This is a genomic window from Bradyrhizobium sp. 187, assembly GCF_023101005.1.
Taxonomy (GTDB): domain Bacteria; phylum Pseudomonadota; class Alphaproteobacteria; order Rhizobiales; family Xanthobacteraceae; genus Bradyrhizobium; species Bradyrhizobium canariense_D.
The window spans coordinates 173015-230685 of sequence record NZ_CP064694.1; the positions used below are offsets into that span (position 1 = coordinate 173015).

39 protein-coding genes, 17 pseudogenes and 1 riboswitch (2 of these 57 running past the window's edge) are annotated in these 57671 nt (G+C 60.1%); of the genes and pseudogenes, 42 read left to right on the plus strand and 14 right to left on the minus strand.

Annotated features, from left to right (window positions below; all coding sequences use genetic code 11):
• Together IVB19_RS37930 and IVB19_RS37935 are read right to left on the minus strand one after the other, a co-directional pair.
• On the minus strand, window positions 1-738 hold the 5' portion of the coding sequence (locus IVB19_RS37930) for a hypothetical protein (RefSeq protein ID WP_247822218.1). It extends 477 nt beyond the left edge of the window; only the first 738 of its 1215 coding nucleotides appear in the window; its start codon is at window positions 736-738; its stop codon lies beyond the left edge, outside the window.
• A complete protein-coding gene (locus IVB19_RS37935; RefSeq protein ID WP_247822219.1) occupies window positions 735-2207 on the minus strand; it encodes a coproporphyrinogen-III oxidase family protein in 1473 nt (490 codons plus the stop codon). The genes IVB19_RS37930 and IVB19_RS37935 overlap by 4 nt, the downstream gene beginning before the upstream one ends.
• Window positions 2208-2248: 41 nt before the next feature.
• On the opposite strand from IVB19_RS37935, the gene IVB19_RS37940 reads away from it, so the two are divergent.
• Both IVB19_RS37940 and ybgC read left to right on the plus strand, forming a co-directional pair.
• A complete protein-coding gene (locus IVB19_RS37940; RefSeq protein ID WP_247822220.1) occupies window positions 2249-2794 on the plus strand; it encodes a hypothetical protein in 546 nt (181 codons plus the stop codon).
• 1054 nt (window positions 2795-3848) lie between these two features.
• Window positions 3849-4292 (plus strand): tol-pal system-associated acyl-CoA thioesterase, encoded by a 444-nt coding sequence (gene ybgC, locus IVB19_RS37945; RefSeq protein ID WP_247822221.1) that lies wholly within the window; start codon window positions 3849-3851, stop codon window positions 4290-4292.
• 146 nt (window positions 4293-4438) lie between these two features.
• On the opposite strand, the pseudogene IVB19_RS37950 reads toward ybgC, so the two are convergent.
• A pseudogene (locus IVB19_RS37950) lies at window positions 4439-4627 on the minus strand (ISL3 family transposase); the annotation flags it as partial.
• On the opposite strand from IVB19_RS37950, the pseudogene IVB19_RS37955 reads away from it, so the two are divergent.
• Window positions 4624-5259 (plus strand): annotated as a pseudogene (locus IVB19_RS37955) (IS3 family transposase); the annotation flags it as partial. The pseudogenes IVB19_RS37950 and IVB19_RS37955 sit on opposite strands and share 4 nt — an antisense overlap.
• Window positions 5260-5348: 89 nt before the next feature.
• On the plus strand, window positions 5349-5834 hold the full coding sequence (locus IVB19_RS37960; RefSeq protein ID WP_247348837.1) for an ABC transporter substrate-binding protein: 486 nt from the start codon (window positions 5349-5351) through the stop codon (window positions 5832-5834).
• Window positions 5835-5837: 3 nt separating this feature from the next.
• On the opposite strand, the gene IVB19_RS37965 is transcribed toward IVB19_RS37960, so the two are convergent.
• Both IVB19_RS37965 and IVB19_RS37970 read right to left on the minus strand, forming a co-directional pair.
• Window positions 5838-6638, minus strand: a complete 801-nt coding sequence (locus IVB19_RS37965) for an alpha/beta fold hydrolase (protein ID WP_247822222.1) — start codon at window positions 6636-6638, stop codon at window positions 5838-5840.
• Window positions 6639-6831: 193 nt separating this feature from the next.
• A complete protein-coding gene (locus tag IVB19_RS37970) occupies window positions 6832-8691 on the minus strand; it encodes a caspase family protein (protein ID WP_247822223.1) in 1860 nt (619 codons plus the stop codon).
• A gap of 756 nt (window positions 8692-9447) precedes the next feature.
• On the opposite strand from IVB19_RS37970, the pseudogene tnpC reads away from it, so the two are divergent.
• Both tnpC and IVB19_RS37980 read left to right on the plus strand, forming a co-directional pair.
• Window positions 9448-10555, plus strand: a pseudogene (gene tnpC / locus IVB19_RS37975) (IS66 family transposase); the annotation flags it as partial.
• A 35-nt stretch (window positions 10556-10590) separates the two neighbouring features.
• The gene (locus tag IVB19_RS37980; RefSeq protein WP_247822224.1) at window positions 10591-11100 is read left to right on the plus strand and encodes a group II intron maturase-specific domain-containing protein; all 510 of its coding nucleotides are present in this window, start codon (window positions 10591-10593) and stop codon (window positions 11098-11100) included.
• Between the two features lie 92 nt (window positions 11101-11192).
• Here the strand turns inward: IVB19_RS37980 and IVB19_RS37985 are convergent, their stop codons facing one another.
• A complete protein-coding gene (locus IVB19_RS37985) occupies window positions 11193-12083 on the minus strand; it encodes a serine protease (protein WP_247822225.1) in 891 nt (296 codons plus the stop codon).
• A gap of 376 nt (window positions 12084-12459) precedes the next feature.
• Between IVB19_RS37985 and IVB19_RS37990 the strand changes: the two genes are divergently transcribed.
• A complete protein-coding gene (locus IVB19_RS37990) occupies window positions 12460-13626 on the plus strand; it encodes a hypothetical protein (protein ID WP_247822226.1) in 1167 nt (388 codons plus the stop codon).
• A 76-nt stretch (window positions 13627-13702) separates the two neighbouring features.
• Window positions 13703-14122 (plus strand): c-type cytochrome, encoded by a 420-nt coding sequence (locus IVB19_RS37995; protein WP_247822227.1) that lies wholly within the window; start codon window positions 13703-13705, stop codon window positions 14120-14122.
• Window positions 14123-14444: 322 nt separating this feature from the next.
• Here IVB19_RS37995 and IVB19_RS38000 read toward each other — a convergent pair.
• Together IVB19_RS38000 and IVB19_RS40915 are read right to left on the minus strand one after the other, a co-directional pair.
• A pseudogene (locus tag IVB19_RS38000) lies at window positions 14445-14627 on the minus strand (integrase core domain-containing protein); the annotation flags it as partial.
• A gap of 222 nt (window positions 14628-14849) precedes the next feature.
• On the minus strand, window positions 14850-15185 hold the full coding sequence (locus IVB19_RS40915) for a ubiquitination-like system serine protease family protein (RefSeq protein ID WP_524536792.1): 336 nt from the start codon (window positions 15183-15185) through the stop codon (window positions 14850-14852).
• Between the two features lie 382 nt (window positions 15186-15567).
• On the opposite strand from IVB19_RS40915, the pseudogene IVB19_RS38005 reads away from it, so the two are divergent.
• Window positions 15568-15816, plus strand: a pseudogene (locus tag IVB19_RS38005) (LysR substrate-binding domain-containing protein); the annotation flags it as partial.
• 1404 nt (window positions 15817-17220) lie between these two features.
• Here IVB19_RS38005 and istA read toward each other — a convergent pair.
• Window positions 17221-18615: pseudogene (gene istA / locus IVB19_RS38010) on the minus strand (IS21 family transposase); the annotation flags it as partial.
• Between the two features lie 181 nt (window positions 18616-18796).
• Here istA and IVB19_RS38015 point away from each other — a divergent pair.
• Window positions 18797-19042 (plus strand): annotated as a pseudogene (locus tag IVB19_RS38015) (hypothetical protein); the annotation flags it as partial.
• Between the two features lie 250 nt (window positions 19043-19292).
• Here the strand turns inward: IVB19_RS38015 and IVB19_RS38020 are convergent.
• Window positions 19293-19453: pseudogene (locus IVB19_RS38020) on the minus strand (IS1380 family transposase); the annotation flags it as partial.
• Between the two features lie 229 nt (window positions 19454-19682).
• Window positions 19683-20372, minus strand: a complete 690-nt coding sequence (locus tag IVB19_RS38025) for an IclR family transcriptional regulator (protein WP_256474635.1) — start codon at window positions 20370-20372, stop codon at window positions 19683-19685.
• Between the two features lie 161 nt (window positions 20373-20533).
• On the opposite strand from IVB19_RS38025, the gene IVB19_RS38030 reads away from it, so the two are divergent.
• From IVB19_RS38030 to fdxB, 19 genes and pseudogenes are all read left to right on the plus strand, one after another.
• Window positions 20534-21322, plus strand: a complete 789-nt coding sequence (locus IVB19_RS38030) for an ABC transporter ATP-binding protein (protein WP_247822229.1) — start codon at window positions 20534-20536, stop codon at window positions 21320-21322.
• The gene (locus IVB19_RS38035) at window positions 21306-22079 is read left to right on the plus strand and encodes an ABC transporter permease (RefSeq protein ID WP_247822230.1); all 774 of its coding nucleotides are present in this window, start codon (window positions 21306-21308) and stop codon (window positions 22077-22079) included. The genes IVB19_RS38030 and IVB19_RS38035 overlap by 17 nt, the downstream gene beginning before the upstream one ends.
• A 33-nt stretch (window positions 22080-22112) precedes the next feature.
• Entirely contained in the window at window positions 22113-23138 is a 1026-nt protein-coding gene (locus IVB19_RS38040; RefSeq protein ID WP_247822231.1) for an ABC transporter substrate-binding protein, read from the plus strand.
• 54 nt (window positions 23139-23192) lie between these two features.
• Window positions 23193-24458: a CaiB/BaiF CoA transferase family protein gene (locus IVB19_RS38045; protein ID WP_247822232.1), complete on the plus strand. Its 1266-nt coding sequence runs from the start codon at window positions 23193-23195 to the stop codon at window positions 24456-24458.
• A gap of 55 nt (window positions 24459-24513) precedes the next feature.
• Complete coding sequence (locus IVB19_RS38050; protein ID WP_247284006.1) at window positions 24514-25341, plus strand: citryl-CoA lyase; 828 nt, start codon at window positions 24514-24516, stop codon at window positions 25339-25341.
• Window positions 25338-26232 (plus strand): annotated as a pseudogene (locus tag IVB19_RS38055) (SMP-30/gluconolactonase/LRE family protein). The gene IVB19_RS38050 and the pseudogene IVB19_RS38055 overlap by 4 nt, the downstream one beginning before the upstream one ends.
• A 1496-nt stretch (window positions 26233-27728) precedes the next feature.
• Window positions 27729-28943 carry an EAL domain-containing response regulator gene (locus IVB19_RS38060; protein ID WP_247822233.1) on the plus strand — a complete coding sequence of 405 codons (1215 nt, stop codon included), beginning with the start codon at window positions 27729-27731 and terminating at the stop codon, window positions 28941-28943.
• 599 nt (window positions 28944-29542) lie between these two features.
• On the plus strand, window positions 29543-29746 hold the full coding sequence (locus tag IVB19_RS38065; RefSeq protein ID WP_247822234.1) for a 4Fe-4S binding protein: 204 nt from the start codon (window positions 29543-29545) through the stop codon (window positions 29744-29746).
• 742 nt (window positions 29747-30488) lie between these two features.
• The gene (locus IVB19_RS38070; RefSeq protein WP_247822235.1) at window positions 30489-30656 is read left to right on the plus strand and encodes a hypothetical protein; all 168 of its coding nucleotides are present in this window, start codon (window positions 30489-30491) and stop codon (window positions 30654-30656) included.
• Between the two features lie 178 nt (window positions 30657-30834).
• Window positions 30835-31030, plus strand: a riboswitch (cobalamin riboswitch).
• 97 nt (window positions 31031-31127) lie between these two features.
• Window positions 31128-31998: pseudogene (locus IVB19_RS38075) on the plus strand (5-methyltetrahydropteroyltriglutamate--homocysteine S-methyltransferase); the annotation flags it as partial.
• A 1859-nt stretch (window positions 31999-33857) separates the two neighbouring features.
• A pseudogene (locus IVB19_RS38080) lies at window positions 33858-34476 on the plus strand (ISNCY-like element ISBva1 family transposase); the annotation flags it as partial.
• 1396 nt (window positions 34477-35872) lie between these two features.
• Window positions 35873-37375, plus strand: a complete 1503-nt coding sequence (nifD, locus tag IVB19_RS38085; protein ID WP_247822236.1) for a nitrogenase molybdenum-iron protein alpha chain — start codon at window positions 35873-35875, stop codon at window positions 37373-37375.
• Between the two features lie 81 nt (window positions 37376-37456).
• Window positions 37457-39016, plus strand: coding sequence for a nitrogenase molybdenum-iron protein subunit beta (gene nifK / locus IVB19_RS38090; protein WP_247822287.1), 1560 nt, complete (start codon window positions 37457-37459; stop codon window positions 39014-39016).
• Window positions 39017-39135: 119 nt separating this feature from the next.
• Window positions 39136-40776, plus strand: a complete 1641-nt coding sequence (nifE, locus tag IVB19_RS38095) for a nitrogenase iron-molybdenum cofactor biosynthesis protein NifE (protein ID WP_247822237.1) — start codon at window positions 39136-39138, stop codon at window positions 40774-40776.
• 9 nt (window positions 40777-40785) lie between these two features.
• Window positions 40786-42165 carry a nitrogenase iron-molybdenum cofactor biosynthesis protein NifN gene (gene nifN, locus IVB19_RS38100; protein WP_247822238.1) on the plus strand — a complete coding sequence of 460 codons (1380 nt, stop codon included), beginning with the start codon at window positions 40786-40788 and terminating at the stop codon, window positions 42163-42165.
• A 22-nt stretch (window positions 42166-42187) separates the two neighbouring features.
• Window positions 42188-42583, plus strand: a complete 396-nt coding sequence (gene nifX, locus IVB19_RS38105; protein ID WP_247822239.1) for a nitrogen fixation protein NifX — start codon at window positions 42188-42190, stop codon at window positions 42581-42583.
• 10 nt (window positions 42584-42593) lie between these two features.
• Window positions 42594-43064, plus strand: a complete 471-nt coding sequence (locus IVB19_RS38110; RefSeq protein ID WP_247822240.1) for a NifX-associated nitrogen fixation protein — start codon at window positions 42594-42596, stop codon at window positions 43062-43064.
• Between the two features lie 7 nt (window positions 43065-43071).
• A complete protein-coding gene (locus tag IVB19_RS38115; protein ID WP_247822241.1) occupies window positions 43072-43287 on the plus strand; it encodes a CCE_0567 family metalloprotein in 216 nt (71 codons plus the stop codon).
• Window positions 43288-43289: 2 nt separating this feature from the next.
• A complete protein-coding gene (fdxB, locus tag IVB19_RS38120; protein WP_247822242.1) occupies window positions 43290-43574 on the plus strand; it encodes a ferredoxin III, nif-specific in 285 nt (94 codons plus the stop codon).
• Window positions 43575-43712: 138 nt separating this feature from the next.
• Here the strand turns inward: fdxB and IVB19_RS40920 are convergent.
• Window positions 43713-44315: pseudogene (locus IVB19_RS40920) on the minus strand (cation:proton antiporter domain-containing protein); the annotation flags it as partial.
• 429 nt (window positions 44316-44744) lie between these two features.
• On the opposite strand from IVB19_RS40920, the gene IVB19_RS38130 reads away from it, so the two are divergent.
• The 11 genes and pseudogenes from IVB19_RS38130 to IVB19_RS38175 all read left to right on the plus strand — a co-directional run bounded on the left by IVB19_RS38130 (window position 44745) and on the right by IVB19_RS38175 (window position 54963).
• Window positions 44745-46091: a cytochrome P450 gene (locus IVB19_RS38130; protein ID WP_247822288.1), complete on the plus strand. Its 1347-nt coding sequence runs from the start codon at window positions 44745-44747 to the stop codon at window positions 46089-46091.
• The gene (locus IVB19_RS38135; RefSeq protein ID WP_247822243.1) at window positions 46037-46345 is read left to right on the plus strand and encodes a ferredoxin; all 309 of its coding nucleotides are present in this window, start codon (window positions 46037-46039) and stop codon (window positions 46343-46345) included. The genes IVB19_RS38130 and IVB19_RS38135 overlap by 55 nt, the downstream gene beginning before the upstream one ends.
• A pseudogene (locus IVB19_RS38140) lies at window positions 46332-46900 on the plus strand (SDR family NAD(P)-dependent oxidoreductase); the annotation flags it as partial. The gene IVB19_RS38135 and the pseudogene IVB19_RS38140, both read left to right, overlap by 14 nt.
• An 85-nt stretch (window positions 46901-46985) precedes the next feature.
• Window positions 46986-47087: a hypothetical protein gene (locus tag IVB19_RS40925; protein WP_524536797.1), complete on the plus strand. Its 102-nt coding sequence runs from the start codon at window positions 46986-46988 to the stop codon at window positions 47085-47087.
• A gap of 79 nt (window positions 47088-47166) precedes the next feature.
• Window positions 47167-48504, plus strand: coding sequence for a cytochrome P450 (locus IVB19_RS38145; RefSeq protein WP_247822289.1), 1338 nt, complete (start codon window positions 47167-47169; stop codon window positions 48502-48504).
• 148 nt (window positions 48505-48652) lie between these two features.
• Window positions 48653-49651: a polyprenyl synthetase family protein gene (locus IVB19_RS38150; protein WP_247822290.1), complete on the plus strand. Its 999-nt coding sequence runs from the start codon at window positions 48653-48655 to the stop codon at window positions 49649-49651.
• Between the two features lie 278 nt (window positions 49652-49929).
• Window positions 49930-51476: pseudogene (locus IVB19_RS38155) on the plus strand (hypothetical protein).
• Window positions 51473-52374 (plus strand): annotated as a pseudogene (locus IVB19_RS38160) (terpene synthase family protein). The pseudogenes IVB19_RS38155 and IVB19_RS38160 overlap by 4 nt, the downstream one beginning before the upstream one ends.
• Before the next feature lie 85 nt (window positions 52375-52459).
• Window positions 52460-53510: pseudogene (gene fni, locus IVB19_RS38165) on the plus strand (type 2 isopentenyl-diphosphate Delta-isomerase).
• An 843-nt stretch (window positions 53511-54353) separates the two neighbouring features.
• Window positions 54354-54695 (plus strand): hypothetical protein, encoded by a 342-nt coding sequence (locus tag IVB19_RS38170; protein WP_247822244.1) that lies wholly within the window; start codon window positions 54354-54356, stop codon window positions 54693-54695.
• A 103-nt stretch (window positions 54696-54798) separates the two neighbouring features.
• Window positions 54799-54963, plus strand: a complete 165-nt coding sequence (locus tag IVB19_RS38175) for a hypothetical protein (protein WP_247822245.1) — start codon at window positions 54799-54801, stop codon at window positions 54961-54963.
• Here IVB19_RS38175 and IVB19_RS38180 read toward each other — a convergent pair.
• Both IVB19_RS38180 and IVB19_RS38185 read right to left on the minus strand, forming a co-directional pair.
• Window positions 54956-55679, minus strand: a pseudogene (locus IVB19_RS38180) (IS5 family transposase). The gene IVB19_RS38175 and the pseudogene IVB19_RS38180 overlap by 8 nt on opposite strands.
• Window positions 55680-56392: 713 nt before the next feature.
• Window positions 56393-56983 carry a hypothetical protein gene (locus IVB19_RS38185; RefSeq protein ID WP_247822246.1) on the minus strand — a complete coding sequence of 197 codons (591 nt, stop codon included), beginning with the start codon at window positions 56981-56983 and terminating at the stop codon, window positions 56393-56395.
• A gap of 322 nt (window positions 56984-57305) precedes the next feature.
• Here IVB19_RS38185 and IVB19_RS38190 point away from each other — a divergent pair, with 322 nt between their 5' ends.
• Window positions 57306-57626: an iron-sulfur cluster assembly accessory protein gene (locus IVB19_RS38190; RefSeq protein ID WP_247822291.1), complete on the plus strand. Its 321-nt coding sequence runs from the start codon at window positions 57306-57308 to the stop codon at window positions 57624-57626.
• 39 nt (window positions 57627-57665) lie between these two features.
• On the plus strand, window positions 57666-57671 hold the start of the coding sequence (locus IVB19_RS38195) for a NifU family protein (RefSeq protein WP_247822247.1). It continues 288 nt past the right edge of the window; 6 of the gene's 294 nt are visible here — the first part of the coding sequence; it begins with the start codon at window positions 57666-57668; its stop codon lies off the right edge, out of view.

The window sequence follows — 57671 nt, forward strand, 5'->3', positions numbered from 1 at the left end:
AAATTGGCCAAATAAGTCCGGCGACATATGTTCATAAAAGCGCGTCAGAACATTGTTTGCTGACTCAAGGCGCTCCAGGCATGTCACAAGACATTGCCCCGCATCCACGTCGGCCACATCACGCAACTTGAGCAGAGCGTCCATTGCTGACTGCAATTCGCTCTCGATCATCTGGTGCCCCAAGCAAAAATCTCGCTCCTCGACGCCGGCCGCGCCGAGGCAGTATACGCGTGGATCGTTCTGCAACGGATTCGTAAGGATCATATCGTCATAGGAGAGGACCTCAATGCCAGGCCGCCGTTGACAAGCCGAGCGCGCAAGGCGGATCAGTACCTCTCCCACCGTCAGCTCGGCATCCACGGGATGAAGGCCGGCAAACGCAGACATCTGATAAGCACAATTTACGAGGTATTGGATGTCTGTCTTAGCGATCTCAAAGTCCGACTGCGGCAGACTTAGCAGCTGCGCTTCGTAGTCCGTCTCCGCAATCATCGCGTTGATATTACGCCCAAGAGCCTTAACCGCTTCATTTGGTCGTTCACTGCATTTGATCTCCGCAATGCAGTGCGGCAGTTGATCGGCGACGAAATTGCTGACAAGCCCAAGCGGGCGTTCTCGCTGCCGGCGATCAATGCTATCGGACAGATGCGAAAATATGTCCTCGGCCTGGCAGGGCGACCCTTGCGGGGTGGAAACGGAAAAAGGAGCGACCATAAATGAGCGCGCACGCGACTTCATCGAAACGCAACTTGCATTTCGGCACTTGACCCGTATCGTGCGGCCGGTGAGTAATCGTGCTTTTCGAGCAGATCAGTTCGTTTGTCTATTATCCTACTGTCGTTGTACGCGACCCGCTCGAGTATATTGTTCGAGAAAAATAGCAGCGATACGGCGCCCGAATTGATAGTGCCGGCGGCAGTTAGCGAAAGCAGGCCGTTTGAAATGCAGATGAGTCCTGCCTCATTCAAGAGTTTAAGCTCGCGGCCAAAGCATTTCTCGATGGACACCCCAAACTCCCGCTCGAAGCGGGAGAGCAACACCCCACTGCTTCGCAGGGCAAACATTACCGTTCTGCGCATGAGATCATCTTGCGACAGGAGAACACCCTTCCACACAGGCTTCTCGCCCGCCTCAACCCTATATAGGTAGCGATCTAAATCTGCCTCGTTATAGAACTGGCACTGGCTCATGTAACCAAACCCGGCAACCCCAAACGGGACCAGATTATTGTCGTTCCAGGAATCGTATTTGCGGCTCTGTTGAATTGAGTGCGGCTGCGACTGCTTACTCCAATAGAAAATCGGCCCATGGCGATAGCCGAGTTTCGTGAGGATGTGCTCGGCCATAAAATGCATGATAATGCGCTCCTTAGCCCCGGCAAATTGATATCGTCCGCTAGCCAAATGGCGGGCTACGGGGTCTGTAGATTTAAACATCAATGGGAATACATTGAACTTCTCTATTCCCATATCCAGTAAGCCGATAAGTGAGTCGTACCAGCTCCGGAGCGTTTGCTGCGGCAACCCATACATGAGATCAAGCGACAGATTCTGAACGCCCATCTCATTCAGTAACTTTACGAGTTGTACTACCTCGTCCACGTGGTGCCCGCGGTTCAATATGCGTAAAATGCTCGGATCTAGACTCTGAACGCCCAATACGAAGCGGTTTACGCCGGCTCTAAGCAGTGTGGATATGCGATCTGCAGCGTCCACTTGCTTTGCAAGAGAGGGATGCAATTCGAAACTCACTTCCGACTTAGACAAGTCAAGGCGCCGGCTAATCATGTCAAATAGCGTTTCGAGTTGACGGTTGGTTAAGAACGAGGGAGTGCCGCCTCCAAAAAAAGCAGTCTCAACAGCTCTGCCACCCAGCGCTGCGTCCGACCAGCTCATCTCTTTATCTAAAGCCGCCAGATAGCGCTCCACTCGCCCGGAAGATGGATTGATTTCCTTGGCGAAGTGGCAAAAGGTACAATACTGATCACAGAAGGGGATGTGAAAATAGAGATCAATTGACGACGAAACCTGAAGCAACAACTTTTCGGCATTCAGGTCGCCCATTGCCTTGAGAGGCGGATATGTGCCGACAAGATAATCGTTGTGCATGTCAAGGTGCAAATTCCGTGACCTCAACATGTCAAGGTTAATGTCGTACGAGCGGTCGATCGCGAATTCCAAAGCCTCGGAATAGGACGGCGCACGCATTTTTTTAAACTCCTCTAGCTTTCTTGTGAAGGCAAGGCCCGATGGCAGCTTCGTTGCTCGTGTCACATCGCGCTCTTAAGCTCGGGCTCGTTACTGAAGTCGTGCATTTCGATCAGACGCGGATTTGTCGGCTCCTACTCGAGGCAACCACCGTAGAGCAGGCCGAGTGTCGCCATCCGCTCGGGGACACGCGGGATGATTATGGTTCGGCGAGGAAGACAAATGCCGTGGCCGAGGCCGAATGTCCTTCGGGCGTTGCGAAACGGCACCGAGGAAAGACTTCAGGCGCGGGGAGTGCGAATACTGCTGGAGAAAATGGTGCTCCACCTTCGAGTGTGACCCGCGCCGGGTCGGGCGCCGAGCTCGATCTGCTCCAGCGTGCCATTGAACAACTACTGTCCGCTCCCCTCTTCGACAGGAAGCGGCCATTGCTCGAGACCAAGCTTGATTTGGTTTCCTCCCGGTCCGACGCCAACATTCGCATGCCGCTGCATGCATTCGACACAGAGCTGCCCAACCGTGTCACACTGGTTCGGATTTTCTCGGGAGTAAGCGCGCTCAATGCTAGTCGTGTCTGGTGGTCTTGACAGTTACCCGACGCGAAGAACGACAGCGGCATCCGCGACGGACGCGGCAAAGCCTTAGGCGGGACCGCACTCAATAGCGCAGGTCCAAGGCATTGAGTCGAGCAAGTTTCATTTGAACTCCTGGGCCGGCGAATGCGAGATCGTCATGGTCGTGCGGATCCATTTACGGTGTCCCAGCAATACACGTGCCACTAAAGACATTTGCGAGCCTGGCTTGAAGAGGGCAAAACCATGTGCTTCGTGTCCACTGACGGAATACTCGCGCCTCAGTGTCTGGTCCCGGACATTAACGTCTTCAGCCGGACACGGCTGAACACGACAACGCGGAATGTTGAATGACGTTGGCGGGCTCTCGTGCCGAACTCGAACATCTGCTCCAACGGCCACCTTACGACCGAATCGCTCGGCTCATGAAGGCAGCGTCCCGGCACGTGACGGATATGCAAATGAACTCGTCGCTTTCTTGCGGCGCGGTGGCCACGGAGCGACTTCGATCTATTGGCAGCGCTCGGCGCGGACTTGCCAGGCGCGGTGCGTGTCGTACCGAGCGACGAACTCGGGCGCAGAGCATCGGCGTGGCCGACTCTTCGGTCAAGGTACCGTGGATCATTCTGCCCGGTTTCATCGATCTCCATGACCATCTCACCTGGAATATCCAGCCGCGATGGCTGACCGGCCGGAGTTTAACAACTGCTATGAATGGTAGGATTCGCGGAATAGGACTGCTTGCTGAACAATCCGCACTGCCGGGCAATCCCGACTTTGGCCTGCGAAGCGGAGATGTACGCGGAGATCAAGGCGCTTGCCAGTGGGGCGACCTCGGTCCTCGGGGATTGCTGAGCAGCGATAAGAGCTCTGCAAACCAGCCGTGCGTGCGGGACTTGCCCGAAATCTGGATAGGGGGGTGCCGGCTTCTCGCAAAGCAACCGGTCTCCGACCGTCCTTGCGCCGGGCAGCCTCCACCTGCACGCACCAAGCCCATTGGCACTTGCTGCGGAACGCGCCTCTGTGCAAAGACAATTCGTCCCAGAAGGGGCAGTAAGGGAACCGCACTGTGACAGCTTCTCTTGATGGCGAAATTCGCGACGGCGGCCATCACATGCAGGTCCGCGTCTATTTCGAAGATACTGACTCCGGTCAGATTGTTTATCACGCAAATTTTTTGCGCTTCATGGAACGCGGTAGAACGAACTACTTGCGCCTGCTCGGAACCACTCAGCAAGCGCTACTCCAAGAAGCCAAGAACGATGCGCCCGGCTTTGCCTTCGTTGTCCGCTCCATGACGATCGATTTTCTAAAACCGGCGGTCTTGGATGACCTGCTTGACGTCGTCACAGTCCCGCAAGAGGTGAGGGGAGCGTCGATTGCGTTGCTGCAGGAATGCAGGCGCGGAGACGATCTCCTAGTCACGGCGCGTGTACGCGTGGCGTTTATTTCAGCCGGAAAGGCGCAGCGCATCCCGAAGTCGCTGCGGCTCGCTATGGAAGGGCTTCGATAGATCTGCCGCTTAGTTCAAGCTTTTGGCTTCCAGCGCCCCACTGAAATCAAGTCATTAAGCTTCTGTTGCGACCTAGTCAAACCAGTGTTCGGGGTAATCGGCATCCAATCGGGGCTCTGACGCATATTCGATGATCGTGATTGTTTTTATGGCGCGCCAATCAGCCTAGCCTGAAGAAGATCGAGCTTAGCGCGCCCGTACATCTGCCGTTCGACCAGCTTGAGCTTGGCGATGTGAGCTTTCACTTGGCCATTGGACCATGGTTGCGTAATAGCGGCGTGCACCGCGCCCTTATCGTTGGCGATCCCATTCGCGAACGAGGCAATGAGGCTTGCGGGACATGGGCCTACAAGGGGTCATCCGCGGCAAGCCCGTCAAAACGACGATCAGCGACAAGGCCGCGCCATGCGCGCTGGATCACGTCAACCGCCAGTTCAAGGCGCCGAGGCCGAACGTCCTCTGGCTTTCCGATTTCACCTATGTCGCGGACCTGGAGCGGATTCGTCTACGTCGCCTTCGTGATCGACGCCTATGCCCGCAGGATCGTGGGCTGGCGGGCCTCGCGCACGGCGCACGCCAGCTTCGTGCTCGATGCGCTGGAGCAGGCATTGCATGATCGACGGCCGGTCCATCGTGGCGGGCTCGTGGTCATAGCGACAGGGGTAGCCAATACGTATCCATTAAATACACCGAGCGCCTGGCCGAAGCCGGCGTGGAGCCCTCTGTCGGCAGCGTCGGAGATTCTTACGACAATGCTCTCGCCGAAACGATCAATGGACTTTACAAGGCGGAGGTGATCCATCAGCGTGGACCGTGGCGGAACTTCGAGGCCGTCGAGTTCGCTACCCTCGAATGGGTCGACTGGTTCAACAACCGAAGGCTCCTCGAGCCCATCGGCAACATCCCGCCTGCCGAAGCCGAGCAACGCTACTACGCCATGCTGGAACAACCCGCCATGGCGGCATAACTTAAACCAAATGGCCTCCGGCAAACCCGGAGCGGTTCAGTGTTAGGCTTCCGATCCTTGCCAACTTCTCCAATCTGGATGCTTCCCTTTTGGACGCAGCCCAGAGCCAGTTCGGCGACGACCTAGTTGGAACTATATCGTCCAGTTGGTATTTGCCTGATTTCGAGTTTTCGGCGAATCGGATGTTTGCGACCTCAATGCGGCGCGAATTTAACTCGGCGCCTGGCCTCAATGCTGCTGCGGCGTACACGTTTGGCGCGGTGCTAGAGCAAGCCTTGCAAAAACTCGGAGGTGATATCGAGGACCGACAGAGGTTTACCGAGACGCTGCGTGGATCTGAGGTGTTTGACACGATCCGCGGTCCCGTCAAATTCGACGAACGTGGGAACGTTGTTGGAATCATCTTCATCGCGAAAGCTTCGCGAATATCCCGAAGCAACACGGCGCTACTCGGAAACGAGCCAATCAAGACATATCCGTTCGTAAGCCAGTTTTGGACCTACGATCCAAAGAAATTTTTGTCCGGTCGGGCCTTTTCTCGAGAGTATCCGCCGGCGCATTATCTCGAAAGATAATGATCATACGGTCAAGGCATCCAAGACATGCTTGGCGACGTCCGGGTCGTCCAAGTACCCGATTATTCCGTGCCGGTTATCGGTACCATTCCTGACGCTGCCGTAGTTTTCGATGGCTGGGTTTACCGGGAAATTGGCTGCGTCGAGTGGGTACAGAGCGACCACGTCCCTCGGGTCAAACGCGTTGTACCAAGCTTTCGCTGGCGGTGGAAAGCCGATTGGGCGCAGTTGATCTCGTATAGCTCTAATAGCGAGTGGTGAGCCGACGGTTATGAACGCCCTCACGTTTAAGCTACGGCGGTCCGTGCGTAGTACGTTGTAGGCAACTACAGTTCCTAGCGAATGGGCAATCACGACACAGGGTTTTTCATTTAACGCAGGTCCGACGATACGGTCGACCTCGTCCCTGACGCCGGCACGTGTTGTATAAAGGTATACGTCTCGCATGATCGTCTCGATTGTGGTCTGGCTAGCTCCACCGCCATGTCGATCAATCGCACGAATGAGTGCCTGAACCCACGCCCAATTCTGCGGGCCCCGCTCGGTTGTGTTGTTCCCGAACTCCTGTTGAACCTGAGCATCCGTTACGCCTGCACCACGGCGCATGGACTCGGCGACCGATGCTTGGAATTTCAGGAAATCGTCATCTACAGGATTCCCCTTGGCCTGAACGTCATTAGTCAAGGGTAGCTCGGACTGCCGGGCGAGTTCATCCAACTTGTCCCCATAATAGGGAAACACCACCTCGAGACTATCCGGAAGGCTGCGTTTGATTTTCGCGGCGCCGCGCTGGAGCGTATCCATCCAAATTGACTTTAGTTCACCGGGATCGCGCCCTTGCTGCGATCGGCCATGCACCAACACTAGTCGTACAGGGGCAAGATTAGCGGCCCGCGCGCGTGGGAGCGGAAGAATCGAGGCTGCCAGGCCAACTCCGGCTGCTGAAAGCAAATCACGACGAGTCACCATCGTCTTTCCCCCAAAGTGAATAAAACCACTATCGCGCGGCTTGGATAGCTCTGCCGATAAACTCCACGCCGGGCGGTCCAAACGTCGTCCACAAGCCCGGCCGCAAGCTATCTCGCGCGCGCTGAACATTCTCGGCCAGGGTAACTTCTCTAACGCGGAGCAATTGCCATCCTTGGGTCAACATAGGGCAAAAGGGCACGACTGAGTTTCGCAGTCCCTCGATCCGTTGGCCTGTCAATTTGTCAGCAAGCAGTGCAACGTCAAATAAATCAGCTCCAAGATCTCCCCTCATGTAGGATTGAACCGATCGTACTTGATCAGGAAGATTGGCGTCTGCGTAGGCATACGCCGCGTAAAGTCCCAATGTCGGGTCGACGCTTTTGAGAACACGAATTTGATTTGCCAGGCGTCCACCAGCATCAGTTCTCGCTTGTTTATCTCCCTCGATGCGAAAAACACCGAATTTGCTTGACGCAGCTGCCAAGGCCCGGAGCTCTTCAAGCCGAGCATTTTCGCCTGCGTACTCGCTTCGACGGGAGCCTCGCGGGGACGGTGCATACGCGACGCTTGTCACCTGTCCGTTCCTCACGGTTAGAGAGCCTATAAATCCAGGTAGCGCGGCGACGACAGTGCCCGAACCGTCCTCAAACATCAAAGCTGTGGTGACCGGTTGGGGATATGCGCCGGGAATGCTTATCATGGCGGGGCGCTCTCTCCCGTCCCCTGCGTCGACGATGTCTCCCCCTTGATCGCCTGCGACCCACACCGCGCGCACGCCAGCGCCAACCACGAAAAGACCGGTCTCCGTGTCAAAGGAATCGGCTTTCTTGGTATCGAGAAGTTCGCGTTGTACTCGACGGAGTTCGCTGTCTGCGGAAGCTCGATCGAGAGCCTGGACGTTTAGATCGCGAAGGGAAGCCAAGGGGCCAACGCGCGTGAGGCTAAACTGGTGATTGGCTATGTCCGAGACGGTTATATTGCCTGTCGTCGGCCCGGGAGTCGGCGTCGGAATCGGAGTCGGAGTGGGTCTCGGTTGAGCTGTTGCTCGGCCAATGTATACGCTTTCGGGAGATTCGATCTTCGAATCCGGGTACTGAATGACCTTCGAATTTGCAGCCTTTAAGCGCCTCGGCACTTCTTCCAGCAGAAAGGTCTTAAGGGCGCGATTGGATATCACGTCCACGTCCCTGACTTTAGTCACCATCCCGGCCCGCGGGCTTCTGAATGCGTCCAAGAGGGTCGACGTGTAGACCCCCGCATAGTCATCGGCTGCGATCTTCAATTCGTATGCGGGAGCACCCTGCCGAGTCCCAAAGAAACGATCGACGTCGGGCGATTGGACGCCGGGTACAAAGCTCCCTCTGGGAAAAAGCACCGTTCCATGAAGAAGGGTCGTGTCAAAGTCTGGGATTGACCGGCATGCGTCGCAAATGATGACGACGTTTGGAATGGCACTTCGGTTGGCTTGATCTATACACTCAGTGACGCTGACTGCCTCGGCTAAGTCGTCGGGCGCGCCTGTCAACAGCCAAAATTCACTCGTCCCAAATGCGACGCCATGCCCCGAAAAGTAGATAAGAAGCTGAGTGAGCGTGCCTCGATTGACCAGCTCCGTGACGGCACGTTTAATACTGTCTGCCGTGACGACTCGACCATCATCATCATCGATCAATTTAACTTCGAAGCCTTCGGCGCTCAGCCAGCTAGCAACCGACTTTGCACCGGAGGCAGCCGCGCGCAGGACCGGCAAGTCGCCCGTCTTGTTGACGCCGACGACGACGGCGGCTCGCGTCGATACCCCACTGGTTTGGCCTCTCAGTGGGAGCGGCGCTGCCAATTGCGCCAAAGCCAGGCCCCCCAAAAGCACCTCGCGCCTTCTGATCGCCATCGCAACCTCCACATCGGGAAACGAGACGGGACAGGTTATGGTAGTAAGCTGGTGGGATTTCTGAAAGAGTTTTCTTACGACCGTCGGCCGCACCCTAGCGCAGCAATGCTCACCGGAATGCCCAGGTATCTTCTGCCGGCCCTGGTGGACGCCGCCCACAGCTGCCGGGCGAGGGATCTTCGAGCGGCAGACTTGGCTTGAAGCGAGCCGTCCGGAGTGCCATCCGTCGCAGGACGACTCGCTTGAATTGGCCGGTTTCAGTTCTACGAGGCTTGCGGGAACTGGCGCCCGCAGGCCCCACTCGAGAACATCCGCTTGCCTATGACACTCGTCCTAAAACGATGCGTCGCGCCCTGTTTAGCGACCGCGTCGGCCAGATGCGTTCGGCCTATCGCCGCCTTTCCTGCGCATGCCGGCATCCGATCAAACCAGAGGAGCCGAGCCGCAAATGCCGGTCTGAATCCTCAAAGTTCCGCCTCGAAAATAGGAGCCCCGCCACTATCGAGATAGTGGCGGGCTGCTCCCTGCGCCCCGCGGGAGCCGCGTTGCCAAGAACAGCGCGCTACGACGACGTTCGTTTCCCCCCGGGGCTGGTCGTCCGGTGGACTCGCCAGAGACTCACGCGCGTTCCGATTTTCGGTCCTCGGCGTCTCTCACGAGGTTGCGCAACGCAATTTCGGAAGGCGCACAATCAGCTATTTGAGACGGGCAATCTCTTGCTCGCAGTGCTGCAGCTCGAGCTGTTCGTCCGACACCCGACGTCCCAAATACGCCTGTCGAGCCTGCGAAGATGGCGTCCTGCAGGCCGAGGCTCCGGCCCGGCTGATCGAGGGCGGCCTGCCGACGGAGGCAACCGTCGCCCAGGTTCTGGTGTCCAAATATGCCGATCACCTGCCGCTGTACCGGCAGGCCCAGATCTATGCCCGCCAGGGCATCGCTCTCGATCGATCGACACTGGCGGACTGGGTTGGGCATGCCGCCTTCCATCTGCGCCCCCTGCATGAGCGCCTTCTCACTGTGCTTCGCGCGAGATCCAAGCTGTTCGCCGACGAGACGACGGTGCCGGTGCTCGATCCCGGTCGAGGGCGCACCAAGACCGGCCAGCTCTGGGCTTATGCCGCCGACGACAGGCCCTGGGGCGGCCTCGATCCGCCCGGCATCGCCTACGTCTATGCACCCGACCGCAAAGCCGAGCGGCTGTTCAGCCATCTCGCCGGCTTCAAGGGCGTCCTGCAGGTCGATGGCTACAATGCCTACCCAAAGCTTGCCGAACGTGGCGAGGTGGAGCTCGCCTTCTGCTGGGTGCACATGCGGCGCAACTTCTACGAACTCGCGACAGCCGGCCCCCGCTCCGATCGCGAGCGAGGCGCTCAAGCACATCGCCGCATTCTATGCGATCGAGAAGGAGATCCGCGGCTGCAGCGCCGAGGAACGTCGCCTCGTGCGGCAGCAGAAGAGCCGGCCTCTGGCCGACGCCTTCGAGGCCTGGTTGCGCGCCAAGCTGGCTCTCATCAGCCAGAAGATCAAGCTCGCCGATGCCATCCGCTACGCCCTCTCGCGCTGGCAAGGACTGACGCGCTTCATTGACGACGGCCGGATCGAGCTCGACAACAACACCGTCGAACGATCGATCCGCGGTATCAAACTTTGCCGTAAGAATGCACTATTTGCAGGATCCGACGGCGGCGCCGAGCATTGGGCCGTCGTCGCGTCCCTGGTCGAGACCTGCAAGATCAACGACGTCGATCCGCTCGCCTACCTCACCGACGTCCTGACCAGGATCGTCAACGGACATCCAAACCGAGACATCGACCTGCTACTGCCCTGGGCCTACCGCGATCAAGCCCTCAAAGCCGTGGCCTGAGAACGACGCTTACAGCTGACACGACGCACGTGCGGATGAAGCCTCGAACAGATCGCCAAGGAGTTGCCACTTACCTTGTCGGCTGGCGCGGATATTTCGGCTTCTGCCAAACCCCGTCGGTGTTGAGCGCACTCGATCAGTGGATCAGGCGGCGGTTGCGCGCCATCGCCTGGAAGCAGTGGAAGCGTGGTCGCACCCGCTTTGCCGAACTGCGACGCCGTGGCGTCGGCCGGGATCTGGCGGCCCAAACCGCCGGCAGCCCACATGGCCCTTGGCGGCGAGCCCTGCGCTTAACATTGCCTTGCAAACTGTCTTCTTCAGGTGACTCGGCTTGGCTTCCGTCGCGGCCCCGAGACCCGCATAATCCACCGAACCGCCGTATACGGACCCCTACGTACAGTGGTGTGGGAGGGGCGACGCCGCGAGGCGTCCCCTTTCCCGATTTGGCCTTGCGAACGTGCGCATATTTTTTGGCCACGGCGGCTCGCCGGAATGTCCGCCTTCTCGGATCGGTTCGCATCGTATGCACGAACTGCGTCGGCTAGACTGGACCGCGCCAACTACGATCGGGCGCCCTACAGCTCAACTGGCCCACTACTCAACCGAGTTCGCTGAATTATGCGCACTGCCACCGTAATTAATGGTCCAATGTGTTTCTTATCCAACTTGTTGCAACCGCCACGTTGGCGTAGATGCCGTATCTTAATCGATGCGCGCAGCCTTCCCCCCAGCTCACAACGCCGATGAGTCGGCGCGTGCCGTCGACAGCGGCGCTGAGCGGTCCTCCGCTATCGCCCTGGCAGGAATCGACGCCGCCGTTTTTGTTACCCGCACAGATCATCGCCGCCGTAATTCGTCCGTTATAGCTTTCTTTGGCATTGCATACATCATTCGGAACTATCGGTACGTTTGCACCAAGTAGATCAGTTGTCGTATTTCCACCCTGGAATATTGCACCCCATCCAGTCACATAAGCATCCCCTTGATAGCTCGATCCCTCTGCCGCCAGAGAAATCGGCTCGCCCAGTGTCGTGTCCCGCTCCAGTTGAAGCAGGGCAAAATCATAATCGTTACGCTCGGCGTTCCACTTTGGATGAATGATGACGTTAGTAACCTTCACGCGCTCGCCGCCTGCGGGCAAAAAGCCGGTGCCCTCGACGACGTGCAGCGCGCTTGGGTCTTTGTTTACGATGAAATTATCGACGCAATGTGCTGCCGTGAGAACCCAACGCGAAGATACAAGCGAGCCTCCACAGAATAGGAAGCGTTGCGGCTCCGGGGCGACTGCTCTTACAAGTCCGACCTGCCACTTGTTCTGTTTGAAGTCCACGGGATTGCCGCCAATGATGCGAGGGTCGATTCGAATTGAGTCCAATATCAACTGTTGATCGCTACTTGGGAGCTTTGCTTGCTTTACAATGTCCTGCACTCGGTTCTGCAAGCTTTCAATGTCCTTGTTTAAAACTTGCGCACCCGCAGGCACAATCAAGAACCAGCCAATTACCGCCAAGCCAGTAAATACTCGCATATTCACTTCTCCCAATTGTGCCGACTGCCGAAGTTGAGGCGGCCAGCTAAGATAATCAAACCTTCCGCACAAACTCAACCATTGCGGGCGCGCGTTCGACCGCGTAGGATGAGCGCCATAGGGTATCTGACGGGGCAACTTGCGGCTGTTTTGCCTGCTCGTCGCTTATTGTGTCGCATTAATTGAAGAATACGTTCGCGATTTTCAAATCCGGAGAGGTGCTGTGAGAAGTTTCTCTAGCGATCGATTCGTGCAGGCTGGGGCTGCGTTGCTTTTTCTCACTGTTTGGGCTCACACCGGTCCAGCAAAGGCTGATGGAGCGACTTCGCCAACGAAGACCAACTTGTGCCCTCCGCAGCCAGTGCGCACCAATGCGATGGATAATCCAAGCAAGCATGCATGGGATTTATTTGCGACATTGGTCCAACCGGCGGTCGCGACTGACGGGAAATCTCGTGGCATTCCCGATTGTACGCGCCGTCCTGGGGAGGCCGGAACGACTGCCGTTTGGGAAACGTGGAAGCTGGCGGATAGTGAGGTGTTCAAAGAGGACGGAAGTTTTCCATCGGATTGGACCGACGCGAACGACGCTAGGCATTTTTTTGGTCAGGCGCCTGGGCAGCAGAGCTTCCACGAGCAGGCTGCTATCAGCGCTAGATTCAATGCGACCGGAGAGGGCGTCTTTGTTGGCGGAGTCGGGGGGCTCGGCGAAACCTATATGAACCAAGCAACGTTCGATTTCATTCGAAAGAACTGTCTGTACAGCCAAGACGGTGTAGCGAGATATGCGAATGCCAACTCATCGATAACGTTTCCTCCCGAAAGCATCGAGGTAAAGGCAGCTTGGGTGCAATTCACTGATGCTGAGATTGCATCAGGCGTACCGGGTACTTTTTATTCAATCACTCTCTATGTAAAGGAAGGACAACTAAATCCTAAACAATCACCGGGAGCGACTAAAGTCGTTTTCGGACTGCAAACACTTCATATCATCACAAAAGACATCCCAAACTGGTTTTGGGCGACCTTTCATCACAAGATTTTCGCAGGTACTCCGATTCCAAACCAACCTGGGAGAGAGTTTCCGGACACGGCGGGAATGCCCGCCAGCCTCGCTGGGACCGTTTGGGAAAACTATAAGCTGGGTGGAACGCAAACCAATTTTGTGGATTCGACGGGGACGCCCGTTGTGCTGTCCGACGCCCATATCGAAAACGGCTTCGTAAATTCCTCGTGCATCAGCTGCCATTCATACGGCGGCTGGGACAAGAAAACCGCCAGCGTCAGATTTTTTAATCCTCTAAGCTCCGGACTGTTTCAGATCGGCGTCCCAAATCAAGAACCGGTGCCAGTGGGTTCCGTTCTTGCTAAGTCACTGAACGGAACGCTCGTTCCGTTGAAGGATTTTCCGCCGACGAGTTTGCAGGTGGTGCGCAGTGGCGTGTTCGACAATTTCGTACAGACCGATTTTCTTATGTCCATACCCTTCCGTGCTCGGTCAGAAGCTGCACCGCCTCCCAAGACCTGCCCTTTCTTGAAGTGAGAATTGCGCGATGCTCTCTAGGCACAACGTTAGAATAGCGCTGTCGGTCTGTGGGGCATCACTGCTCGGATTTCCGATGGCTGCTTCTATCGGTAACCAGAGCGGTGCGGCGCGTGCAGCAACATTACTTCCACTCACATTTACCGATGTCCAAGCACAAGACGGTCGAAATAAAGTTCTTTCGGCTTGCGTGCTTTGTCACAAGGCGGATCTTTCGGGCGGCGTCGGTCCACCCCTTAGGGGTTCTGTGTTCACCCAAAAGTGGTTTGGTGGCAGCGTCGCGACCCTATTCACTTTCATCAAGACTAACATGCCGAAGAACGCGCCTGGAACGTTGAGTAACGCTGAGGTGAGTGCATTGATCGCATTCATCTCGAGCAAAAACGGAAAAATAGCTGGCGACGTGGTCCTGCCAAGCGACCCATTGGCTCTTGCCGGAATGGGGTTCGATCAGCTTCAATCGCAGACACCGGCCTTGGCAAACGGTGCGAAGTAAGCAGCTAATGCGCATCGTGGCAGGTCCTCTGGGGTTCTCTAGGCCATACAATCTGTCCCGCCCCGCTTGCAGGTTTGAGTAGCGATGTCCCGTATTCAAATTCAATCATACAGAGATGGGCCCGAGCATCTAAGTTGGTTTCTGTGCCTTCGCGGGTTGGGAACGGCGCAAGCCATTATATTTGCAAAGAAATCACAATCGGTGCGAGTCTGTGGGGGCGTCTGCTGCGGAGAGCTGGTCCCGCTTGTCTGAACAGACTTTCCGCGTCGATAAGTGGAGCCTCTGCCGAGATTAGGCCGCCGCGCGGAGCGGCGGAAGGTTGAAAGTAGGCTTGATCCGGGGTCATGTCGTCAAGGCTCGAAATGGGCCTTCGTGCGTTGTAGAAGCAGAGATACCGGCCGATCGAATGTCGCGCCTCGCCGACGGTTTCGTAGGCTCGCAGATAGACCTCCTCGTATTTTACGCTGCGCCATAGCCGCTCGACGAAGACGTTGTCCCGCCAGGCTATCGCCCTCCAGCGCCCCAATGGAATCAAGCACTTAGTATCCTGTTGCGATATCGCCAAATCAGAGTTTTCCGCGCTTTCATACGACACCGCGCCCGGGGACACGATCATGTACGCTCGCCGACGCGCGAAGCAAAGCCTCCTCGAGGCAACAGCAATGTTGATATTGCCTCGTTCGGGACGGATAATCCGGGTTTGGCACGGCCTCGAAGAGGTGGAGGGTTAGCGACGGTCCTTCGTCCAGATGACCTCGTTCCTCCGCACGAAAAAGTGGCTTCTGCACCCATTGATCCGCCAGATAGATGGATGCAACGTAGCTGCGTGAGCCCCGTCGAAGCTCAACTTCCACCGCGGATCGTCATCTCGAATCAGGCTCAGCTGGATAGCGGCGCCGCAGCCGCATGGACACAATAAGGCGGCCGACCAAGGCTCCGCTGCCGCTCCCACCAGGTACAGTCTATTCGGCTCCAGGTCGTCGGGGAGATCCTCTATGTGAGTGGGAGTGACAAACTCTTTCAGCCCGAGCCATTGTCGGATCCGAGGCCAAAGCCGGTTCATGCCGCCGCTCCGACAGAGCTAAGTTCGGCCCAATCCAAAAGAGGTTCGACGTCTCCGCGGCCAAGATTGCGTGAGAGCATAGAACACGGCGCTCCCTCGCTTTCGTGTTCGTAAATCCCGTGACTTAGGCTGATGCGGTGCACGGCAAAGCTCGCGTTGGGGTCGTCTCGAAAGGGGTGCAGCCTCGCCAGCAGTTCACCGACAGCAAGGCTTGCAATCAAGCCATTCAACTGCACGACTGCTGGACGATCCTCCCGTACGCCTTTGATATATCCTTCCTTCATGAGCGAACGATAGGCTATCGGATCGGTTCTGTAGAGCCCGGCTGCTCGGACTTGCTCCATATTGTAGACGCCTCGACTGAACAAGCTCGATCCGCCGAGGTGCGCTACACGTCAACAGCGCGCAGACCTACGAAGCCGCTGCCCTCGCCGGCCTTGGCCCGCTTCAGGCGCCACTCTTGGGGATTGGCCGATACTTAGAGAGTGGAGCGCTTGTGGAGATCATACCCGATTTTCGTCGCCGGGCGCTCGCCGTGTCCCTCGTCGTAGCATATCGGAGCAATCTGTCGCGTCGAGTCCGCGCATTCATGAAATGGATCGAAGATGTGCTGACGCCGTATCTGGAATAGCGAGACGGACATCTTCGTCCGGCCCTCGAAATCAACATTCTGAAATTATGTCTGCCGGTCGGCGGCCCGGCGGTCCAACAGAAAGCGCAGCGCATCCCGAAGGCGCTGCGGCTTGCGATGGAAGGGCATACATAAATAATCTGCTGCTCATTCACGCCTTAGCGTCCAGCGACCCATTGAAACCGACCCGCTGGGCTTCTGTTGCGACATCGTCAAACCAGTGTTCACGAGGCTTCTCGTACAGATGTGTAGTGGCCGGCGCGGAGCGCCGGCTCGTCCATCAACCGCTGGCGGACGGATTGTCGCGCACAGCCCAGACGCCGTGGTTCGACCCAGGAACCGTCGCTGGTTGGGGCTTTCTTATTCCGTTGGTTCGATGACCCTTGCGTCGAGCCTCCAAGAGCAAGCACTCTCGCGTGGGTGAGCTCCGCAATCGCGCGTCGAAAAAGCACTGTCAGAAAAACGCTTACTTCTGACAGTCCTCCCGTTCCGGCATCCAAGCAGTTCAAAACTGAACTCGCTTCTCAGCTCCCGTCCGGCGTCTGGATCCCCGCGGATTTCCTCCCTGTCGGCTGGCGAGACACCGTCGATGATGCCCCGTGGCGCCTCACCAGCGCTGGCGAGATACGCGACCCGCTGGCCTGTGGTGGGAAGAGCACGCCGAGTCTGCCGTCTCGGCCAAGATCGGGTTGGACAGGATACCTTCGCCCTTTTCCACGAGGAATCAGCCAGCCGGCAACGGGAATCGCGGCTCCGTCGAGGCATTAGGATGGCCGCCCCGGTGCGTCGGAGTGGTGTAATTATGTTTTGTCCTATTTTATTGAACGTTTTCGTGTTTATGCATCCATGTTTTGTGGGAACGGAGACCACGATGCCAAAGCATCAGACCTCGCTTGAAAAGATCGAGCGCAAGAAGGATGACGCTCTCTTCCTAGTGTGTGAGTTCACCAAGCTCGGCCGTGAAGATCAGGCCTTGCGCGCGCTTCGCACCGCTCGGGGCAAGGGCCGTCTCGTACGGCTCGGCCACGCCCCATGGCCGTGCCAGTCCCTCGAAGCTGACGCCGGATGGCTTCACCGGCGCGGCGCGTCAGGCGCTCGACGAGCGTGGCGTGAAAGGGGAACCTACCGAAGCCGAAAGTGCCCTATGATGAGGGCCTTCTCGACTCAGAATCCCGTCAAACCCGGTCGTCCCTCAAGGCCGCTTCTCGTAAAGGTCCTAATCATCATCCATGCAGGCACATACACCAGGTCGTCGCGGGAGGCATAAATCGGCTCAACCCGGGCATTTGGTCCGGCCGGCTTCGGAGGCTTACGGCTGCCGCATTTGCTGATGAAGGCGGCGGCTCATGGCGCTGTCGATGGCTGCCTCGCGCTCCTGAGATCCTAGCCTTGCAGGGCGCCGTCGTCTGAGGTCGGCAGTCGGCCGGCATCAAGCTCGGTCGCGAGCTGATTGGCGAGTTCGGCCTCGCAGCCGCGCTCATGGGCCAGTGCGAGCAGATCGACCATGATCCGGCAGGCTTTCCTGTCCGGTAGCCGTTCGCGCAAGCAATCGAAGGTTCGGCGATAGGCATCGCGCGGGAACAGCCGATCACGGTAGACGAGATTGAGCAGCGCCATTGGCTTGCGTCGCAAGGAATGGATCACGTGCCGATAATCGACGACCTGGTCGTGCTTACCGTTGGGATGCGGCCGCCCACGCGGCAGGGTGACGAGATGGGTGCCGCCGACAAACACGTCGAGACGATCGTCGTAAAGACGCGCCCGCAGTTGGTGCCCGATTAAACGCGACGGCACGGTGTAAAACGCCTTGCGCAAGGTGAAGCCGCCGCTTGACGTCACGCGGACAATCACCTCCTCGTAGTCCGAGGTGCGGCGATCTGGCAACGCCTGCAGGGTGGCGCGCTCGTGGTCGATCCGCTTGGCGTTGCGGGCATTGCGGCGGCTGACGATCTCGTCGATGAAGCCTCGATAGGCGGCAAGATCATCGAAGTCGGCAGTGCCGCGCAACAGCGGCGCATCGGCGATTGTCCGCTTGAGATGGCCATGCGAGCTCTCGATCGCCCCGTTCTCGTGGGCGATGCCGCGATTGTTGCGGGAAGGCCGCATGCCGTAGTGGGCGCAGAGGTCCTCGTACCGCCTGGTCAGATCGTCCCTCACATTGCGATCGAGATTGCAGAAGGCGGCCGACAGGCTGTCGGTCCGATGCTCCCGCGGTGCCCCACCGAGCGACCACAGGGCATTCTGCAGCCCTTCGGCCAATGCGACGAAGCTCTCGCCACCGAGCACGACATGGGCGTGTTCAAACCCGCAATAGGCCAACCGGAAGTGATACAGGCGATGATCGAGCGGCACGCCAGCGATGGCGACCCCAAGCTCGCCCATATCGGTGAAGTCGGACAGGCCGACCTGGCCCACTTCGTGGGTCTGGCGGAAGATGACCTCCTGCTCCTCGCCGTGGATCGCCCGCCAGGCGCGGATCCGGCGCTCGAGCGTGCGGCGGATTCCAGCCCCCAGCTCAGGATGGCGTCGGAGCATCTCCTCGAAGATCGCCACGGGCCGCACGCCGGGAGCCGCCTTCAGCATCGGCACGACCTCCAGGCCGAAGACGTTAGCCAAGGGATCCGGCCGGCGCCTTTGCCGCGGTGACTTCTTTTGCGACGGAAGACGCAGATCCTTCTCGAGCCGATAGGCGGTCGACGAACTGAACGACGCCTTCGCGGCCGCCTCTGGCGGCGAATTGGTTTGACGGAACCTCATGTAGAGCCTCATCTGGTGATCGGTGACATGGCAGCCTGGCAACGGGTGATTCCTCTTTGGCGAGAAGAACCATCCATCACCGGCCAGCCGCGATCACCAGACGGCGCGGTCCGCTCGGATCGCGCCGTCGCCGGGCTCGTAACTCCGGTCGGGCTACGCCCTCCCTGCGTCACGAGCCCGGCGAAGCTCTCTCATCCTGATTGACGCTGCACTTCCATCCTGATTGCCGCGCCGCATTTGCACCCAATCAGAATGTCGGCCGGCGTGGCAAAGGAGGGCGCGCAAGCAAGCCGACAAGCTGGCTTGCGAGGCGTGGAAGGGACCGACCCCGCCGTCACCTACGATCGGCGACGCGATCAATGTCGGTTATTCTTACTTGGAAGTTCGGTGCCTGGGGTGCGACACCAATCAGACAGTGGCGCTCGACATCATCAGGCGTGTGAAGACCACGCCGGTGCATGAGCTAGATGTGGTCTTTCAGGAGGTTGTCAATCTGGTCCGAACCCAGGAAGCTGAAGTTGCGAATCTTCAGTGTTCCACGGAAAGACCAGATGAGCAGCCACAAGAAGGCTGCCCTGACGCCGAAAGGTCGAGAGGCCATGGTGCGGTGTGTGGAAACGGGACTGAGCAATGCACGCCGCCGCGCGCCAGTTCAACACCACGCCGAAGATGGTGGCCAAATGGGTCGAACGGCCGCACAATCTGCGCAACGTTCCGGCCGCGCTTGCATCGATGTCCGCGCGCCGCAGCTTGGCCCTCAGCAGATGCCGCCTCCAGAACACCAGCACATATACAGCAGCGTAATAGCCTTTGAAGAAGCCTCCCTCCTGATGCCCGTGTACAGGTGGGTGGCGTCGAGATCGAGGATGATCTGCGGCGGGATCACTTGGACGACTCCAGGAACAGCTTCAGGGGCGTCCCACCACTGCACTGCGCTCTGTCGTTATCAGGGCATTCCTTGAACCACCAAATTCTTGTTGCAAAAGAACGCCTCGCCGATTCGCGCCCCGATGCTCCTCAACAATGTGAAAAATGCACGCTGCGCTTAGGAGAGGCCCTTGCGGCACCCGCTGAGCTGTGCGTCATGAACGGAACGCTGCCATTGTAGTTCAGCGCTCGCTTGCGGGCAGCAGACCGATCAGCGCTTTAGCCTCGGACTTCAGAACTAGAATCGCAGCCTTCCGAGCATCTGCATCAAACCGACTCCGAATGGCGGAGACCGAGAGAGCGCCGCGCAATTGGCCATGAACGTCGATCACAGGCACAGCTGCAGCCGCGACCTCAGGATCCCGCTCGCCGATCGAGACGTAGAAGCCACGATCTCTGACCTTCTTTCCATCAGTTGATGCAGAATCGCGGTAGGCGGTAAGAACACGGCCGGCAGCGCCGCGGTCAATCGGCAGTCGGTGACCCTCTTCGAGGTGATGCCGGACCGAACGCGGAGAATTGACGCGATAAAGGCAGATGCGCTCGTCGCCCTCCGCGATGTAGAAGGATGCGGTCTCTCCGGTAGCCTCGACCAGACGATGGAGCGAGGGTCTGATCAGGTCACCAAGGTCGAGCCCGCGCTGATAGAGCGCCCCAAGGCGCCATAGCTCCGGTCCGGGTCGAAATAGCCGGTTCGTACCCCGCACCAGGAAGCCATCCGCCTCCAGAGATGCGGCAAGGCGAAGGACTGTGCTCTTGTAGAGGTCAGTCGCATCCGCAATCTCCGTCAGCGTCATCGCGGCGCGCTCCGGGTCGAATGCCTTAAGGATTGCCAGTGCCCGCGCGACCGCATCAACCCCTGTTCTTACCATGGATGCCTCTGGTTCTGATCTGCAGAACCGATAGTCAAAATGACGTCAGGAGTCCACCCAAGCTAGCGCGACAATCCTGCACATCAGAATACGATTGACTCCTCATGAGAACGCGAGCTACTCGGCTCCAGGTTTCAGAACAAGTTCTATGGAGCGAAACAATGGGGCGGCCAGGACTTGCCGTGGACTTGCACGACGTCATGATTCGCTTCGGCGACTTCACGGCAGTCAAAAGCATGAACCTCCAGGTGGCCGAGACGGAATTCGTTGCAGTGGTGGGGCCGACCGGCTGCGGAAAATCGACCATTCTCAACACTGTTACCGGACTGCTGAAGCCCGCCGCCGGCGACGTTCGCATTTTCGGCAAGTCTCTTACGGGCCTGAACGGTCAGTCCGGCTACATGCTTCAACAGGAAGGGCTGCTGCCATGGAAGACCGCCCAGGACAATGTCGGCCTCGGGCTCGTCTTTCAGGGCAGGTCGGTCGCGAAAGCGCGCGAGCAGGCACGGCCCTGGCTCGCCAAGGTCGGATTGAAGGGATTCGAGGAGCGCTATCCACATCAAATGTCCGGCGGCCAACGCAAGCGCGTTGCGATGGCACAAACCCTGATCATGGAGCCCAAAATCGTTCTCATGGATGAGCCGTTCTCCGCGCTGGACGTTCACACACGCCGACTCATGCACCGCATCCTGCTCGACCTCTGGCAGGCGGACCGGCGCTCGCTCATCTTCATCACCCATGATCTCGATGAGGCGATCACGCTGGCGGACCGCGTCGTTGTGATGTCTGCCGGTCCCGCCAGCCGCATGGTTGCCGACGTCAGGATCACGCTCCCTCGTCCGCGCGATGTTTCTGCGCTGCAGACCACCAACGAATTCGTCGCGCTCTATCGTGAAATTTGGTCGCTCCTCGGCGCCGAAGTGGAGAAAAGCTATGTCACGCAGGGGTAGGGTCGCTCTCACGCAGTTCGCCATCCTCCTTGGCATGATCCTGATCTGGGAATTGGGCGTCTGGGCCGGACTGATCGATCCCTTCTTCTTTCCGGCACCGTCCACACTTGTCGTAAGGATCGGGGAGTGGATGTCGAGGGCGGACTTTTGGAGCGATATTGGCATAACATTGCTGGAGACCGTCCTGTCGTTCCTGGCTGGCATCGGGATCGGCACAGCACTTGGGATCTGGCTGGGCTTAAGCCCATTTGCTGCCGAAGTCGTTCAGCCCTTTATCAAGATGTTCAATGCAATCCCGCGGATCTTGCTTGGACCCATTTTCGTCATCTGGTTCGGATTGGGCCTCACCTCCAAGGTTGCGCTCGGCGTCACGCTGGTTCTATTCGTCGCATTCTTCAATACGTTCCAGGGCGTCCGCGAGGTCAATCCGGTCGTGCTGGCGAATGCCCGCCTGCTGCGTGCATCGAAGTCGTCCCTGCTACGGCACGTCTACCTGCCGTCCGCCACGACCTGGATTCTGTCGAGCCTGCGGGTGTCCGTCGGCATGGCTGTGATGGGAGCCGTGGTCGCGGAATATCTCGGCTCGTCCGCAGGATTGGGGCACTTAATTGCGCAGGCCGAAGGCGTCCTCGATGCGACCGGAGTGTTCGCAGGAATTATCGTTCTCTCCGCCTTCGTCGTTGTCCTCGATGCCATTGTTGACTGCGCGGAAAAGCGGCTCCTGGTCTGGCGGCCGGCGCCTGCGCACGAAAGCTGATCGTACGCTCTCCCATCAATTATGGAGGTTCGCATGCACGTTTCCATAAGATTGACGCCGGTGGTGGCGACGCTGGCCGCATTCTCGGTCATTTTGGCGCATGCCACCGAGCCCGAGAAAACAAAATTGAAGATCGCGGTGGGGTCACAAATCCTCAACTATATGCCTGTCGAACTTGGAGTGAAGCTTGGCTCCTTTAAGGAAGAAGGCCTTGACGTTACCGTCGAGAACTTCCAGGCCGGTGGCTCAAAGGCTCTGCAGGCCCTGATCGGCGGCTCCGTCGACGGGACTATCGGCTTTTACGATCATACCATTCAGATGCAGGTGCTGGGTAAGCAAATTTCCTGCGTGTTCCTGCTGAATGACATTCCCGGCGTCCTGCTCGGTGTCCGCAGCGACCTCGCCGACAAGGTCAGAACCGGCGCCGACCTGAAGGGTCTCAGGCTCGGGATCACGGCGCCGGGGTCATCGACGGAGAGTATGGCGCGCTACTACATCAAGAAGTCAGGTTTGGGTTCACGCGATGTCAACATCATTGCCGTCGGCAGCGGCGCACCGGGCATGGTGGCGCTTGAGGCCATGAACGTCGATGCCCTGGTCTATTTCGATCCCATCGCGACGCTTCTCGCGCGCAAGAAGAACACGACAGCGCTGTTCGATGCGCGCACGATCGAAGGCTCAAAGCAGGCCTTCGGCGGGTCCTATCCGACCGCGTGTCTCTACCTTCAGCAGACTTTCATCGACAAAAATCCCGAAACGGTCCAGCGCCTGGTCAACGCCTTGCTCAAAACTCACCGCTGGATCAACGCAACGCCGACGGAGCAGCTCGTCGATACGATTCCTCCTGGTTACAAGACTGACAATCGCGAGGTGAATATCGAAATCATGAACGCATCGAAAGCGCTCTTCTCGCCAACCGGACAGATGGACATGGAGGCGGCCAAGGTCCCGTTGGCTGTCCTAAGCGACTTTGATCCAAAAATTGCTGCCGCAAAGATCGACCTGAACAAAACCTTCACCAATCGTTTCGCGGAACGCGCCGCACAACAACTGAAATAGTTGCCCGCCGGCCAAGGCCTGACCATCGGATCACCTAAAGGAAGGCGTCTTCAGATGTCTCTGCCGCTCACCGGCATCCGCGTCCTGGACCTGTCGAACGTGTTGGCCGGTCCGTTCTGCGGTTATCATCTCGCGCGTCTTGGCGCGGAGGTCATCAAAGTCGAAAATCCGAACGGCGGCGACCTCGCGCGGCGCCTCGGCGCCGATCCGCAAAGGGCAGAGCGCCTGCAGGGCCTCTCTTTTGTCGCGGTGAACGCCGGCAAGCAATCCGTGGCGCTGGACTTGAAGTCGGAATCGGGCCGCGAGGTATTCTTGCGACTCGTCAAGGAAGCCGATGTGGTGCTCGAAAACTTCCGGCCGAAGGTGATGGAACGGCTTAGCCTGGGCTTTGATGTGCTCAGCAGGCAGAACCCGCGTCTCGTCTACTGCGCGATCTCCGGCTTTGGGCAGAGCGGGCCGTGGTCCGCCCGTCCAGCCTATGACCAGATTGTTCAGGGTCTGTCTGGTGCCATGAGCGTCACTGGCGATACGGCCTCGGCTCCCCTGCGCACGGGCTTTCCGATCTCGGACACGATTGCGGGACTGACTGCTGCCTTTGCCATCGCCGCGGCTCTGGTCGAACAGCGGCATAGCGGCCGCGGTCGGTTCATTGACGTGTCCCTGCTCGAAGCCACCGTTGCAGCGATGGGATGGGTCGTCTCCAACCACCTGAACGCTGGTGTCGAGCCGCAGCCCATCGGCAACGAGAACTTCACCGCGGCTCCCTCCGGCACGTTCCGCACCGCAACAGGCCCGCTGAACATTTCCGCCAACGAGCAGAAGCAGTACCAAGCCCTATGCGACCTGATTGGCCGACCGGACCTGAAGACGGATCCACGCTTTGCTGAGCGCGAGATGCGCAAGGTCCATCGCGCAGCGCTGAACACGGAGTTGAACCAGGCGTTGAGTTGCAAGCCCGCTGAAGAATGGGAGGCCCAAATGAATCTGGCTGGAGTCCCCGCAGGCTGCGTGCTGACGGTCTCCCAAATCTTGCAGCAGCCACAGCTCCTCGAGCGCGGGTTCGTCGAGACTTTGGCCCCAGAACAAGATGGTGCGCAGCCGTTACGAATCATGCGGCCGGGCTTCCGGCTGGATGAGGAGTTTTCGGTGCCTTCACCACCTGCGACGCTCGGAGCAGACACCGAGCGATGGCTGCAGCGGCTCGGCTATTCGTATGCGGAGGTCGAGCAGCTGGTCTCAACCCGGGCCGTCGGGACGCCAAAGCAACGGGTGGCTGATTTCCTGCCCGTCCGCGTAGCCGCGGACGGACCAATATCATGATATTCGACGGCTTGCGGCGATCGGCAATGGCAGGGTTGAAGGGGTGGAACCGCATATGAGCGAAGAAGAATTGCGGCAGCAAGCGGCCCGTTGGTGGCGAACCTCCATCTGCGACATCGCGCCCGGTCGCATCGCCTATCGGGGTTATCCAATCGAAGATTTGATCGGCCGGATTTCCTTTCCCGCCATGATCTGGCTGATGTTGCGCGGCGATCTGCCGACGCCAGCGCAGGAGCGGCTGCTGCAAGCTGCGCTGGTCGCGTCCGTTGACCACGGTCCGCACGCGCCCTCCATCGCAATTGCGCAGATGGCGGTGAGCTGCGGGCTGCCCCTGAATGGTGCGATGGCGTCCGCCATCAATACACTCGATGAGGTGCACGGCGGAGCAGGGGAGCAGGCGGTCGAACTCTACGAAGATGTGCTGCGGAGGCGCGATGGCCTAGAGATCGGCGAGGCCGCGGCCGCCGCAATTGACCATTTCACTGCAAGGCGCGGCAAATATCTGCCCGGCTTCGGCCACCGGTTTCATTCGGTCGACCCCCGCGCCGCACCGCTATTGGCGCTGGTGGATGACGCAAGTGCTGAGGGCAGTGTCAGCGGCGACTATGCCAAGGCCGCCCGCGCGATCGAGCGGGTGATGCAGCAGCGCAAGGGCAAACTCATCCCAATGAACATTGATGGCGCGACCGCGGTCATTTACGGCGAGCTCGGATTCGCGCCGCCGCTGGCGCGCGGCGTCTTCTGCCTGTCGCGAGCGGTCGGAATCCTGGCCCACGCCTGGGAACAGACCAGGCGCAAGGATCGTAACAAGGGACCGATGCCCAAGCAGTTTGGCTACAAATATGAGGGACAGCCGCGCCGCACGCTGGGAGGCCCGTCATGATGTATCTCGACAAGCCGCCTCAGCTGGCTGACCCGCGTGTTCTCGTCGATGCCGCGGAATTTCGTCGCCGTGGTGTTTCCTCGAAATGGGCCGGATGCCAACCGCGGAGGCCATCGGTGGATTGTTTCATCGAGGGGCCGTCGTTCGACAAGTCCGGGGATCTCTACGTCGTCGATATCCCCTTCGGCCGCATGTTCCGGATTTCGCGCGACGGGATCTGGCCTCTGATAATCGAATATGACGGCTGGCCGATTGGTCTGAAGATCGCACCTGATGGCCGGGGGCTGGTGGCCGACTACATGAACGGCCTCATCGAGCTCGATCCGCAGCGGGATACTATCAGCCCGCTACTGGGGCACCTCAATTGCGAGTCCTTCAGAGGCTGCAACGACCTGCATATCGCGACCAACGGCGACATCTATTTCACCGATCAGGGGCAAACTGGATTGCACGATCCGACCGGCCGGGTGTTCCGACTGTGTCCTCACGGCCGGCTCGATTGCCTGATTTTGAACGGCCAAGCCGAACGGGCTGGTGCTCAGTCCCGACGAGGCCGTGTTGTTCGTTGCAATGACGCGCGACAACAGCATCTGCCGCGTGCCGCTGATGCGTGACGGCGGGTCGGGAAGGTGGGACGGTTCAGCTTGTTCTTCGGGGCCAGCGGTCCTGACGGGCTGACGATGGATAAAAAAGGGCGGCTCTTTGTAGCGCACGCCTCCCTCGGCCACGTCTTCGTCATGGCGCCGAACGGCGAAACGATTGGGCGCATCAAGTCCTGCGGTGGGGCGACCTGCACGAACCTCGTATTGGAGGCGGCAAACGGCACATTGCTCATTACGGAAATCCTCTACCGGATCAGTGTTGATGGCTGATCTCGATCACCTCCCTTGAACGTTCGCCAGCAGGAGTGCCTCAGTAACTCGCATTGTGTGGGAAGCACGAAGAACGACTCGGCTATCGTTTGTAAGGCTGGGCCGGGCTTCGCCCGCCAACTGCGCTGCCGACCTGGCTCCGCGCTTTTAACCGGGCAGGTTTCGGCTCGCGGTCCACGAGCCTTGAGAACACCATCGTATCGCGTCGCACTATGAAGAACGATTTGATGGCTGATACAAGCCAAAAAGGTCGAAGATGTAACCCGCTCGCAGTGGGAGTAAGCACCGCATCGAGGTTCTCAATTATCCTCGGCCGCGACGCACGCGTTGGAGCGTTCGTTTTGAGAACCAACAAGCAGCAGGATTTGCTGCTTTGAAAGTCTTTACTGACACGCCGAGTAGCGCTTTCACTGTGTGGAGGAGAGGTCGCAGCACTGTCTTAGCCTCTTGCGCGCGCGCAATCCTCCAACCCGATATCCCCTCTCCTTGTAGAAACGGTGTACCCGTTCTAAGGCCGGATAGCCATCAGGGGCAACGCAACCTCAATCATCTGCCAGCCTCGGCGCTTCGCCTCCGAATGTACCGCCTCGAGCAGATGCCGACCGGGCTCAGAGCACACCGTACGCTCCAGCTGCTCTCACGGCCAGTACAGCCGAGATGGCAGCGATCCCTACAATCTGCCCGGTGGCTTGTTCCTCGATGACAAAAATGAAGCCCTCTTCGGGATCCTGAATCAGGCGCAAAGCAGCCTGCTTTGCGCCTTCAAGGCTGAACTCTGGACCGGGGCCACCTAATTCAGAAAGTAGCTTTCCGACGGCTCTTACGATCGCGTTCTCATCTCCTGGCAGCCTTTGCGCAAAGCCGTGCCCCCGTGGGGCAAACCTTGCGCTTCAGCGCCAACACGAACACCCGTCACGTTAGTCCCTCCAGTCCCACTTGAGGATATCCATGTTCAGAAGGATCAGCGAACGCAACTGAGAGCAACTATCAAGCTCGATAGGGAATAGGACGTCCGCACTCGCTATAACCAACAGAGGTGAGGTAAGTGCAAGCTGTTGCCGTTCTCAGAGTCGATTGCGGCTTGACATGCTGCGAACTCATGATGGACCTTTTTCGATTAGAAAGGAAATCCACGAGACGGCACATTCGCGCGTGGGCAGGCCGGCCATGCCGATCAAACATTTCGTAGGAGTGATTGCCGGTCATCACTCACGAGAGTCGATTCAGTACATCTTGCAGCATGATAATCGCCGTGGCATAGGGCGCGTCAGCTCGGCGCGTCTGAAGGTGAGATTCCCCACAGTCGTGTGCGTCACTCGTACAAACTTGCGCGAGCCGGGACAGGTATCATACGGGTGCGCCCGACAAAATCGTCTGAACAACATCGCGAAAGATTTTGCACGCTAATGCACTATCTTAAGCTTACCTCGAAGAATCGAAAGATAATGGCAAGCACTGCTTGTTTGGACCTTCGCTCCTCGTTTAAGGGACCTTCACGGAAGGGGAGTGGTTGCGATGGAGCATGGGCAGGCCGAACTGGTCGGAGGGAAACCTGTAATCTTCGGCCAGCGTAAGGTGCGGCCGCGAGCGTGCGTGGCCGTGGGCAAGCGGCATCTGCGCGCCTTTCTACGCGACGTGCTAGAGGATGTGGGGTTTGTGATCAGCGAATGCGGGACTGCTGACGAGCTGCCGCGCGTACTCTGCACGGACTTCCCCGATCTGATCCTGCTCGGCATTGGCTCGGATCGCATCGAGCCTGGACGATTGCTCGAGATACTCGTACGCGAAGAATTTGCAGGCAGAGTGCTGGCGTTCGGCGCCCGCGAGTCGATCGTCATGACGGCAGTGCAGCAGGTCGGGGGCGAATATGGACTTGATATGCTGCCGCCGCTGAGGACGCCGTTTGCAGCCGAGACGCTGCGCGATCGGGTCGCCATGCTCTTGCCCAGAGAGCCGGCGGCCCGTCCCGCAGTCCATGTCGGAGAAGCCTTACACGCTGGCTGGCTCGAGCTCTGGTATGAGCCGAACTTTGACCCGTGTGCCCTAAGCCGCCGCGGCGCCGAGGCGCTTGTGCGAATGCGGCATCCGACCTGGGGCGGTGTTCCACCAGCCTATTTTATCCCGGAGGCTCACGATCCGCATTTTAGGGAGTTGTCGCAGTTCGTGATCGACCGCGCAATCAAGGATTGGCAGTATCTTCTGGAGCAGCAAACTTCGGTCGATCTCTCCATCAATCTACCGGCAGCATTCCTGATTGACCCGCACGCGGTACGCGATCTCTGTCAGCGCATGCCGGCGCACCCCGCTTTCGGCGGCTTGACGATTGAAATCGAGAGCGAGGAAGCGATCCAGAACCTAGATCTCCTGATCGAGGTCGCGCGTGAGGTTCGCTTTCACAACATTGGCCTTGCGATCGACAATGTCGGCGCCAATTGGCCGGAGCTGATGGGGGTCGAAAAATTCCCGTTCATGAAACTAAAAGTGGACCGGCAGTACGTCGCCGGTTGCGGAAATGGGCCACTGAAGCGAACGGTGTGCCGCCATATCGTCGATCTCGCCAAAGAGTACAGTGTGCGCACCGTCGCCGCAGGCGTGGAGAGCCACGCCGACCTGATCGCTGTGACCGAACTCGGGTTCGACCTTGCGCAGGGCCATCTGTTCGGAAAGGCCATGCCGCTGAAGCAATTTGCACAGTCATCTTTCAGCCCTGTTCCACTTCGTCCAAAATAGTTGCATGAGGAGTGTCTGAGCACAGCCAGGCAAAGCGTACCAGCGCTCGCCCCCGCCGCCAGGCCTACTCGGCACCAGGCATTCGGCTGACTGCGTGCAAAGCCAGTATCGCGTCCCCGGCGGAACTTCATTGCCCTCCGAAGCGACGCCGAAGGTCATTGTAGCACAAAGCCGTTTTGGCAAGCCTCCAGCGAGTCAATCCGCGGAGTTAACGTTGCAGCCGTGAGCGCGGCTTGGACAAAGCCTCCAGTCAGGGCTGGTGACCGGAGGTTTGCCGAGATCGGGCGCAGACGTGCGTCGGCACGGGGCTTTTAGTCGCGCCGCCGGTTTCGGAATCGTCGAGCGTCGCTTGGGCCCGCGCTGCCATGCCAGACAAACCGACGGAAGCTCGCAGCGGCCGAGTCGCGACTGGCTATCGGAGTAGGGCCCGAGGGCTCGTATGGCTTGAAATTGAAGTGGCCCGTTGCTGTCGCAGATGCAACATGGTCTCAGGCCCGGGACAGCACAATTGGGCAAATTGCCCATCATTGAGCGCGCCTGTCCTTGGCACGGCATTTGAAAGGGATCGCCAATGGCATCGCTACTAAGGAGTCGAAGGCATGACTTACAAGATCGTCGCTTCGCAATGCACCGTTTGTGGGGCATGTGAGTTCGAGTGTCCCAACGCGGCGATCAGCCTCAAGCGCGACATTTACGTTATCGATGCAAAAAAGTGTACGGAGTGCGAGGGCCATTCCGACACGCCGCGATGCGCGGTGGTCTGTCCGGTGCCTGACACCTGTGTCCCGTCTAAGACAACATAAGCAGCCCGCGTCCAGAAGGCTTCACCGCTCGATTCGCGAACGAAGTAGTAGATGTCGAGCTTGAGGAGGCCGCCGTCCGCGTGGGGCGCATCGAGGTCGATCAACATCGTCATGAGCTTGAGGCGCTGATGACTCCGAGAAACCCTCGAATGGCTCTAGAGGACACCGTCAAATTGTCTCGAATAAGGACAAGGCCGCCTCGATGCTCCAGGTCGCCGCGTTCAGACTTATTGTCGCTGGCTGACGAGGCGAGGCGAGGTGGACGGGTGTCGAATATCCCAAGATTGGCTCGCAGGATATCTAAAGCCACGTCACTTCGAAGCCGAAGAGACGGTCTGCACGCGCGAGAGATCGGTCCGGAGATCCTGAAGACGTACGAGAAGCTCGGCAGCCGGTTGCCCACGCTCACCATGCACAGGTGCATGGAGCGTAGGGTCATAACAGGATCCCCGCCGCCCGCTCTCCCGCCGCATACTCCAGTTTCGCAAGTCAGCGTGCATCCTGACATCCGGAACTGTTCCTGCGATGTCGCGCAGGCCAAGGTCCAGGCTGCACTACTCGCCAGCGGTGACGGAAACAACGAAGGCGCGCGCCAAAGTTGCTCAGGACGTAAGTGCTTAGCGCACCGAGGAGATCATCTTGAGCAACGCTACGGAGCGATCGAGCTCGCGGCTCGTCCCTGGGTCTGTCGAACACAGGCAGTCCGACCTGATCATCCGTTCGATCCTGGAGCAATCCGGCCTTGGCAATTCCTAAGGAGCCTCATGGCGCTGTGATCAAGCGGATGCCGCCCGAGGACGATCGCAACTTCCTCACGGGCGAGTTCGAGAAGGTGCTGACGGAAAAGACCAGGTTTGTCGCGATCACGCAGATGTCGGACCGCCCAGCGCGTTCGTTCTGCTCGCGTTAGCTCATCCGACTACGCCAAGAGGGTGTTGAGCGGACGCATTCACAAGCGGAGACTCCAAAGATCCACGCGTTTTTACCAGGCCGGGAGTAAGACCGTTGTGCCCTACCTGGTGCAGCTCGCAATCTTTTGGTCAATATCGCGGCAACACTTAGTAGGTTGACGGATCGATCCTGGTGCGCCTAATGCCAGCCGTCGTGGTCTTCGGATTTCGTTTGATCCGGAGCTAAGAGGGAAGCCGGTGCAATGCCGGCGCTGCCCCCGCGTAAGCGGCGAGCCGCTGTCCAACGAAGTCACTGAAGCCATGCGGCTTCGGGAAGGCCGGACAGCAGCGACGACCCGCGAGCCAGGAGACTTGCCTCGACAATATATCGTCCACGGGGGGTGTCCCGGTGTGCGCAAGCAGCTGTCGCTCACGCGATATTCGCTGCATGCGTCCGCCATGACCTTTGCCCCAATCATGGGGTCTGAGCTATGTCTTTTCTTTCGCTTCCCGTTGCCACACTGGGGATGTCACGCATCGGCCCACGACGCGAACTCAAATTCGCGCTCGAGAGCTACTGGGCGGGAAACTCCAGCGAAGCCGAGCTCCTCGAGGCGGGGAGTGGACTTCGTGTCGCTAATTGGGCACAGCAGAAATGCCGCGGCGCGACCGTCATTCCGTCGAATGACTTCTCGTTTTACGACCATGTGCTCGATACCAGCGTAATGGTCGGCGCCATTCCCGACGTCTACGGCTGGACCGAAGGTCCTGTGTCGCTCAAGGCCTACTTCACCATGGCGCGTGGCGCTCAGGACGGTGGTCACGCTCAGCATGGGCCTGGCGTAGCCGCACAGGAAATGACGAAGTGGTTTGATACCAACTACCACTACGCGGTGCCGGAATTTCACCGGGATCAGATCGTTAAGTATTCCTCTCGAAAGCCCATCGAGGAATATGAGGAGGCAAAAAGCCTCGGCTACCAAACGCGCCCCGTCCTAGTTGGCCCAGTCACTTTCCTGAAGCTCGGCAAAAGCGTTAATCCCGAATTCAATCCACTGTCGCTGCCTCGATCGGCTCCTCCCAGTCTATGTCGATGTTCAACGCGAACTAGCCTCGCGCGGTGCTGAATGGGTTCAGCTCGACGAGCCATGCCTGGTGACGGACGTCGACGAAGCATCTCGGGCGGCTGTCCGCCGGGCCTATGCTCATTTCGCAAAGGTTGTGCCGGCCCTTAAAATCATGCTGGCCACATATTTCGGAGCTATCGGCGACAATCTTGAAACAACCTTGGCCTTGCCCGTTGCCGGGCTTCATGTCGATCTGGTTCGGGCACCCGACCAGTTGGACGCAATTGTCGCCAAAGCGGCGCTCACGGTGCCGTTGGACAATAGAAACCCCATGCCAGTTGCACCTGACATGCAAGCTGCTGATTTAGTCAGAAAACGAGTCCGGGCTACCGAACAACGTCGGATGTCTTGGTTTGATGAATACATACACTGTCACAGATGCGACAAGCGGCAGTCCCGGCTAGACATCATCGCACAGAAAGTTTTGTGATGAGATCTAATTGCCAGCTTGCCGGCCACACGTGGGACGGCGGTAAAAAGATCTACGCTGGTCTACGGCGAGACACTGAGCCGAGGCGCCCGGCGGTGCGCATCGCTCACGATTTTGCCTCGCCCTGCCGACTCAAGGCTCTCCGAGCTCATATCCGGGCCGGCTCTTTGCGCCGCCGCCGAAATCCCGCTCGTTTGTAACAGACGAGCGCCGAAGCCTGAACATGGCTTATCTGGGTTCGCTGGCATGGCAATTGCCGATCTCAAATCTGTACGCAGAGTTTGACGGTACGACCGTCCGATTTACTGGGATACTCCATTCGACACCAGCTTAAGTGCCGGCCTGACATATCTGGCCGCGTGTGGGTTGGGATAAGATAACCATTTCGACCCACTCACGGCCGAGTGGCAGCTTTTGAAATCCTGCGCGCTGATCGCAAAAATCGCTGAACTTCTGCAGAGCAATGGTCAGTTCGTGCTCTTGCGTTGAAAGACTTCGGTACAAGAGGACATGTTGGTAGGAGAGCCTTACATCATGTCCGCAGATGGCGAGGTCGTGAGATCTCATCGGCATCTTACCGAGGGAAGGACGTGATTGAACAGTTGTCCATGGCTGGTTCAAGTGAGATATGGTGTCCGTGATGGCTTCGATTGACGATCGATTGAATGAGATCAGATACGTGCGGAATGACATTTGGCGCTGTCGAAGAAGGCTTAAAAGCGAGCTAAGTGATCTCGAGCGTAAGGTTCTCGAAGATCGCCTGCTTGAGCGGCAATCTGCCTTTGAACGGCTCCTAGCGACCACGTTTCCTTTTACATTGACACTGTCAAGCAAAATTGGCGACCTTTGCGGCGGGTCATTGGCGCGCAAAATGGCGTCGGCTCATAGAACGCATGCGCCTGCGTCAGAAACGTAGGCTCCGTCGCCGCAGGCCGCAGCGCTCGTCATGGTCGCCGCCGAGCTGAAATGCAGCCTTGGTTCACCGATGTGCTGGCCCCGCGGCGCACCCTGAGCGCCGATAATGAAACCGTTCGGGCCGCCCATCCAGGTCCACAGGTGGAGGGGGACACCGATTGCGCCGTTTCTGCGAAACCGCGGTCACCATGAGTAGCTTTCATCCGACAGAGCGATCGAAGAAGCTTGAATCGGCCGTAGCGTCAGATTGTACAGAGCAGGGGAACAATACTCCAGACTAGGTGTAGCCGAATGAGAAGAGCCGTTATCGCTTTTGCATTATGTTCCGCTCTCGATCTGCTCGGGCTAAGCGCGAGCGCGGTTGCGGACACAAGGCGGTACGCGTGCACGATCACTGCCGCCGATAGAGAGCCGGTCGGAGTTCGGAACGAGCGGGTCATTCTCACGGTTCAATATGGCTGCCGGATCGCGGATGGTCTCTCGAGTGACGCGGGGATTACAGCAGTGTCGGTCAGCGAGTGGGCTGCTGATAAAGGAACGTACCTAGCGTCCCTGGAATTTCACCGCGCGCTGGAGGGAGTTGCAATTGGGCAACTCTCCGAGGCGACTGGCTTCTCTAGCATGGAAGGCGAGCAAGGCATTGCAGTCGCAACTTCCGGCACGACAGTATTCAAGTTCGCATCTGGCTCATTGGCAGCCCTTTCAGGGAAGACCCTTAGATTCACCACCAAACTTACTGGCCTACGTAGCTTCGAATTGGAGTTCACAGATTGGCCAGAATCTCTTTTTTGGAAGTGACTGGTGTCTTACGCTTTATTTCCGCAAGCGCAGAAATATCCAAAGGAGTGAATAAGGCGACGGACATTCTGCAGCAGATCGCACTGGAGAGGCTCCGCGCGGAGCTCAATAGGATGTTGCCGCTGGTGCAGCGGGTGATGCGTCAAGAGCCCGGGCGCGCATCTTCCACGGCGGCGCTCATGTGGAAGAAAAGGTTCTCAGCGTGTTCGAGCCGTCGACCGAGATCATCCGTAAGGACAAGCCGGCAAGCCCAATGAGTTCGGCAAAATGAGCAAGCTGCAAGATTGTCGACCAAGTCTATTTCCGGCGGCCCAATGGCGATCTGTTGATCCCGGCCACCGCAACCCACCACGGGGCGTGCCGCGGCTGGTGGCGACTGACGCGGGATTCTACTCTGCCAGGAACGAGGCCGCTGCGAGAGAATTGGGGGGTATGCATCCCCAATCGACCGAGCAAAAGGCGCGGAGCGCAAGCGCGAACAGAAGAAGCGCTGGTTCCGCGATGGCCAAAAATGGCGCACGCCATGGACGCATCAGCGTGGTTAAGCGGCGAAACGGCCTCAATCGATGCTGATAGAAGGATGACGCCGGAATGCAGCGCTAGGTCACCCTCGGTGTGATCTCAACCTCGGCAACATCGGCCGGACGATGAGCAGCCGAGCCGCTCCGTAGACGTCGCACCCATCATGCTCGCTTCAGACCCCGCCGTCCACCCGGCGGGGGTTGTTTTCGTTTATGCCGTTGGCCAAACAAGCATCAATTTCGCGCCGGGAAGTAGATAAAAGTGGGCTATCCACGGGCCCTCAGCCCGCGCTGATGCCTTGCGCTCATCATCAGACGGGCCTCGTTGTCCCTGCACTCGGTGCTGCGTGCCGGCGTCGGCTCACCGCGTCACGCTCCCGCAAGCAGCGATAGAAAAAAGTCGACGCGCGCCCGATCGAAGCGCCGAATTGCGTCGCGGCGTGTCTTACCGAGATGCTGAAGCGAGCTGCAACTGGACTGCCGAATGACACGGACGGGGCCATTGTAGAACGCCGACCTCTTTACCCCGAATGAGCAAAGGCCACGAGCTTACGCCTTTAAGGCTATCGCGGCTTGAGAATCGATCAGCCCCAATGCTTTCCACGAGATCGCGTGCCGCCACATTAGAGCGCGTCTCCACGAGATCAAGTGTAATGACGAGCGAAGCGAAAGATCGCGTGTAAGTGAAACAAAGCGTTCTGCTAACAACTGAGTTCTCTTAGTCATCCGGAAGAGGTGCTGCAGCGCTCATCATCACTTGCTCAGTATCGATCGCAAACACCATCGGCGCATCTACGTGCGCTGGACTCTCTCGAACCGATCGTGTTTGCGGTCGCTCGATGGGTGCGCCAAGCAAAGCTGCGCACCGGAGTGACGTCGGCGCGCGTGAAGACTCTAGCTATCTCGCTGGCGGAGAGCGCAAGTGATTGTTTTGTTTCAGACAGGGCGTTAGCGGGTACGGCTGTCGGTGCCACGCAGGGTCAGGTTTATAACAATCCGCATCCTACCAGCTATCTAGCTCTACAGACGTGGGTTTTTGTATTCAGCCAGCGCTGGCACACTCGTTGCAAACCCCTGCGCAACAGGCGGCTGTTAGCCCTTTGCATCGACATGCAGAGGGGCAGGCGGGCCCCTGATGGCACGCGAGCGAGTAAAGAAGCCGATATGACCAATCGCTGGAGGGCAGGCATGACATCACCGAGACGCGTCTTGGTCAGCGTTTCCGTCGACAAACCAACAGCGTCACACATGGCGCTCGCGAGCGCTTAGCCGAGATGAGCTGCAACATCCTGATCGACCGCTGCGGCATGATCCAGAAGCCCGCGAAGTTGCGTTCGGTAGGACTGGCCAGGGAGATTGCACGCTTTACACCTCAACGCCGGATCGGAAATCCGTCGGAAAAGCGCCGCATCTTCATTTGAGACGACAATCGAAAGGAAATTTGTATGAGCCGAGCAACTACCGAAAGCGTCGCAGAGATCAAGGCGCGCAACAAGCAGCTAATCGATGAGGTGTTGAAGGTCTACCCAGAGAAGACCGCCAAAAGGCGCGCCAAGCATCTGAGTGTTCACGAGGCGGGGAAGTCGGATTGTGGCGTCAAGTCGAATATCAAGTCCATTCCGGGCGTAATGACCATCCGCGGCTGCGCCTACGCGGGCTCCAAGGGCGTCGTCTGGGGGCCGATCAAGGACATGATCCACATTAGCCACGGTCCGGTCGGCTGTGGTCAGTACTCATGGGGCTCGCGGCGCAACTACTACGTCGGCACGACTGGCATCGACACGTTCGTGACACTGCAGTTCACTTCCGATTTCCAGGAAAAGGATATCGTGTTCGGCGGCGATAAAAAGGTCACCAAACTCATCGACGAGCTGCAGGAGCTGTTTCCTCTCAACAGCGGCATCACCATTCAGTCCGAATGTCCGATTGGCTTGATCGGTGACGATATCGAGGCAGTCTCCAGAGAAAAGTCAAAGGAATATGGCGGCAAGACCATCGTGCCTGTGCGGTGCGAGGGTTTTCGTGGCGTGTCACAATCGCTCGGCCACCACATCGCGAACGACGCCGTTCGAGATTGGATCTTCGACAAGAGCGCCCCAGAAGCCAGCTCTAAATTTGAGCCGACCCCGTATGACGTTGCCATCATCGGCGACTACAACATCGGCGGCGACGCCTGGTCGTCACGGATCCTGCTCGAAGAAATGGGCCTGCGCGTCATCGCCCAGTGGTCCGGGGATGGATCTCTCGCTGAATTGGAGGCGACGCCGAAAGCGAAGCTCAACATATTGCATTGCTATCGCTCGATGAACTACATCTCACGGCACATGGAGGAAAAATTCGGGATTCCCTGGTGCGAGTACAACTTCTTCGGGCCTTCCAAAATCGCGGAGTCGCTGCGCAAAATTGCAAGCTTCTTCGATGATAAGATCAAGGAGGGCGCCGAGCGCGTCATTGCGAAATATCAGCCGCTGGTCGATGCGGTCACGGCGAAATACCGGCCGCGGCTCGATGGCAAGACCGTAATGCTGTTCGTCGGCGGCCTACGTCCTCGCCACGTCATCGGCGCCTATGAGGACCTCGGGATGGATGTTGTCGGCACAGGCTATGAGTTCGGTCACAACGACGACTATCAGCGCACCGCCCAACACTACGTCAAGGACGGCACGCTGATCTACGACGATGTCACCGGCTACGAATTCGAGCGCTTCGTAGAAAAGATCCGGCCCGACCTCGTTGGCTCCGGTATCAAGGAAAAATACGTCTTCCAAAAAATGGGCGTGCCGTTCCGCCAAATGCATTCCTGGGACTACTCGGGTCCTTACCACGGCTACGACGGCTTCGCGATCTTCGCCCGAGACATGGACATGGCAATCAACTCCCCGATCTGGGGGAAGACCACCGCACCTTGGAAGGACGCTCCGCGGCCGAGCCTCATGGCGGCGGAATAGGAAAGCCGACGCCTGGGCCCTTTCTTCCACAGAGGAGGGGAAGGGCAGGAGAACGAACACAAGAACCTGAAGAGTGCCATGATGACACAGAACGCCGAACACATCCTCGACCACTCTGAGCTTTTCCGGGGAGACGAATACCAGCGGATGCTGGCCAATAAGAAGGCGCTATTTGAGAATCCGCATGATCCCGCCGAAGTCGACCGTATCAGAGAATGGTCCAAGACGCCCGAATATCGCGAGAAGAACTTCGCCCGCGAGGCGCTAACCGTTAATCCGGCGAAGGCTTGCCAGCCGCTAGGTGCGGTGTTCGCCGCGCTTGGGTTCGAGCGCACACTGCCGTTCGTCCACGGCTCCCAGGGTTGCGTCGCGTATTATCGCAGCCATTTGTCGCGGCACTTCAAGGAGCCGACCTCGTGCGTCTCCTCGTCCATGACGGAAGACGCGGCTGTGTTCGGGGGGCTCAACAACCTGACCGACGGGCTTGCCAACAGCTACAACATGTACAAGCCGAAGATGATCGCGGTCGCCACGACCTGCATGGCGGAAGTCATTGGCGACGACCTCAACGCCTTCATCAAAACATCAAAGGAAAAAGGTTCAGTCCCCGCGGACTACGACGTACCATTCGCTCACACTCCTGCATTCGTCGGTAGCCACATTACGGGCTACGACAACACGCTCAAGGGTATCCTCGAGCATTTCTGGGATGGCAAAGCCGGCACGGCGCCTAAACTCCAGCGCAAAGCGAACAACTGGATCAACTTCATCGGTGGCTTCGACGGCTACACTGTCGGAAACATCCGTGAGATAAAGCGCATCTTCGAGCTGATGGGGATCGGCTACACGATCCTCGCGGATAATAGTGATGTGTTCGATACCCCCACCGACGGCGAGTTCCGCATGTATGATGGCGGCACCACACTGGAGGATGCCGCGAACGCAGTCCATGCGAAGGCAACCATTTCCATGCAGCAATATTGTACGGAGAAGACGTTGCCCTTCATCAAGGGGCACGACCAGGAGGTCGTCGCCTTCAATCACCCGCTGGGTGTCAGCGCTACGGACGATTTCCTGATGACGCTGTCGCGTATCACCAACAAAGCAATTCCAAATGCGCTGGAGCGGGAGCGCGGGCGTCTGGTAGACGCAATGGCTGACTCTAGCGCGCACGTTCACGGCAAGAAGTTCGCGATCTACGGCGATCCCGACCTCTGCTATGGCCTGGCCGCATTCTTGCTGGAGCTTGGCGCTGAGCCAAGGCACGTGCTCTCGACCAACGGGAGTAAGGCCTGGGAGCAGAAGATGCAGGCGTTGTTCGCGAGCTCGCCGTTCGGTAAAAACTGCCGCGCCTTCCCGGGCAAGGATCTCTGGCACATGCGTTCGCTCCTGTTCACAGAACCAGTCGATTTCCTGATCGGTAGCACCTACGGCAAGTATCTCGAGCGTGACACTGGAACGCCGCTAATCCGCATCGGGTTTCCCATCTTCGATCGCCATCATCACCATCGTTATCCAGTGTGGGGCTATCAGGGTAGCATGAATGTGCTGGTCAAGATTCTCGACAAGATCTTTGATGAGATCGATAGAAAAACCAGCTCGGTCGGTAAGACAGACTACAGCTTCGACATCATACGCTAAGGCGAGCGCCCCGCCTCATCGTCCGCAGGAACAGCGGCGCTGTGGCGGGGATCACAGGTTATCCGCCGGCCCATCCTCTTGGTCTGTGCGGATGTCTTGACATCCCCGAAAGAGACACCATGACTTCGCTTCCCACGACCATACAGGACGTCTTCGAACCGGGCTGCGCCAGGAACGCGAGCAAGTCGAACGTCGAGCGCAAGAATGGATGCACCAAGCAGCTGAAGCCGGGCGGCGTCGCCGGTGGGTGTGCCTTCGATGGCGCCAAAGTCGCACTGCAGCCCTTCACCGACGTCGCCCATCTTGTGCATGGCCCAATCGCCTGTGAGGGCAATTCTTGGGACAATCGCGGTTCCGCCTCCTCCGGCTCCGATCTGTGGCGCAGAAGCTTCACCACGGACATGAGCGAGACCGACATCGTGTTCGGCGGCGAGAAGCGGCTGTACAGGGCAGTCAAGGAGATCACAGAGAAATACGACCCGCAGGCCATCTTCGTCTACCAGACATGCGTGCCCGCAATGATTGGTGACGACATCGACGCGGTCTGCAAGGCAGCCTCCGCCAAACTTGGCAAACCGGTCATTCCCATCAATGCCCCGGGATTTGTGGGGTCGAAGAACCTTGGCAACAAGCTCGCAGGCGAAGCACTACTGGAGCACGTCATCGGTACCGGAGAGCCCGATTACACCACTGCGTATGACATCAACATCATCGGCGAATACAACCTCTCCGGCGAGCTCTGGCAGGTCAAGCCGCTGCTCGATGAGCTCGGAATCCGGATCCTGTCGTGCATCTCGGGCGACGGCAAGTATCGCGAGGTGGCTTATTCGCACCGAGCCAAAGCCGCGATGATGGTCTGCTCAAAGGCAATGATCAGCGTCGCACGCAAGATGAGGCAGCGTTACGGCATCCCGTTTTTTGAAGGCTCGTTCTATGGTATTGAGGATTCCAGCGATTCACTACGCCAGATCGCGCGCATGCTGATCGAACGCGGCGCGCCGGCTGAGCTGATGGAACGCACAGAAGCCCTGATCGCACGCGAAGAGACCAAAGCCTGGGCTGCGATTGAACGTTTCAAGCCACGCTTTGCCGCCAAGAGGGTTGTTCTCATCACCGGTGGCGTGAAATCCTGGTCGATGGTGGCCGCTTTGCAAGAGGCCGGGCTCGAGATCGTCGGCACGTCCGTGAAGAAATCGACCAAGAAGGACAAGGAACGTATCAAGGAATTAATGGGCCAGCACGCCCACATGATCGACGACATGTCGCCTCGCGAGATCTACAAGATGCTAAAGGACGCAAAAGCCGACATCATGCTCTCCGGCGGCAAGTCGCAATTCGTCGCACTAAAGGCGGCGATGCCGTGGCTCGATATCAACCAGGAGCGCTGCCACGCCTATATGGGCTATATCGGGATTGTCAAGCTCATGGAGGAGATCGAGAAAGCGCTCTACAATCCGATATGGGATCAGCTCCGCCAAGCCGCCCCATGGGATGAGTTCGACCGAAAGCGTCAGGCAAGGCCGGTTGCGCAGATATATGCGCAAGCCGCTGATCCAGTTCGAGACGCGAGCAAGAACGGCGTCGATACGATAAGTCTCTCCAGTGAAAGTGAGGCCAGCGGTGGCGAGAGCGCGATTGCGGCGCATGGCCCGAACCTCGCCAAGCCCGCCAAGCCGTGCACCAATTCCACCGCACGGTGCGTTGCTTGTAAGGACATTCGTTCCGATCAGCAGCCGCCGGCGCTGCAGGCGGCGGAGTAGGGGAACGACATGGCGATCGTTACTACCTCGAAGAAAGCCTGTTCGGTCAATCCGCTCAAAATGAGCCAGCCGATCGGCGGCTCATTTGCCTTCCTGGGCCTGCGCGGCGCGATGCCGCTTTTGCACGGCCCGCAAGGTTGCACCTCCTTCGGGCTAACGCTGTTCGTGCGCCATTTCAATGAAGCCGTGCCGATGCAGACGACCGCCATGAGCGAGGTTGCCACCGTGCTCGGTGGCCACGAGAATCTCGAACAGGCGATCCTCAACATCTACAATCGCGTCGAGCCCGAGATCATTGGTATCAATTCAACTGGCGTCACCGAGACCAACGGCGATGATGTCGAAGCATTCATCCGGTTGATCCGACAGAAGCATCCGAAGCTCGAAAAGCTCCCCCTTGTCTACGTCTCGACCCCGGATTTCAAGGATGCCTTTCAGGATGGCTGGAGCAAGACAGTGGCGCGGATGATCGAGATGCTTGTGGCTCCCGTCGACACAGCGAAACCGCGCGATATCTCCCGCGTCAACGTGCTATCTGGATGCCACCTCACGCCCGGCGATCTCGACGAGCTTCGCACGATTTTTGAGGATTTTGGCCTCAAGCCCTCGTTCCTGCCGGACGTCGCCGGTTCGCTGGACGGTCACATCCCCGACGAATTCACGCCCACCACGAACGGGGGCATTGGAGTGGACGAGATTGCGACCATGGGGCAGGTGGCCTGGACGATCGCGATCGGTGCGCAAATGCGCCGTGCGGCCGAGGCCATGCAGGTGCGGACAGGCACGCCGTTCCGCCTGTTCGAGCGGCTCTGTGGCCTTATCCCAAATGACGAATTCATCGCCTTCCTGAGCCAGATCAGCGGCCGGTCGGTGCCCTGGAAATATCGCCGGCAGCGTGGACAGCTGGCAGACGCCATGCTGGATGCACATTTCCATATCGGCGGCCGCAAGCTCGCGATCGGCGCCGAGCCGGACTTGTTATTCGATCTCTCCAGCTTGCTCCACGAGATGGGCGCACAGGTAAGTGCTGCGGTAACGACGACGAACTCACCGGTGCTCCAGCGGGTCAGGACCGAGGACGTCCTGATCGGCGATCTGGAGGACCTTGAAGAGCTTGCCAGGTCGCGTGACTGCGACCTCTTGATGTCGCATTCACATGGTCGCCAGGCCGCTTCGCGACTCAATGTCCCGTTCTTCCGGGTAGGCTTTCCTATGTTCGATCGCGTTGGGGCTGCGCACCTTACGATCGTTGGCTATCGCGGCACGCGCGATTTGATCTTTGACATCGCCAATCTGATCATCACTGACCGCGAAGCCAACCATGGGCCGACGCCCGACACCTGGCGATCAACCTGCGGCGGCCCGCAGGTCCAGCCCCAGTTGCATTGAGCAGGGAAAGAAAACAACCCGGATGAAAGTTGCATTCGCCACTCAGGATTTGAAGCACGTCGATGCCCACTTCGGCTGGGCCAAGAACATTGCGATCTACGAGGTCGGCCCGGACGGGCATCGGTTTATTGAGGCGATCCAGTTTGACGGTGACCTCACCGAAGACGGCAATGAGGATAAGCTCGCGCCGAAGGTCGAGGCGATCAGGGAGTGCGCAATCCTCTATGTTGCGGCGATTGGCGGCTCGGGTGCTGCGCGAGTCGTCGCCAGGAACATCCATCCGATGAAGGTGCTGCAGCCAGAGCCCATCCACGACCTTTGCGTCAAACTCGAAACCGTGCTGAAGGGGTCGCCGCCGCCCTGGCTGCGGAAGCTGCTCACCAAAAGCCGGGAACGTCCGGTGGATTTCGAAGCCTGAAGGAACAAAGATGGCCGATCCGTCTGAAGTCGCTCCACCCGCGGCCGCGGCGGAAGGGCCATTTCTGAAAGAGCTCATCAAGATCTGGCGCGCCCAGGACACCCACGGCGCCTGGGACGGCAAAAAGGATCTCGAGCTGCTCGAACCCTACGTTCTCGACAAGCGCAAGCGCCGTGCGCTGCCGATCGTCGGCAATCCCGACCCGGACACGACATGGCGGCTGGAGCTGTTCTTCGACGCCGTTGCGCTCTCGATCGAGACGGCCACCGGTGTGATGATCTCGCCAATGCTGAAGATGCATCACGAAGGGTTCGGTCGGATCGTGCTGATCGGCGGCCGGCTCGTTGTCGTGAGCAAGCAGCTGCGCGACGTGCATCGCTTTGGTTTCGACCATCTCTCTGATCTCGCCAATCAAGGCGACAAATTCGTCAACAGTGGCGTTGAGATGATCCGTAAGTTCCCGGAACTGGCGAGTTGTTGAGGCAAGTGTGAGCGATATCGAAACTCTGAAAGCGGAAATAAAGAAGCTGTCGGCCAAGGCGACCCAGGCCAAGATGGACCTCCACGACCTCTCCGAGGAGCTGCCGGTCAACTGGTCGTCGATCATGAGCGTGGCCCAGAAAGCCCACGCTGCCTTCAGCGAGCTCGAAAGCAAGCGCCAATATCTGGAGGCGCTGGACAAAAGAAACATAGCGGACGGTTAGCCATGTCATTCAGGACCCGCGACGGTCGCAATTGGAGGCCGGACTACCTGGTTTCTATCGATCCCAACAAGTGTATCGGCTGCGGCCGCTGCTACAAGATCTGCGGCCGTGAGGTCATGACGCTGAAGGGGCTAAGCGAGGGTGGCGAGATCATCGATCTCGACGAGGACGACGATGAGCTCGAAAAGAAGGTCATGGTGCTGAACGACGAAGGCGCTTGCATCGGCTGCAGCGCCTGCGCCCGGGTGTGCCCAACAAACTGTCAGACCCACACACCACCTGGTTGATTCAGCTTTCTCCGACGAGATCGACGAGTGAGTTGTCAGATACAAGCTGGTAGGGAACTCCCAGATCCGACCTGTTATGGCGTGAAGCCGGCAGTTGCCGAATCGGGCCGCGACCTCGCATGGACCGCCGGCGGCGAAGGCCAGCAGGATCGTGAAAACGACAATGCCGACACCGTCGTTGAAAGAGTGACTCGCCCTGCATCTCGACCTCGAGACTTCAGGTGTCTTTACCTTTTTGAGCGTACCCATGACCGCCAGCGGATCGGTCAGGCTGATGAGGCCGCCAAACACCAGCGCCAAGACAGCGGCAGCGACTAACCAAGGCGACCAGCGGGCTGCCAGAATAGAAAGCCAAGGATAAACGTCGACGTGATCGTGGCGAAGGTGGCAAGCTCGATTGGGGGTACGGCGCGGCTTACCAACGTTGCGAGATCGACGTGGAGCGCTCCCCCGAAGAGCAAGAATGCTAACAGTCCCGTTCATGACGACGGACCTGAAGTCGATCTGGAGCATGTCTTTCGAGCAGATGCGTGGCGACGAAGGCAGAGATCCCGCGTTTGCCTGACGCTTCTGGCTCAATTGCAAGGTTCGCGAATGGTGATGACGAAACAGTGGATCAGCATACCTAAGCCCCGTGCAAAAAAAAGCGGGCCTCGTGCCCCAACCCCTCATTGGGAACGCGTGTGCGCGGATTTCATTATGGCCTGCCTGCAACAGCAGTCCACTTGCGAAAGGCCGCATATATTCCAGCAACTGGAATCGTCATTCAGGAGAACTGATAAAGAAGGTGTCGCCAGTCTGACGTCTGACGACTATCCGACACTGTTTTGTCGCCTTTGTTGGTCCGCGACACTGGCCTAGTTCGCGAGCTTTTGTCTGGCCTCAGGCTAATCCGCTGAAAAGCAATCACGATCTTTCCTTCTGCTGGGTCGGCCAAATTGGCACGAGTTTTGAAGCTCCTTCGTTGCGAGCCGGGAGCCGCCGACCGACCTTCATTTCGTGGATGACACTGCGATCGATGGAACGAAGAAAGAAGAGCAAAATGTCAAATCCGCATCAGGCAGCATTCTATGGGAAGGGGGCCTCGGCGAAATCGCCCCGATGTTCTCAGCAGTTTGCCCGAGCGCCTGGCGCGTGCCGGTCGGATCAGCCAGCCAACAGGTAAGGAAGATGGACGTGCAAGAAACCACGGCAGCATGCCGGGACGCCTTCGCCGAACTGGCGTCGCCAGCGCGCACCCACGACCCGTATCCGTTTATGCGATGGTTGCGCGAGCACGATCCGGTGCATCGCGCGGCGTCGGGCCTCTTTCTATTGAGCCGCCACGCCGATATTTACTGGGCGCTCAAGGCTACGGGCGATGCCTTTCGGGCACCGGCGCCGGGCGAACTGGCGCGCTATTTTCCGCGTGCGGCGACCAGCCGGTCACTCAATCTGCTGGCGTCTACAATAGCGATGAAGGACCCACCGGCGCATACGCGTCTGCGCCGGCTGATCTCGCGCGATTTCACCATGCGCCAGATCGAGAACCTGCGGCCGAGCATCGCGCGCATCGTCGCAGCGCGCCTGGACCGCATGGCGCCCGCGCTGGAGCGCGGGGAGCCGGTGGACCTGCATCGGGAGTTCGCGCTGGCCTTGCCCATGCTGGTCTTGGCCGAACTGTTCGGCATGCCCCAGGAAGACATGTTCGGGCTCGCCGCCGTCATCGACCCCATTCTGAAAGGCCTGGGCCCGCACGCCAGCGACCCCCAGCTCGCCGCCGCGGACGCGGCCAGCGCCAGGGTGCAGGCCTACTTCGGGGGCCTCATACAGCGTAAGCGCACCGATCCCCGCCACGACATCGTGTCGATGCTGGTCGGCGCACACGACGACGATGCCGACACGCTGTCGGATGCGGAGTTGATCAGCATGCTTTGGGGCATGCTGCTGGGCGGCTTCTCAACCACTGCTGCGACCATCGACCATGCGGTGTTGGCGATGCTGGCGTATCCCGAACAGCGGCACTGGCTTCAGGGAGGCGCCGTGGGGGTGCAGGCATTCGTCGAAGAAGTCCTGCGCCGCGATTCGCCCGTCATGTTCAGCACCACTATGCGTATCGCCCAGCGCGACATCGAATTGGGCGGCGTGGTGATCCCGAAGAACGCGGACGTGCGCGTGCTGATCGCGGCCGGCAATCGCGACCCGGACGCCTTCGCTGATCCCGACCGCTTTGATCCCGCGCGGTTCTACGGCACCAGTCCCGGCATGTCGACGGACGGAAAGATCATGCTGAGCTTCGGCCACGGCATCCGCTTCTGCGTCGGTGCGCAACTGGCCAGGGTGCAGTTGGCCGAGAGCCTGCCGCGCATCCAGGCGCGCTTCCCCACGCTGGCATTGGCCGAGCCGCCGACCCGGGAGCCCTCCGAGTTCCTTAGGACGTTCCGCGCGCTGCCGGTGCGGCTGCGTGGGCAACGGGAGCTGAGATGCGCGTTGTGGTCGACCAGGATCTATGCGCAACCTCCGGCCAGTGCGTGCTGACGCTGCCGGGCGCCTTTCGCCAGCGCGAACCGGACGGCGTGGCCGAAGTGTGCGTGGCGACGGTCCCGCAGGCGCTGCACGCCGCCGTGCGGCTCGCGGCCAGCCAATGCCCAGTCGCCGCCATTCGGGTCATCGAAAGCGACGCTGGCGATCACGAGCGCGCCAGCGCCGACCCTGCGCCTTCTCCGGGGGAGGCCGAGCGGCATGCCTCGAAAGAACAACGCAATCCAGGAGGACACGATGGCGCGGTTTAAAGGCAAGGTTGCCGTGGTGACTGGCGCTGGCATCGGCAAGGCAGCGCCCTCGCCATCGCCCGCCTGGGCGGCAGAGTGGTGGCGGCCCAGATTGATGGCTCCGCGGGCATCGCCTGCACTACGCAGATCGCTGCCGAAGCGGGCCACGCGGCTGGCCGTGGCCATGGACATCGCGGACGCGCAGTCGGTGGCAGCGCTGCTCGAGACGGCGGAGCGGCACTTCGCTGGGGTTGACCTGCTGGTGAACAACGCGAGCGACATGCATCTGACCCCGCGCCACTGCGCGATCCTCGACCTGGACCTGGCGGTCTCGGATCAGAGCATGGCGACCAATCTGCGCGACACGCTGCTCTGCTGCCTGCAGGCCATATCGCTCGCGGCGGTGGCGCTATCGTCAACATGTGGTCGTGCCAGGGGCTCAGCGCTGACCCCGCGCAGACGTCCTACGCCGCCTCGAAGGCGGCGATGAAAATGCTCTGGGCCTCGCTCGCCACCCATTACGGTGATGCGCTGATCCGCTGCAACGCGATTACGCCGGGTCTCGTCATGACCGAGCGTCTCCTCGCCAAGCTGGACGAGTGCATGCAACGGCATCTGCGGCGGCACGAGCTCCTGCCGCGCGTCGGCTGCCCCGAGGGACGTGGCCGGGCTGGTGGCATTCCTGCTCTACGACGATGCTGCGTTCATCACCGGCCAGGTCGTGTGCATCGACGGCGGCATGCTGGCGCATGTGCCGACGTAGGCCGAGCGTGGCAACAGCCGCGCCGCGCGGCCTGCCGGCACACCGCCGAAGTGGCCGCGGCGCCGCGCTGCTGACGGACATGCTGCTCAACCCGCTGGACCGTCGGCACCGGCTGCGGCACGACATCCCGGTCGTGCCCGGCGCTTTCCCCCTGGTCGGGCATCTTCCCGCCATCGTCTGCGACCTGCCGCGCCTGCTGCGGCGCGCGGAAGGGCTGCTGGGCAGCCACTTCTGGCTGGATTTCGGCCCTGCCGGACACCTGATGACCTGCGTGGATCCGGATGCGTTCGCAGTGCTCCGGCACAAGGACGTGTCCTCGGCGCTGCTCGAAGAGATCGCGCCCGAATTGCTTGGCGGAACGTTGGTTACCCAGGACGGCGGCGCGCACCGGCAGGCGCGCGATGCGATCAAGGCGGCGTTCCTGCCCAAGGGCATGACCCAGGCCGGCATCGGCGACCTGTTCCTGCCCGTCATCCGAGCGCGGGTGCAGGCGTGGCGCGACCGCGGCGACGTAACCATCCTGCCCGAAACCGGCGACCTGATGCTCAAGCTCATCTTCAGCCTCATGGGAATCCCCGCGCATGACCTGCCGGAATGGCATCGCAAGTATCGGCAACTGGTGCAGTTGATCGTCGCGCCCCCGGTCGACCTACCCGGACTGCCCTTGCGGCGCGGCCGCGCCGCCCGCGACTGGATCGACGCGCAGTTGTGCCAGTTCGTCCGCGACGTGCGCGCGCATGCCGCGCGCACCGGGTTGATCAACGACATGGTGAGCGCCTTCGATCGCAGCGATGATGCGCTCTCCGATGGCGTCCTGGTCGCCAATATCCGGTTGCTGCTGCTTGCCGGTCACGACACCACTGCCTCGACGATGGCCTGGATGGTGATCGAGCTGGCGCGGCAACCTGTGCTGTGGGACGCCCTGGTCGACGAGGCGCAACGCGTGGGCGCGGTGCCGACCCGGCACGCGGACCTGGCGCAGTGTCCGGTCGCCGAGGCGCTGTTCCGCGAGACCCTGCGCGTGCATCCGGCGACCACGCTCCTGCCGCGTCGCGCGCTGCAGGAATTGCAACTGGGCCAACGGCGCATTCCCGCGGGCACCCATCTGTGCATCCCGCTGCTGCATTTCTCGAGCTCGGCGCTGCTGCACGAGGCGCCTGATCAGTTCCGCCTGGCGCGGTGGCTGCAACGCACGGAGCCGATACAGCCGGTGGACATGCTGCAGTTCGGTACCGGCCCACACGTCTGCATCGGCTACCATTTGGTATGGCTGGAACTAGTGCAGTTCTGCATCGCCTTGGCGCTGACCATGCACAAGGCCGGGGTGCGGCCACGGTTGCTGAGCGGCGTCGAAAAAGGCCGGCGCTATTACCCGACCGCACATCCGTCCATGACAATCCGCATCGGATTCTCATGAGCTCGCATCTCATCCTCGTGCGGCGAGGCAGCGGCGCCGGCGACGCGCGGCATTGCTGCACTCGGCGCGTGCGCTCGGTGCGAGGCCGGCAACACCGCGGCGGCTCGGCGCTCGCCGTGGCCGTGTCAGGTACAAGGAAATGAACAACATGCAGACCGGTTCTACGCTACACGACGACCGAACTGGTGGATCCGCGCTCGGCGGATTGGGCGCGCAGGTGCGCGGCGCATCCGGCAGGCTGCTGCCGGAGATCTGGAGCCAGGACGGCGCAAAGCGGGTCGAACAGGCGCTGGCGCGTCTTCTCTGCGCCGAAGAGGACGGTGAGACCGAGTTGATGGCGGCGATGCGCTACGCCACCTTGAATGGCGGGAAGCGCACCCGCGCCTTGCTCTGTCTGGCTGCCGGCGAACTGGCCGACACGCCGGCGCACATGCTCGACGGCGTCGGCGCCGCCATCGAGATGATGCATGCCTGTACCCTGGTCCACGACGACCTGCCCTCGATGGACGACGACGTGCTTCGCCGCGGCCTTCCGACCGTGCACGTCAAGTACGGCGAAGCCACTGCGATCCTGGTCGGCGATGCGCTGCAGGCGCACGCCTTCCTAACCCTGGCGAGCCTGGATGCGCCGGGCGACAACCGTGTCGCGCTCGTGCGCGAACTGGCGCAGGCGGTGTCCGCCGAGGGTGCCGCAGGCGGGCAGGCCATGGATCTGTCGCTGGTCGGAAAGCACGCCCAGCTCGACACGATCGTGGCGATGCACCGGATGAAGAGCGGAGCGCTAGTGCGCGCGTCCGTTCGCATGGGCGCGCTATGCGCCATCGCGGAGGATGCCGCGCACGCTGCGCTGTACTGTGCGCTCGATCGCTACACCGCCTGTTTCGGCCTGGCGTTACAGGTGATCGACGACATTCTGGACGCGACAGCTGATACCGCGACGCTGGGCAAGACCCCCGGCAAGGACGCGGCGGCGCAGAAGCCGACCTGCGCGTCGATCATGGGGCTGCAGGCAGCGCGCCAGTTCGCGCTGGATTTGTTGCGCGACGCCGGGGAGGCCATCGCCCCACTTGGGCCACGTGCGGAACGCTTGGCGCAGATGCTGCAGCGGGCCAACGCGTATCTCTTCGAGCACGCGCCATGCGCATGAGCGCGCCCGTCCGCATGAAGGCGCGCCTGTGCCGCTGCGACCGGCCGGCGGCAGCGATGCATGCTGCACTGTGTCCGAGTCCGCGGTGGCGATCGCAGCGGGTGCCCAGTACGGCGGCGGCGCGCTGCGCGCAAGCCTATGCGGCGGACCGGCGCCAGCATCGGCGCGTCGCGCCGGAGCAGGGCGACCGTCCGGCGCTGCCCATGCGCAGGCCCGCGACGGGCCTGCGGCGACGTGCGCGGCGTCTGCCCGGACCGTCTGCAGAAGGAACATCCCAAGTGAACGCGCTTTCCGAGCGGATCCTTTCCGAATTGCGCCACCTGCTGAGCGAGATGAGCGACGGCGGCAGCGTCGGCCCGTCCGTCTATGACACGGCGCGAGCTCTACAGTTCCGCGGCAACGTCACCGGTCGGCAGGACGCATACGCGTGGCTCATCGGGCAGCAACAAGCCGATGGCGGATGGGGAAGCGCGGACTTCCCGCTGTTCCGCCATGCGCCCACGTGGGCGGCGTTGCTGGCATTGCAGCGTGCCGATCCTCTTCCCGGCGCTGCCGACGCAGTTCAGGCTGCAACCCGGTTCCTCGAGCGCGAGCCCGATCCCTACGCGCATACGGTGCCGGAAGACGCGCCGATCGGCGCGGAGCTGATCCTGCCGCAGTTGTGCGGCGAGGCCGCATCCTCGCTGGGCGGCGTGGCGTTTCCGCGCCACCCGGCGCTGTTGCCGTTGCGGCGTGCCTGGTCAAGCTGGCGGCGGTGGCGACGTTGCCGAGCGGCCATCCGTTGCTGCACTCCTGGGAAGCCTGGGGGACGTCGCTGACCACCGCATGCCCTGATGACGACGGCAGCATCGGCATCAGTCCGGCGGCCACGGCCGCGTGTCGTGCGCACGCCGTGACACAGGGGAGCACGGCGCAGGTCGGGCGCGCCGATGCGTATCTGCAGGCGGCATCGCGGGCGACGCGCAGCGGCATCGAAGGTGTCGTTCCAAACGTCTGGCCGATCAATGTGTTCGAGCCATGCTGGTCGCTGTACACCTTGCATCTGGCCGGGCTGTTCGCGCATCCCGCGCTCGCCGAGGCGGTGCGCATGATCATCGCGCAGCTCGACGCCCGCCTCGGCGTGCACGGTCTGGGCCCGGCCTTGCACTTCGCGGCCGATGCGGACGACACCGCCGTTGCGCTGTGCGTCCTGCGCCTTGCAGGCCGCGACCCGGCGGTCGATGCGTTACGCCATTTCGAGCTCGGCGAGCTGTTCGTCACCTTCCCCGGCGAGCGCAATGCCTCGGTGTCGACCAACATCCATGCTCTGCGTGCGTTGCGACTGTTGGGAAAGCCCGCCGCCGGCACCAGCGCCTACGTCGAGGCCAATCGCAACCCGCACGGTGTATGGGACAACGAAAAATGGCACGTTTCGTGGCTGTATCCCACCGCGCATGCGGTCGCTGCGCTGGCGCAAGGCAATCCCCACTGGCGCGACGAGCGCGCGCTCGCGGCGCTGCTGCAGGGGCAGCGCGACGACGGCGGCTGGGGCGCCGGTCGCGCGTCCACATTCGAGGAAACCGCCTATGCGCTGTTCGCGTTTTACCTGATGGAGGGGAGCGAAGAGCCGACAGGGTGCCGGCGCATCGCGCAGGCGGTGTCGCGTGCGCTGGATTGGATGCTCGCCCGCTATGCGGCGCATGCATTGCCGCAGACGCCGCTGTGGATCGGCAAGGAACTGTATTGCCCCACCCGCGTCGTGCGCGTGGCCGAACTCGCCGGGTTCTGGCTGGCGCTTCGTTGGGGGCGGCGCGTCGCGGCCGAGGGAGCAGGAGCGGCGCCATGATCCAGACCGAACGCGCGCTGCAGCAGGTGCTGGAGTGGGGGCATTCCCTGACCGGGTTCGCCGACGAGCATGCCGTGGAAGCCGTCAGGGGCGGTCAGTACATCCTGCAGCGCATCCACCCGACCCTGCGCGACACCAGCGCCCGCACTGGCCGCGATCCGCAGGACGAAACGCTGATCGTGGCGTTCTATCGCGAACTGGGGCTGCTGTTCTGGCTCGACGATTGCAACGATCTTGGTCTGATCGCGCCGGAGCAGCTCGCTGCGGTGGAGCAGGCGCTGGGGCAGGGCGTGCCGTGCGCGCTCCCCGGATTTGACGGCTGCGCTGTTCTGCGCGCTTCGCTGGCCGGGCTCGCCTACGATCCTCGCGATTATCCTCAGCTTCTTGACGATACCCGGTGCTACTGCGCGGCGCTGCGCGCAGGACACGCGCAGGCGGCAGGGACGGAACGCTGGTCCTACGCCGAGTACCTGCACAACGGCATCAATTCGATCGCCTACACGAACGTGTGTTGTTGCCTGTCGTTGCTGTGGGGGCTGGACATGGCCACTCTGCGCGCGCGTCCGGCGTTTCGCCGGGTCCTGCGGCTCATCTGCACGATAGGGCGCCTGCAGAACGATCTGCATGGACGCGACAAGGACAAGTCGGCAGGCGAGGCCGACAACACGGCCATCCTGCTGCTGCAGCGCTATCCGGCTATGCCTGCTGTGGAGTTCCTCAACGACGAGCTGGCCGGCCATACGCGCATGCTGCACCGGGTGATGGCGGAAGAACGCTTTCCAGCGCCGTGGGGACGGTTGATCGATGCCATGGCGGCCATCCGCGCGCAGTACTACCAGACCTCGACCAGCCGCTACCGCAGCGACGCTGCGGGGGAGGCCAGCATGTGCCGGCCTGAACGCGCGGGAGGCGGCGGCGTGCGCGCGCTGGCGTCGGTCCGATCCGACGCAACGCCGTCCCCCGATGCGACGGATGGAGCGAGCATGAGCGACACCGCCCTGAGCCGGCGCAAGGACGACCATCTGGAGATCGTGCTGGACCGACGAACGGCGCCGGCCACGGTCGCCGCCGGCTGGGAGTACGTCCGTTTCGAACACTGCGCATTGCCCGAGGTTGGACCTGACGCAGATCGATCTGCGCGCCTCGCTGCTGGGCAAGACCATGCGCGCGCCGCTGCTGATCAGCTCCATAACCGGCGGCATGTCACGAGCCGAAGCCATCAACCGGCATCTGAGCGAGGCAGCGCAAGCTTTGGGGATTGCCATGTGCGTCGGTTCGCAGCGCGTGAGCCTGCAATCCCGCAACTCCCAGGGGCTGACACGCGCGCTGCGCCGCCTAGCCCCAGACATTCCCTTGCTGGCCAATATCGGCGCCGCGCAACTGCGCGAGGCCGACGGCCTGGACCTGGCGCGCCGGGCGGTGGATGCGCTGGAGGCCGATGGACTCGTCGTCCATCTCAGTCCGCCGCAGGAGGCGGTACAGCCGGGGGCCGACCGCGACTGGCGCGGCGTCCTGGCGCAGATCGCTCGCGCCGCGCGCGGCGTCGGCGTGCCGATCGTGGCCAAGGAAGTGGGGTCGGGCCTGTCCGCCTCGGTGGCCTGTGCGCTCGTCGAGGCGGGCGTGGCGGTGATCGATGTCGCCGGCGCCGGCGGCACCAGTTGGGCCGCGGTGGAGGGCGAGCGCGCCCGCGATGCCGCCGACCGTACAGTGGCAATGGCGTTCGCCGATTGGAGGATTCCGACCCCAGCTAGCGTGCAGGCGCTACGACGGGCGCTGCCAACGGTGAAGTTGATCGCGTCTGGCGGGGTCCGCGACGGCGTCGACGTGGCCAAGGCCATTCGCCTGGGCGCGGACATCGCCGGGCAGGCGGCCGGCGTGCTGCGGGCGGCTACGGTATCCACCGAGGCGGTTGTCGCGCATTTCGAGATCGTCATCCGCCAGTTGGCCGTCGCCTGCTTCTGCACCGGCTCGGCTGATCTGGCGGCGTTGCGTCAGGCGCGCTTGTTGCCCTCGGCGCATCTGCCCGCCGGTTGATGCCGGCGTCGCCCGAACTTGCGGCGGGCGCCTAGTCTTACTCAGTCAGAAAGTCGCGGATGCGGGGGATTCGCGGGGTGGCGGATTTGTTGGGGTGCTGCTTCGTGATCAGGGAAGCGCCCCGCCATGCTGGACAGCCGAGAGTGAAGCGGCATTCGACTCATATGTGTCGATGCTTTGATCCGGGTGATCGGCCACGCCGAACGAGCTGAGCCCCTGAACAGGCCGGAACAAGGTGCGCCGGGAGACCGGCAAGGAGTAGATGGTGCAAGTCCATTGCAATGAAGGAGTAGTGATCCAGATTCACCCCGAGTCATGCGAGTCGGTCGTGAGGAGACCGGTAACTTCTCTGGGGTCAAACACGGCTTGTTAGGCTCGAGCAGTCGATCAGCATCGTTTTGAGAACAAAGTGATGGCGGTGGACCGATCGAGGGCCGGAACGAACTTGGCTACACATGCCGGAAGGAGGTCCGCATAGACAAGAGCTGGGAGACGACGGCGACATCGGCTTGTCGATCGGCGGTAGCAAGAAGATCAGCTGCAGAACGCGGTCGTGAATCATGAGGCGGAGACGTATGCCCTTCTTCGCCGGGTTTGCCCGGATTGCCATACGTTCCGACCGGTCAAGGACTACACGACACGCCGGATCCGGACCGTCTTCGACACCGTGAGGTTCGCAATCCGAGGTGGATGCTGTGCCGGGAATGCCATCCAGGGCCGATCGAGAGATACCGGAGCTGATGGAACTGACGGCGCGGCTAGGAAGCATGCTGCGCTACCGGCAGGCGCCGAGGGTGCTGGCCCGATTTCTTGGCCACTGAACCGACTGAGACGCATGCGATCGTGCGCAAGCGTACCATCAGGATCGGCAAGCGGCTCAACGACCACGTCATGCAGGAAACGTGGCGCGCAACGTCCCAAACGGATGACCGATGCCAGCTTGAGATGCGGCTTCCCGGAGATCGGCGCAAAGGGTTCGTCACCAGTACTGAAACGGCGCACGTTCGTAGCGCTGATCAACATTCGGCGCGAAATTTCGAGCTCATCGTGGCCAGATGCAGCCGCGGGGGACGGGGAAAAAGGGGCGGTCGCTATTTCGTCACCAGCAGCACCGATCAGCAAGCAATCGCGATCGTGCTCTTCACTCTCTCCAGGAAGTCGGATATCGCGGCTTTGGGGATGTGACGGTGATCTCGGACCGGGCCGAAATCCTAAACCGGCCCTGCGCCATGCCTTAACCAACGACCCACATGATCGACTGGTTCATATTGCCATGAAGATCCAACCCATGCAGCAGATCGCCGACCACATCGCACGATCCCGATCACGCGCTTTTGAAGCGCTTCCAACCATCGACAGGGACATCAGAGCCGTGCGGTGGCGTCTGTGGCATGGGCGGGTCGGCCGCTCGATCCGCGACCTGGAGCAACTTCTCGGGTCCAAACTCAATTGAGCCAATATGCGACGAGAGCGGCGAGATGAACAGCGGCCAAGAAATTCCGGGCGAGCTTGTCGTATCTGGTGGCGATGCGGCGGAAGTCTTTGAGCCTGCAAAAGCAGCGCTCGATGACATTTCGACCTTTGTAGGCGCGTTTGTTGAAGCGATGAATGAGGACGCGGTTGGATTTGTTGGAGATGACGGGCTTGGCGCCGCGACGAACAATTTCGCCGCGAAGGTTGTCGCCGTCATACTCTTTGTCAGCGAGGAGCGCACTCATGGGTGGCGCGAGCGCCAGGACATCGCGCGCCGCCGCGACATCGGCATCTTGGCCTGGCGTCAGATGCAGGACGACTGGACCTTTGTCGTGCGGCCTCCGCGCGAGCGGCCGATTGCTTGCGCCCCCTTTTCCGCCGGAGCCACACCGTGAGCTTTAATCGAGGTCGAATCGATCGACAGCACAACCCTGTCTTCGCCAGGCTTGGCCAACGCTGCGAACCTTGCCCATCATCGCCCGCGCTTGACCCCGCGATTGAAGCGATTGCAGATGGTCGTGTAAGGGCCGTATTCACGCCGGCAGTCGCCCCATCGCGCACCCGACTGCAGCATGTGAATGATCCCGCTGATAATGCGCCGGTCGCCGTCCCGATCCGGCCCGTTAGTCCCGTCGCCAGATGAGGCTCGATAGGCCCCGATTGCCGATCATTCAGCCAAAACAAACCCCTGCCCATTCTCTCGTCCCGAATCAAAAACTCGCAGGAGAGGGAATCACGTGGCGCTGTTTGGGTGCAGTCCCTGGGACAGCTTCGGTTGCGGCATTCTGCATAGCTTCGCTTCGTTCTCACAACATTGAGGACGTGCGGCCAAGTCTGCTCAGCTGTCGCTTGGCCTGGCTCGATCGACCGGCACCCCGCCGTCGCATTTTGAGGCTCTGCGGAGGTGCATTTACGAGGCATACCGCTTGACGCTGGCTTGCTGCGTTCTCTCGAACGATGCAAGCTGCGCGTTACTCAATCCCCGGGTCGGTTTCTATCGTCCATGGGCGCAGCTCGTCCACAACTGTCGGCTGACGAGCATCGACGCGCGGCATCTCTGCGCCACGCAGGCTGGCAAAGGCGCTCGAGCACGGCGCCAAAGCCGATCCATACATCGTCGATCCGCCCTCTGAAATGTGACCGCGATCATCAACCGATGAGCATTGGATTGTCCGGATCCCCCCATGGATGCAGTCAGGTGGACGGTCGTGGCCAGCCGCCCCTCAGTGCAATTGACGACAGTGCTCTTGGCCGACACACGACTAGCAGATTGGGCATGTGATCTCCCGAAAGGTAGGGCGGTAGTCCATCACCAGGGTTTGTCAGAGCCAGTCCCGGCGAAGAGGGCGCAATGAGTGTCTCTGCGGCATACTCGTTGAGCTGGCGAGAGAAAGGTCTGAGGCAATGCCTCAGACGGGGCGGTTTTCGCTTCTGCTTTTCACAGGCTCCATTTTGGCCAGGCCGTCGTCGTATGAAATTTCCGTGTATGATCCACCGACGTCCTTGGCCGCGTCAAGCAGGTAGTCGAGCCTACCGGCCGTACCGAGCTTCTTGATGTCATTCTTGTCAACGCCGGCGAGGTCCATCATCTCCTTCCACACAGTTGATTCGTCGCAAGGCAGAATGCGGAAGGTGATGTCGCCTATCTTGGTGCGGTACTTCGCGAGCAGATCAATGTTGTTGCAGAAAATGAAATAGCTGCCTTTGGGGCTCAGCCTGCCATCCAGAACCTTTGCAGCCTGAGGTAGATACGCGAACGAATGCAGATATCCGGCAAGGACTGGGATCGTCGGTTCGCCTTCCTGCGCGATTGCAAGAACTTGTTCAATGGAATAGTCCGGAGGTCGTTTTTCGTCGGCGAGCTGGGCTTGGAACTTCAGCGCGATGTCACCCCGAAATCCAAATCGCCCCGACTTCGTTGTCTCGGTCTTAAGCACCGCATTCAGCAATCGCCCCTCCTTGTCCAACTGGCCAAGAGCGGTGTTGTCGATCGACGTCATGGAAGGCTCCTCATCAATCTGTCGTGTACATGCATGCCCAATGCGGCGTGCCCGCTAACGTTATGCAAGTTGCTTGCCGTGCGCCTATGTCTGTAGCGACGCACAGCGTAAGCGGCTGCTCGCGCCTGCATGAATACGTGCTGGCACCATCACGAGGTCTCGGCCGGATGAGGTCGGGACGCCGGAAAACCGCCTGTCTCAAACCCGACAGGTCGCAAATCGTACGGTTGCCGCCTGCAAAAGCAATTGATTTCAGCTGCATCCGGACTGGCATGGAATTTGCGAATTGTGCCTCGCGACAGAAACTGAGAGCGAGCCAGAAATGATCAACCTAACGGATAGCGCCATCAACGCACTGAAGGCGGCAATCTCCTCGACAGCCCAGCCGGCAGGTGGTTTGCGGGTCATGGTCGAAGGCGGCGGTTGCCAAGGGTTCACATACAAAATGGGTCTTGCTCATGAGCCGGTCTCCGAGGAGCCCGTGTTCGAGCAAGACGGGATCAAAGTCTTCGTCGACACGGCGAGCCGGGCGCATCTCAACGGCACCACGATCGATTTCGTGGTGTCGCTCGAAGGATCAGGGTTCCGCTTCGATAACCCAAATGCCAAATCGAGCTGCTCCTGCGGCAAATCGTTCAGCTGAGCCGCCTTCGGACCGTTCGCAATTGGAGGAGCATCGAACATGGGC

Bases quoted from the DNA above. Each gene is read 5' to 3' on its own strand.
- nifD (WP_247822236.1), top strand. From the start codon at position 35,873: ATGAGCCGAGCAACTACCGAAAGCGTCGCAGAGATCAAGGCGCGCAAC.
- IVB19_RS38050 (WP_247284006.1), top strand. From the start codon at position 24,514: ATGAGCGAAGAAGAATTGCGGCAGCAAGCGGCCCGTTGGTGGCGAACC.
- IVB19_RS38185 (WP_247822246.1), bottom strand. From the start codon at position 56,983: ATGACGTCGATCGACAACACCGCTCTTGGCCAGTTGGACAAGGAGGGG.
- IVB19_RS37965 (WP_247822222.1), bottom strand. From the start codon at position 6,638: ATGGATACGCTCCAGCGCGGCGCCGCGAAAATCAAACGCAGCCTTCCG.
- IVB19_RS37990 (WP_247822226.1), top strand. From the start codon at position 12,460: ATGGATAATCCAAGCAAGCATGCATGGGATTTATTTGCGACATTGGTC.
- IVB19_RS37935 (WP_247822219.1), bottom strand. From the start codon at position 2,207: ATGCGTGCGCCGTCCTATTCCGAGGCTTTGGAATTCGCGATCGACCGC.
- IVB19_RS38135 (WP_247822243.1), top strand. From the start codon at position 46,037: ATGCGCGTTGTGGTCGACCAGGATCTATGCGCAACCTCCGGCCAGTGC.
- IVB19_RS38040 (WP_247822231.1), top strand. From the start codon at position 22,113: ATGCACGTTTCCATAAGATTGACGCCGGTGGTGGCGACGCTGGCCGCA.
- IVB19_RS38150 (WP_247822290.1), top strand. From the start codon at position 48,653: ATGCAGACCGGTTCTACGCTACACGACGACCGAACTGGTGGATCCGCG.
- IVB19_RS38130 (WP_247822288.1), top strand. From the start codon at position 44,745: ATGGACGTGCAAGAAACCACGGCAGCATGCCGGGACGCCTTCGCCGAA.
- IVB19_RS38030 (WP_247822229.1), top strand. From the start codon at position 20,534: ATGGGGCGGCCAGGACTTGCCGTGGACTTGCACGACGTCATGATTCGC.
- IVB19_RS38060 (WP_247822233.1), top strand. From the start codon at position 27,729: ATGGAGCATGGGCAGGCCGAACTGGTCGGAGGGAAACCTGTAATCTTC.
- IVB19_RS37980 (WP_247822224.1), top strand. From the start codon at position 10,591: ATGAAGCCTCGAACAGATCGCCAAGGAGTTGCCACTTACCTTGTCGGC.
- IVB19_RS40915 (WP_524536792.1), bottom strand. From the start codon at position 15,185: ATGAACCGGCTTTGGCCTCGGATCCGACAATGGCTCGGGCTGAAAGAG.
- nifK (WP_247822287.1), top strand. From the start codon at position 37,457: ATGACACAGAACGCCGAACACATCCTCGACCACTCTGAGCTTTTCCGG.
- IVB19_RS38025 (WP_256474635.1), bottom strand. From the start codon at position 20,372: ATGGTAAGAACAGGGGTTGATGCGGTCGCGCGGGCACTGGCAATCCTT.
- IVB19_RS37985 (WP_247822225.1), bottom strand. From the start codon at position 12,083: ATGCGAGTATTTACTGGCTTGGCGGTAATTGGCTGGTTCTTGATTGTG.
- IVB19_RS38145 (WP_247822289.1), top strand. From the start codon at position 47,167: ATGCTGCTCAACCCGCTGGACCGTCGGCACCGGCTGCGGCACGACATC.
- nifN (WP_247822238.1), top strand. From the start codon at position 40,786: ATGGCGATCGTTACTACCTCGAAGAAAGCCTGTTCGGTCAATCCGCTC.
- fdxB (WP_247822242.1), top strand. From the start codon at position 43,290: ATGTCATTCAGGACCCGCGACGGTCGCAATTGGAGGCCGGACTACCTG.
- IVB19_RS38190 (WP_247822291.1), top strand. From the start codon at position 57,306: ATGATCAACCTAACGGATAGCGCCATCAACGCACTGAAGGCGGCAATC.
- IVB19_RS38035 (WP_247822230.1), top strand. From the start codon at position 21,306: ATGTCACGCAGGGGTAGGGTCGCTCTCACGCAGTTCGCCATCCTCCTT.
- nifE (WP_247822237.1), top strand. From the start codon at position 39,136: ATGACTTCGCTTCCCACGACCATACAGGACGTCTTCGAACCGGGCTGC.
- IVB19_RS37940 (WP_247822220.1), top strand. From the start codon at position 2,249: ATGGCAGCTTCGTTGCTCGTGTCACATCGCGCTCTTAAGCTCGGGCTC.
- IVB19_RS38065 (WP_247822234.1), top strand. From the start codon at position 29,543: ATGACTTACAAGATCGTCGCTTCGCAATGCACCGTTTGTGGGGCATGT.
- IVB19_RS38175 (WP_247822245.1), top strand. From the start codon at position 54,799: ATGCAGCAGATCGCCGACCACATCGCACGATCCCGATCACGCGCTTTT.
- IVB19_RS37995 (WP_247822227.1), top strand. From the start codon at position 13,703: ATGGCTGCTTCTATCGGTAACCAGAGCGGTGCGGCGCGTGCAGCAACA.
- IVB19_RS37970 (WP_247822223.1), bottom strand. From the start codon at position 8,691: ATGGCGATCAGAAGGCGCGAGGTGCTTTTGGGGGGCCTGGCTTTGGCG.
- IVB19_RS38110 (WP_247822240.1), top strand. From the start codon at position 42,594: ATGGCCGATCCGTCTGAAGTCGCTCCACCCGCGGCCGCGGCGGAAGGG.
- IVB19_RS38045 (WP_247822232.1), top strand. From the start codon at position 23,193: ATGTCTCTGCCGCTCACCGGCATCCGCGTCCTGGACCTGTCGAACGTG.
- nifX (WP_247822239.1), top strand. From the start codon at position 42,188: ATGAAAGTTGCATTCGCCACTCAGGATTTGAAGCACGTCGATGCCCAC.